Here is a 57,671-nt window from a genome sequence, read left to right on the forward strand (position 1 = left end):
ACATCAATACATCAATACATTAATGATAGTGTGATGAAAAGTGAGAAAAGAATTAGCTGAGAGGTAGGAGGGAATTAGATATAACATTGAATGAATAATGTCATGATGACATATCCCCGTCCGTTTTAAAGACAACAAAAAAGCGACCTAGGGTCGCTTTTTAATGTTAACTGTTGTCAATGAAGACTACTGCCGAAGTTCAACAACGCAGTAGCAAGTCTAAGCAGCGATTAAAACTGATACTTAACACTCGCGGTGAAATTAATCGGCTCACCCGGCATAGTCCATAACTTATGGTACGAGCTTTCAAAATACTGCTGATTAAATAAGTTATTTACATCAATCATCAGACTAAATCTGCTGGTTAAATCTACCGCCGCAGATAAGTTAACTAAGGTGTATGCAGGTAGAATATAGTCAGGGTCGGTTGTCTCACCTAAACGGTCACCAACGTAATTTACCGTGGCGCCAAAGTAAGCTTCTTTACCCATAATGTCAGTGTAATGTCTTAATGCAACATGACCGACATGCTCTGCAACGTTGATTAAGCGTGAGCCTTTAGGAATTGGCACACCCCAGTCGTTATCAATCAAGTCTTTCGCAGTTCTTGCATCCGTATAAGCATAAGCGAGTTCAAGACTTGTATCATCGGTCAGTAATGTGCTCAGCTGAAATTCAACGCCCTGACTTTCTACTTCACCTAATGTGGCAGATAAACCAGTATCAGGCTCCGCTGTTAGCATATTGGTTTTGCTTGCGTCATAAAGTGCGAGGCTACCTGAAAATCTATCGGCGACATTTTGCCACTTAAGGCCCACTTCAAACGACTTAGTTTGTTCAGGTTCAAAGGCATTTCTGTCTGAATCTAGACCAGAGTTCGGTCTGAACCCTTCTGCATAGCTGGTGTACACATTGATATTGTCACCTAATTCATAAACAAACCCAAAACGCGAAGACACTTCAGTTTGGTCTTGTTCGTGTTCTTCGTTATCCAGTTTGTTCAAAATTTGCTGATTAAATCGATCAACCCTGAAGCCCAACAATAATTTTGCTTTATCGGTTAACTCAATCAAATCTTGCGCATAAAAACCAACACCTGTTTGCTCTTCTGATGTCAGTGTCGTTGGTGATGTTTCAGGTTGAAACATAGTGTAATCAGGGTTGTTCGGGTCAATCGAATAAGTATCGTCACCTGAGCCCCAAGCCGTGCGCCATACTCGGTAATCAGTGTCTAACTGGAAGTTATAATAATCTAATCCAACTAAAAGGTTATTCTTAAACCCTCCTAATTCTACGTCACCACTGATCTCGAAGCGCGCTGACAAATCTTGCGCTTGATAGTCACGCTCTCTTCGTTGTCTTGATAGCGTATTTGGATCGGTATAAATCAACTGGCGACCGTCAGAAAGCTCTGCATCTGAAGACTGTCCTTTAAACGATGAATCTCGATAAGCTAAGCCGGTTAATAAGTGCCAATTATTATTAAGCTGATGATTTAATAATAATTGGTGACCTAGTGCCTTAACGGTATGGTCGCCATCTCTGGTGTCACCATAAAAAGCCGAAGTATCAACAGCATCAAAGTCATTATCTAAAACGTATACACCACGTTCTAACGGCTTACGTTGATCGAGAATTTCCATTTCATAGCTTAAGCTAGTGGCATCTGAAATATTCCACAAAAGAGACGGACTTAAGTTTAAGCTTTGAACATCAACATGATCGCGATAGGTATCTGAATCTTCATAAAAACCATTGATACGGTAAGCGACATCATCACTAATGCCTTTAGTGTGGTCAAACTCAACTTGCTTAGTATCGTAGTTACCTAAAGTCCCTTGAATATAGCCTTGTTCTTCAAACTGAGGCTTTTTAGTAACGATATTGACGGTACCACCTGGCTCACCTTGACCGTACAATGCCGAGCCTGGTCCTTTCATTACTTCAATGGTTTCAATATTAGCGGTGTTTCTATTACCGTTATAACCCCGTGAATTAAAACCATTCACTAAGTAACCTGTTGGATTGTTTTCATCCCCAGAAAAACCGCGAATAGCAAAGCTATCAAACATGCCACCAGAATTGTTTTGTCTTACGATACTTGGAGAAAAATCTAAGGCATCCATAAAACGAGTAATACCCTCGTTTTTTATCGTGTCAGCATTAATTCTATCGACAGCTTGTGGTGTATCAATCAATGGCACATTACCGCGATATGGTTGCCAGTGTCTTCTCACCTCAATACGTTCAATATCATCATTCATTTCTGACGTTTGGTTAATATTATCCTGTGCTATCGCGCCATTAGAAATGACAATTAGTGAACATAAAAGCTGTTTTTTCACGTGCTTTTCTCTGTGAGGGGTTGACTTGAAGCGGGATGTTACAATATATCATTTTAATCGTCAAAGCTAGTCCATGAATTAATTGTCACTGTAAGTGCTACATAGTAATAAGCACTAATTTAATACCTCAATTTTTAAGGGGTCATGAAGTATAAGGTCACTCAATGCCAATAGGCTGGAATCGAATACATGAGGTTCATTGCCTTCCTGAATTACTACTCGTTTACCCCTACACAAACATATACATTATTCGTTTCAAGGGATTAGGATTCTAATCTTAAAACTCCAAAGATAATTATCTGCACTAGACAGTTCATTTATTATTCAATAAGATAAAAGTGTGACGAAGATCACCTTTCTACTAATGCAGTTTAGAGAAATGAATTACAGGAGTTTTTATGAAATCGTTATCTTACAAAGTATCAATCCTAGCAGCGTCAGTTTTAATGGCTGCTAATGCGTCTGCTATGATCATCGAATGTAATGATTGCAGCCCAGAGCAACGACTATCTTCAATTAACAATCAAGTGTCTGGCCCAGTATTTGTCGTCGATTTTGTCAACAAAACTGTCGACAAGTATCAAGTCACTGAAGACGGAAAAACTCAAGTGCTAGATCCTACCAAAGCGGATGTTAGTCAGCTAAACCAGCAGTTTTCTCATCGAAAAACTCATCTAAGAGATCCAAAATAAGCAAATTGTTAGATAACGTTTATGCGAACTTTTCTCATAAACGTTATTTTAATGATGTAGACCAAGCCACTGTTAACATCCCAACCTCTAGAATTATCCTCCCCAGTTATTAAGTATCCACTGTACAATTTTCTATCTAGATCTAATTTCCAACTTAAAGGGTCAGCAACATAAAACACCGAGGTTTTCGCTTTCACTAAAAGCGAATCTGAGTTCACATAAGTGTGGATTTATAAAACAAACCCTTGTATCCTCCGTTCAAATTCATCAAACCTGCTTTACTAAAGCAAAAGAAATCACCAATAGGCATTTCATGAAAAAAACCATAATAACAATCAGCTTATGCATGATGTCACTCCACACTTTTGCATCGACTCCTGCTTACCATAACCCTGGAGCGGCCAACAAAACTGTTGAATTCGCTCCTGGGATTATTTCTACAGCCGATCATTTTGAAATTAATACTGTGTTTAACAAAGCAGGAGATAAGGTCATTTTTGCCCGTTGTGCTGACGATTTTAGTCACTGCACTATGATGCAATCAGACTTTAGCAATGGCCAGTGGCAAGCACCGTCAGCCTTATCTATTTCTGGTGATTACCTCGATGCAGATCCTTATTACAGTGCCGATTACTCTCAGCTATATTTTGTCTCTAAAAGACCCATTTCAGAGGGTGAGGATGAAGCACCTGAGGTCAATTTGTGGCGAACGACTTGGGCTGAAGGCCAATGGCAAACACCTGAATACTTAACTGATGTTAACTCTGCCGCAGCAGACTTATACCCGTCACTCACTGACAAAGGCGAGTTATACTTTCCTTCATTTAGGGACAACGGTCGCCATATGTATGTTGCTCAGCCTAAAGGAGATGGCTTTGACACTCCAAGACCATTGCCAAGCCATATTTATGGTATGAAAGGTAACATTGGTGATTCGGCGGTGTCTCGAGACGGCAAGACGATCGTTTTTAGTATCAAGGATCGCGATGATAGCCTCGGAAAAGGCGATTTATATCTGTCTAAGTTAATCGATGGCGAATGGACAGTAGCAAAAAGTCTAGGCAGTAAAGTGAATACAGCAGACCATGAGTTCACTCCAATTATCTCACCTAACGGCGAGTATTTGTTCTTTACCCGTATTGAAAATGGCAAAGGTAACTTGTACCAGATTAAACTTTCTGCATTAGCGATTTAACCAAAATAAAAATACATAGCAAGGGAGGTTTCCCTTGCTTGTTTGCTTGTTCCCTCCTCTTTCTAATGTCATTAAAAATGATCCATTTATCACTAAAAACACTATTACACTGATGACAGTATGTTCGCCAACGCCTTTAAGTTAGCTTCTTTTAGCATCCGTACTATATGTTTATCCAACAAACAGCGCAGATAATCTGACACCGCTTATACTGATTGAGTCGGGTTTATTTTTTATATTACTGCGGCCAGCTGTCATCCATTACCTAATCGTGTAAAGAGTCGTTTAAAGAGTCAATTACAACTCCTTTTCTATTCATTTATGAGTGAAATATGAAAAAATTAATCGCGTTACTGAATACTGTTTGGCAAGTGATGAAAAAGCCGAGTGTCCATTACAGCTTAGGCTTTCTGGTAATAGGCGGCTTTATTGCTGGGATCATTTTTTGGGGTGCATTTAATACTGCATTAGAAATGTCGAGTACCGAGGAGTTTTGTAGCAGTTGCCATCAAAATGTCTATGAAGAAATGAAACCAACGATTCATTTTACCAACCGTAGCGGTGTACGAGCCACCTGTCACGATTGTCATGTGCCCCATAAATGGACCGATAAAATAGCGCGAAAAATGCAAGCTTCAAAAGAGATTTGGGCGCATTTAGTGGGTTCGATAAATACGCCTGAAAAGTTTGAAGCTAAACGCCGCCAATTAGCCGAGCACGAATGGCGACGCCTTAAAGCCAACAACTCTTTAGAGTGCCGAAATTGCCATGAGTTCGACTATATGGACTTCACTCGCCAATCAACCCGCGCAGCTGATATGCACTCAACCTACTTAGAAAGCGGCGCACAAACCTGTATTGATTGCCATAAAGGCATTGCTCATCAATTACCAGATATGGCGGGAGTTGAAGGCTTCTAAAAGTCGAATTAGCGGTGATTATGCGCCTTTCAACGCTAATGCATCGCTTGAAAATTTAACACCATCCCAGCCATTAAGCATAAATTGACGGATATTTTGGTGGTCATTCCCTTGTGGAGTGGCCACGACATCTCGATAATGCTGACCAAATAAACTCAAGGTTTGTTGCTCATTTAGCTGATGCAACATCCCAAAAGCAAACACCTTACAAGAGCCGGCATTTTCTCCTTCAGCATTGCTCTGTTGACCATTAGTAAACGCACATGGCGTAAACACATAATGCGCCTCAATAATCGCCATAGTATCTTCAAATAGAATGTTCTGTGGGCTATCGATAGCCTTGATGAAGTTTGCTAGTGTTGATTGAGTCATTAAGTGCTGTCCTAGTTTATGTTGATATCAATTGGGTGATATTCTTGCCTAATTCTATAGCTGCAGTCATCTGTCCATTGTAGCGATAACACCATAAATGCCCTGTAAAATAAGATCAATTGAAACAATTTCTTATTAGCACGCAAACGACAAGATTGATTTAATAAAAACCATATCAAGGCCGCTATTCATCTATCATCAAATGGCCAACCTTAACCAGAATCACCGTATCTTGTTCTACAAAGGGGTTGTGCTGACTTAAGTGTGGACTGCGGATCCAAGTGCCTGCTGGATATCGACCTAACTCATCAATAAATTCGCCACTGATAACGTATATCTCTTCGCCGCCAAAATGACGATGAGGCTGAAATTGACAGCCAGCAGGCCAAAACACTAATGCTGTCGACTCGGTTAAATGCTGATGCAGCAGCATCACTTGCAGGTCCCCTTGGCCTGGAAGCCAATCAGTATGATGAGTATCTACCCTAACTTGTTCAATGTCAGTGGTTTGAAACTGATGTAACTTAACCAGTAACTCGCAGCCTTGCTCACTAAATGGTGCGTGGCTGAAACCTTCAGGGTTACGGATATAGGTGCCCGCTGGATAATCTCCAGTTTCATCAGAAAAGACTCCTGATAAAACTAAAATCTCTTCACCTAAAGGATGCGGATGTGACGCAAAGCTTGCACCGGCATCATACTTAACAATACTGGTCGCATGGCCACGTTCCGCTTCTTCTCTGGCTAAACGTTTACGCCATACACCTTTGGCAGGGCTTTTATCCCACTCAAGCATATGAGTATTAATAACAATTCGTTGGCTAAAATCCATATTCAGTGAATCAGTCTTGCTGGTATTGTTAGCGGTATTCATATTCTTTTTCTCCACTCAATCTATGCCGTTATCATAGGCTTATTGGTGATGAATAAAAAGCAGGCACAATTTGGAGTAGTAGGTACTTTTAGGTCCTATTTATTGATTATTAAACATAAAAAAGCCTACTCAAAAAATTGAGTAGGCTTTTTCCGCTAAATATAGGGCTGCTAGTTACTTCTTAAATGGCACCGGACGTGGTGTGTTCTCATTCGAAGGTGGCAAAATTGGTAACATAATTTGTGGTTGGTCACCGGTTAAGCTCTTCAAGAAGTCTACCATTTGCTTGGTTTCAACTTCGGTCATAGTCTGACCTAGCTGAATGTCTGCCATAGTGTTAACGGCTTCTTCTAATGTCCAAACGCTACCATCGTGGAAGTAGGGATAAGTTAGTTCGATATTACGTAAGGTTGGTACTTTAAAGACGAATTTATCCGCATCTTTACCCGTTACGCCTTTACGCCCTACCGCAGGGTTGTCAGTATGAAACGGCTTAACTAGGCCCATTTTCATGTACATGGTGCCACCAACAGCAGGGCCGCTATGACAGGCTACACAACCTTTATCTTTAAACAATTGATAACCCGCTTTCGCATCAGCAGTAATCGCTTTTTTATCGCCTTCTAAATACTGATCAAACGGGCTATTTGGGGTTACTAAGGTTTTTTCAAATACGGCAATTGCATCGGTAATTCTGTCGATATTCACTTCATCTGAACCGTAGATTGCTTTAAAGCGTTCTACATATCCAGGCATTGAAGCAATAGTTCCGACTGCCAATTCATGGGTGTAACCCATTTCTTTTGGATTATCGATAGGGCCTGCAGCTTGCTCTTTTAAATCAGCCGCTCGACCGTCCCAAAATTGCGCTAGCATGTACTCAGCGTTTAATACTGTAGGTGAGTTAATTGGACCTTCTTGCCACTCATGGCCAATCGAGGTTGGCAGGGCATCAACACCACCTAAAGATAGATTATGACAAGAGTTACAAGAGATAAACCCAGACATTGACAAACGTGGTTCAAAAAATAGCATTTTGCCTAGTTCAACTTTTTCAGGTTCGGTGATCACAGCAGGCTTGATCACTTCGATTGGCTCACTGGCCTGTGAGGTAGAGATTGAAAAAATTGATGCCATCAAAATTGCAACTGAGGTTAGCTTCGTCATAACTAATAACCTTATAGAGTATGTGGTTTATTTGAAGCCATCATATACGCCACTTTTTATGAGTTAAAACGACAAAATTCGATTGGGTCTATCGTGTATTTTGATGATAAAAATGCGACCTAAATCACTGTTTATTATTACAAATAAGATAGGTTATCACTTAATTAGTTTACAGCTAAACAGTGCATTCAAAATACCGGTTACAACCGAGATAGATCACCCCCCAAAGAGCGAAAAACCATCACCGTTGATGTTATTTCAGCTTTAAAATGACACTTTTAGATTAGACATTTTTACAGTTTCACCTTCATGTACTGTCAATTTCCGATTTTTTAGCCTTTAGGTTGAGCCGAAATCCCAATTTATTATTCAAGCTATTGAATAAGTGTTCGTTCAATTAAGTATGCTAAAGTTAACTTTAGCTAAGTAAAATCAATGGAATTAAGCCAAGAGCTTGCATGTGTCGACAATGAAGGTAGCGATTAAATGGATGTTCAACTCCCACGCGTTTCAAAAGCATGGCAATCAATAAAAAACCTAATATCAGGACAATCGACTAGCAGTCATGATGGCGACAGCATTGAAGGCAAACTTTCGCTTAAGGAAATAAGCCAACTTTATCCCCGTGACACAACCATACTTTCTGAAGTAGAAAAGTGTCTGCTTTATCATCCAATAAGAACTGACTTACAGCCTTTAGCAAATAAATTTGCTGAGTCAGTCACCCTTGATACTCAAGATGTTCAGCTAATTCAGCAGTCAAATCAGCAGTCAAATCAGCAGCAAATTGAAACGCCTCTCCAAGCGGAAAATAGTCAGTTTATTGGCCGAGATGTTCAGCAGAAAAAGGTCAGTGATGCGATCTCTCGTTGGCAAAAAAATAAAGGCGAGTTAACTGCGGTGATAGGCCCGTTTGGTTCTGGCGTTAGCTCTTTTCTGAATCAATTTCATCATCAATATCATCAACAAGTGCCAGTCACTTACGTCAGCTTTTACCACGCAGCACTCACGACCAAAGAAGCCATCGCTAACTTGTGTTATTGCTTCAATATTACCGATGAGCCCAAATCCATCACTGAAGCAATTGCACTTATTAATCAACAAGACTCACACATCATTATCATTGATGACTTACATAAACTGATGCTGAGAATGATGGGCAACTATCAAGCTTTAGTGACCTTCGCGACAGTTATCATGGAAACACGCCAACAGCATTGCTGGATCCTAGGCTGTGAAACCTATGTATGGCATCGCTTATCGTCACAATACTCCATCACAAACTTCGTCAAAATTATCGTTAGATTAGAATACTTTTCTTTATTAGAGTTTCGAGATGTCATCCAAGCTAAAACCGCTAATATTAGCCTGACTTTAACAAGTGATGGCAATGAAGAAACAGAGAAAGCCGCATTTGAACAGCTAACAAAGCAATTGCACCAAGTCAGTGGCGGTCACAGCAAGCTCGCCTGTGTTTTACTATTTAATGCGTTAACCGAAGACCCTAACCACCCTTTAAGTATAAAACCAATATGCACACCGGACTTAGCAACACTTAAACAATGTACTGATGAAGATTTATTTAGCTTGGCTGAGATCTATGTTCATGGCGGCTTACGCATATTTCAGCATGCTGAAATTTTTGCCACCAGCATAGAACAAAGCTCATTAAAATTAGAATACCTTTCACGCCAGGGCTTACTTAAACCTCATTACTCAAAGCTGGACTTTGCTCAGCATTACTACGTCATTCCCCCAACATTAACCCGGCTTATCGCCAGTCATTTAGTTAATCACAATAAACTTTACTTGTAGGAGCAATAAGCATGGATGATTCACGTAAAGCACTACAAGCCATACTCGACATTATTTCTTTTGATAAATTATTAGCTTTTGCCACCGTATGTTTATTTGCTTGGCTGCTTATGGTTATCGTGCAATTTGTGTTGAAACAGCTCACCATCAAACTGCCAAAATACCGTTTACTCTGGAGTCGTTTATACCCTTTTGCGCGCTTATTTGTTTGGGCTACCGTGATGATTTACACCATCACTGAAATCATCGACCCTCACGAGAATTTGATATTAGCCGTTATTGGTTCCATCGGGATTGTATTAGGTTTAGCGACACAAGAGCCCGCTAAAAATATGATTGCTGGACTGATTATTATGATCACCCCGCCTTATCGAGTGGGTGATATGGTCACGCTTTCAGGTCATTATGGTGAGGTGATTCAACTTGATTGGAGTGTCACTTGGCTACGCACTTTTGATGACAATACTGTCATGGTGCCCAACGCTGAGGCATTAAAAACGGCGGTGTCGAATGCTAACAGTGGCGCATTAGATGAAATGGTAGTGGTGACATTTAAGCTACCCATTAACGTTGATCATCTGCACGCGATTCAACTGGCAAAAGAAGCCACTCAATGTTCGCCTTACACTTTTTTAGATAAGCCCATTACGGTCAATATTGCCACTGATTATCAATATGGTGAGCATCTGATTACCTTAACGGTAAAAGCCTATGTGATGGATATTCGATTAGAGCGTAAATTTGCTAGCGACATAAATTTTCGAGTGCTTAATGCCTTTAAACAAGCAGAATTTTATTCTGTGTCAACTTCTGAGACCATTGATGCAATTAATTAAATCCTTGTCATATCTTGAACAGGCAAGCATTTGCTATACTCTTGCCCACATTAATACTTACCATAGCTAAATAGCCACCTTAGGATGTTGATATGACCCAAGATGAAATGAAAAAAGCTGCCGGCTGGGCTGCACTAAAATACGTCGAAGAAAACAGTATTGTTGGTGTAGGAACTGGTTCAACGGTAAATCACTTTATTGATGCGTTAGCGACAATGAAGCACGACATTCAAGGGGCAGTTTCTAGCTCTGAAGCTTCAACAGAAAAATTGAAGCAATTAGGTATTGAAGTATTTGATATGAATAGCGTTGCTGATTTATCTGTTTATGTCGATGGTGCTGATGAAATCAATGCTCACATGGATATGATCAAAGGCGGCGGCGCTGCATTAACACGCGAAAAAATTGTTGCTGCAGTAGCAAAGAAATTCGTCTGTATTGTAGATAATACTAAGCAAGTTGATGTGTTAGGTGAATTCCCACTACCAATCGAAGTTATTCCGATGGCACGTTCATATGTGGCGCGTGAATTAGTTAAACTTGGCGGCGATCCTGTTTACCGTGAAGGTGTTGTAACGGATAACGGTAACGTTATTTTAGATATGTACAACTATAAAATTCTTGACCCTAAAGCACTCGAAACTCAGCTTAACGCCATTGTTGGTGTTGTCACTAACGGCTTATTCGCTAATCGCGGTGCAGACGTATTATTGGTTGGCTCACCAGATGGTGTAAACACTATTTTGCCAGCATAAGCAGTCTGAAACCAAACAGTTTGAATAAATGGTTCATTGAACACTAAAAAGCCCAATCAGTGATTGGGCTTTTTGTTGGCTTGAATTTATTACAATTAAATTAATGTCTGCTAATTACCTTAGCTGCTTTGTGCAATCTCATCTAAACAAGCCATCACTTTCTCACTGGCTAACTCCATCGCTTCTAGGTATTTCAATGCATTTTCTTTCTCGCCAGCATTAATTAAAGAAAGTGCTTCGACTCCATTACGGTGCACAAGTTTATGAGGCTCATCTAGCCTTTTAAAGGCAGATAAATTAGCATAACTTTCCTTGCCAGTTGTTTGGTACCATTTACCTAATCGACACATAGTATGATCTGAAAATGTTCCAATCTCTTTTTGACTCGCTCCAGAAGCGACAGCATAAACATCGCCTTTCCATACAATATGATCCAACTTTACTGTTTGAATAAAGGTACGTAATGAAGCATGACCAATTGCATCTTTCATAGAAGTGCAGAATGAAATAATAGAATCATAATCCTCATTAAGAGATGACATCCCACCCGCTAACTCTGCATTACTACCTTGAATATCTTCAACTGAAAAAACAGTTTCATTGGTCGATTGAATAATTTGTTGCACTAACTCAGCAACTTCTTTAGCAGAACCATTGGTATTGCTTGCTAAGGCCCTCACCTCATCAGCAACGACACTAAAACCTCGACCAGCATCTCCAGCACGAGCGGCCTCAATTGCAGCATTCAAAGCTAACAAATTAGTTTGGTCAGAAATTTTTGAAATAGTCGCAACAAACGAATTGATGTTATCTGCCATTGAAGATAAACCAGATATATTAGTCGTTAAGCCAGTCATTTTTTGAGTGACTGTCTCTATGCCCTCAACCATGCTTTCAAGTGATTGATTTGAAGCATCTAGCGAGTCGTTAATTTGTTCACTCGCTTCTTTCTCATTATTAATATCAATATGAGCTTGAAGGACAGTGCCTCTAACTCCTTCAATATGCCCTAAGGATTGAATCGCACAATCTAGGAGCATTCCTCTAAATTTTGTATCTGAATTTTCTTGCATAGCATTGAATTGTTCATTTAGATGCGCATTGTTATCAGCTAATTGAGCATTTTCATTAGATAACTGATTAATTTTCTCTTTTAACGCATCATTTTCTTGTTGTAGTTGTGTATGACTCTTTCTTAAAACAAACATCGCTATCCCAATTATTCTTTTTATTTAATATCCACTTGAATTTAATATAAACCTTATACAAAAACACTTCACTGATTGGAACTCAATAATGTGGACTATTCCTGTAAATAGTTAATACTGATTTTAAAGCCAATTACATAAGCCCATTGCATAAGCCATTTACATAAGCCCATTGCATATTAGAGCCTAATAAATGGCTATTAGATTTAACTCACTTTAAATAAGCTCACCGCTTCATGTAATGACTCTGCTCGCTGTCTAACATCTTGTGTTGCTGCCGCATTCTCTTCAGTTGCATTGGCAGTTTCATCTGCAATATCACGGATCACCACTACATTTTTACCGACTTCTGCAGCCACCATACTTTGCTCTTCAATGGCGGTCGCAATTTGGGTACTCATGTCTGATATAGTTTGCACATCTTGGGTGATTGAGTTGAGTAAGTCCCCTGCTCCACCAGCTTGCTCGACGCTTTCTGAACCTTGCTGTTGACTGGCATCCATTAACTGCACAATCGAATGAGTACGGCTTTGCAAAGTTGAAATAATTTTCGAAATTTCTTCGGTGGACTCTTGGGTGCGCATGGCAAGGTTTCTGACCTCATCTGCCACTACCGCGAATCCTCTGCCTTGCTCACCGGCTCTAGCAGCCTCAATCGCAGCATTTAATGCCAGTAAATTAGTTTGTTCTGCAATACCTCTAATAACATCTAACACGCTGCCTATGGTTTCGCTGTCACTTTCTAAGTCTGCGACGACGTTTGATGAATCACTCAGCTGACTTGCTAAGCTTTGTATTTTCTCAATTGTCTGTTCAACACTGACTAAACCTTGTTGAGCATTGTCATTGGTTTCATTGGCTTTAAGTGCTGCTTGCTCAGTATTACTGGCAATCTCATCAATGGTCGCCCCCATTTCAGTAATGGCTGTTGCAACCATGTCCGTTTCACTTAATTGTTTTGAAACGCCTTCAGATGCCGTAACTGCATTTTGAGTCAGCTCTTCGCAGGAGATATTCATCGCATCTACTGATTCGTTCACTTGCTCAATCAATTGCTGAAAACTGAGCACCATGGCATTAAAGTGTTTTGCAATTCTTGCAAGTTCATCGTTTTTGCTTTCATCACAACGAAGCGTTAAATCTTTATTCTTTTCAACTTCTGAGATCACCCGATTGATATCATTAATCGGCACCACAATACTGCGTAAAATAAGATAAGCAGAAATAGATAAGATCACGGAGATAAGCACAAAAATGCTTACCCCTAAAATCAGCGCATTAGTTTCAGCTCCTGCAATTTGAGCATTAGTTTGCTCATGCAGATGAATAAGATCGGTATCCGTCCTTTTAATGGCTTCTCTTAGTTTCAGCATGTCACCATCATAAGCGGTTAAACCAAATAGCTTTTCTTTATCAGTTAATAAGATAAAACTTTTTTGATAAGCATCAGCCAATCCTGATAGTTGATTCTTGGTTGATGAATTGAGAGATGAAGACTGAAGTTGGGATTGGAATAAATCTAAATTCTTTTCGAATTTATCTAGGTAGCTTTGGGTCCGGCGTAACATAAAGTCTTTCTCGTTACGGCGCAGCTGTAACATGGTGACTGATAACTCCGCTTGTCCTTGCTCTTTTAAAATGGTTTCAACATTATGAACTGACTTGCGTAAATCCCCATATAAACCTGTCTTCGGTGTTAAGCCTATTTCTGTTTGTAAAGTCACTAACTCAGCAAACATGACTTTATAGGTGTCCAGACTTTGGTTAAAACTCGATAAGCTTTGAGTGGATAAACCACGATCGGTTAATGCCTCATTAAGCGCAGCTATCGTATTATTAATATCGACATAAATATTGTCATGTTCATCAATATATTTACTGTCTAACCGGGCAAAAAAGTCTTTTTCCGTCACTCGAAGTTGTAAAACTTCTCGCTCAATTTCAGTAATATTGTTGGCAGCGCCTGCCAAAGTCGATTTCACATCACTGGTATAGAGTTGCAATAAAAACATCGCGACAAATGCGACTAGTGACACCACAACACTCAATATTAACTTGGTACGAATTAGCATATAAATCCCTAATAACCTTAAGGTACATTAAAAATATAGATGCTTAATTACCTATTAGACAACTTTTAAGCAAACTAATTTTTATAGCCTGCATAAGCTAATAATGTATTAGCTTTCAGGATACTGACTGTATCTTTATCGACCAAAAGTTGGTTTTCTAGATATTATTTTTTATATACGAGTAAACCTTTTACTAACTTGCTAATGTCTAATCTAGTAACTCGCACCCAAACGGATAAAACGGTGACCCTGAACTCCAACAACATTACTGACATTGATTGCCAGTTTCAGCAGCCAAGTAAAAACGCTGAAACAGATCAAAATCAGGCTAATCACGATCAAATCGATGGGCTTACGCCTGACGAGACATTAGTGAATCTAGCCAGGTCAGGTAATAAAGCTGCATTTAAGCAGTTATATTTGCGTCACCAGGGACGAGTGTATGCCATTTGTTTTCGCCTTAGTGGTAGTCATGATCATGCCGATGAAATCTGTCAGGACTGTTTTGTTAGATTGTGGCAAAAATTAGAACAGTTTAATGGTCAAAGTCAGTTCACCACTTGGTTGCATAAGTTATCGGTTCATCAAGCCATTAACAGCATGAAAGCCAAACAGCGTTTTTGGCACCGCTTTTTACCTGATAGCAGTATCACCGATGAAAACGAACAAGAAGCAAGTCGGCATTATGAATATCACCGTTTAGACAAGTTAATAATGAAGTTACCAGAAAGAACCAGAGTGGTATTTGTATTAAGCGCCATTGAAGGTTATCAGCATCAGGAAATTGCAGAAATATTGAATATTGCAGTGGGAACGAGCAAAACCCAGTACCACAGAGCAAAACAGATGTTACAGGAAATGCTGTCATGAAAAAAAACCAACCACAACAAGAGAACCTTGACGATTTGATAGCCAGTTTACCCAAAGAAATCAGTCCTAAGGCCGATCTTTGGCAAGACATTGATGACCAAATTAGTGCTAAAACCAACAGCAATAGGACACAAAACAGCATGGTCAAAGGGGATTCACATTGGAAAATGATTGCAATGGCCGCAAGCCTTGCATTTGTGATGGTATTAGGCTGGAAACTGTCGACGCCAAACATCAGCTCCACTGAAACCCTAACGGTCAATAACGCATTATCAAACCAGTCCACCGAAGATTTAATTGCACTGGTCGATCAAATTGCCCAGACGCATCAGCAACAAATTTCCTCATTTGAAGACAACAAATACACCGTAGGTATGCAGCTTGATAATCAAACTAACCCGTTCAATAAAGGGTTTTCAGAACTAGAACTTGCCTCAAAAGAGATTCAGCAAGCCTTAAAGAATGACCCTAACAATAAACAAGTTTGGGATTTATGGCTTTGGATTATGAAACGCGAAATAGAATTGTTACAACAACAGCAACGCACACCAATGAATACAGCTCCATCAACTCAAGGAAATCAAATATGAATATCACCCTTAACCAGCTAGTCAGTCGAACGATATTCGGCTGCAGTCTGTTAATGACTCCACTGATGGCGCAAGCAGTCGAACAGATAGAGCGTGAAATGACCGTTTCTGCCAACCCTAATATTGAGTTAAAAGTACAACGTGGCAAGGTCGAAATTATTGGTTGGGATAAGGATATTATTAGCGTAAAGGGTCAGCTTGATGAACTATCAGAGGGCTTTGTTTTTGAAAAAAAAGGCGGCGATATTATCATAGAGGATAAGCTACCAAGCAGCTACCGCGGTAACAATGATCAAGGTTCAAACTTAGTTATTCGTATTCCATCAAATTTAGCACTGGAAGCCGAAGGGGTTTCTGCTGACTACGAAGTTGAAAAACTAGTTGGTAAAGTTCAATTATCTTTAGTCAGTGGCAGTATGGAAGTTGAAGATATTGAAGGTAAAATCAGCTTAAACACTGTTTCAGGCGACATCAAAGCTGAAAAGCTTAACGGTAAAATTGAATTAGAAACTGTGTCAGGAGATATCAAAGACAAAGATGTGCAAGGTAAAGTAAAATATCGCCTGGTCAGTGGTGAGTTAGAATCTGAAAATAACTTAGTCACAGACTTAAGCATTGACCAAGTTTCTGGTGACGTTGAAGGCAGTTTTACTGCTGCGGAAAAAGTTAAAGTGGTTACTGTTAGTGGCGATATTGAAGTTAAACTGAGTGACGCCATTACTAAAGTATTATTCGATACTGTCAGCGGTGACATTGAAGTTAAGTTTACCAATATGCCAAATTTAGCATTCGAGATTGATGGTGGTCCAGGTGGAAGAATTGAAAATCGTTTAACTGACGATAAACCAATGAAAACCAAGTATTCATCACGTCAGTCTATTCAATTTAAAACTCAGCAAGGTGATGGTAGCTTTAATGCCAGCACCATCAGCGGAAAAGTCAGTTTAGAGAAATAACTTAACCTAAGTTTAATGAAATAATTCAACACTCAGTAAGCCCTTAATAATGATGATTGTTAGGGGCTTTTTTGTATAGTTATTCAAGCGTTAATTGGTATGTTCATTAGCACTATTTCGACATTTCGTCTAATCCGCAATACACTGTCTATACCCATTGTCTTACTTGCCTTCAAACACAATGAATAAAACCCCATTTGAGTCACTCGATCTGAATTTAATCAAAGTTTTTTTCATCTTGTACGAAGAGCTCAACACCCATAAAGCAGCTGAAAGACTGCACATGAGTCAACCAGCAGTCAGTCGAACACTACAAAAACTTCGTGATGCCTTTAACGATCCTATTTTTGTTAAGACTAGACACGGATTATCGGCAACAGATAAAGCCCACTTTTTAGCCCAAAGGCTGCCAAATACGTGGCAAGAGTTGGCTGATATCATTAATCATGTCGACGAATTTGAGTTCAAAAAACTAACCGGTAAACTCTGCGTCACGATTCACCCTGCTCTCATAGGTTTGATCAGCGATAAGTTATTTCTCGCTCTGCATCAGACTGCTCCGCAAGTAGAATTAGTCGTATCGGTATGGAATAGCGCAACAGAGCAGGATTTATTGTCAGGTAAACAAGACTTTGCCATTACGATGATGGAACCAGACTTCTCCAAAGAAATGAGCATAAAAACACTGCCGAGTTTGTTTGCAAGGGTGTATTTAAACAAACAACACCCGTTGATAGATAAAACTATCGATGAACAGGCTTTTACTCAGTACCCATTAGCGGTGTTACATGTGCCAGGTTGGAACGAGAATATAACCTATGTGGAAAAGTATCTTAAACGCCGTGGTTTAAGCCCAACTATTGCTTATCGTAACCCTCATCCAAGTTCAGTGCTCAGTGTGGTTGCACAAACCCAGTTAATGCATGCTGTCGGCACACAATATCATGGTATAAGCACAGAAAAAGTCACCAGTAAGGTGATACATATCGATGGTAAACCTGTCGAATTAAATAGCTATTTCTGCCATCATTATCGACACAGAAACAAGCCGCTTTTTCAGTGGCTATATAACACCATTAATCAGATTATTACTGAGCAAAATAAAGCAGAAAGAAATCGTTAATTAGTTTACTGAAATCGCTAAAGGTTCAGGGTTAATAAAGTCGATAAAAGCTTTGGCCGCAGGCGTTAAGCGTCGATTTTTAAGATAAACAATACTAAAAGATGCTTTTATGTCAGGAATATCCATCACAGGTAGCTCCACTAAAGACTGGGATTCTACCTCTCGCACGATGGAGATATCTGGCGCTAATGCCACTAAGTCACATTCAGTCAACGACTCCTTAATCGCCTGAAATTGTTCAAATTTCACTAATCCTGAAAAGTCATCGCGATACTTAGAAAATAGATCGCCAAATTGATCAAATAACGGTTTGGGTAAGGCTGATGGAATCGCAATCGGATACTGCTTAATATCATCAAGTGTAACTTGAGGTTTATCAGTTAAAGGGTGCCCTGCACGGCAGCAAAATACCGCTTGAAAACTGGGTAATGGAATCACCTCAATGTCATCTCTTAAATCCAGTTCCGTCGCTTTGGTTTCAGCGATAAATAATGACACTTCAGCTTTACACAGTTTTTGATACAAGCTCAGCCAATTACCTACTTTTAATTCAACATTGACGTTGGGGAATGTATTGATAAATTGGCCAATACTCGGGCCTACAATGCTATTTAATGGTATTGCGCTCGCCCCTACCATTAACTCCCCGGTTTCTAATCCTTGAATCGCTTTGATTTCTCTTTTTAGATACTCAACATCTCGTACGATACGGCTACCATGTTCAACAACTACTTCGCCAAATGGGGTTAATGTCACCGAGCGTGAAGTCCGTTCTAATAATTTAGCTCCTAATAAATCTTCCATTTTTTGAATACTTCTAGACAAAGATGGTTGTGCCAAATTTAATTCGAGTGCAGCTCTATGGAAATGTTTTAAATCCGCAACAACAAGAAAATGTTTTAAATGACGTAATTCCATTAACATACCCAATTATAAAAAAAAGCAGAAAACCCGAAGTATTAATAGCAATTACGTCAACTTACTCATTATAAAAAAACATTTCAAATTTTAATAAAAGTGATAAAACATCAATATTAAAACAGAATTAATTTCTTAGTTCAACAATAATTAAAATTGATACAAAACCTCAAACCAAAACCATAAGCCACTGTAAATAAAGGGTTTATATAAACACGCAAATGTATCAAAACGTATCACTTAATATTCAATTAATTAATTACAACTGCGCATTAATCTGATACAAAAATTGCATCAATTAAGATTAAACAACCAATTCCTATTAATAGCTTTTATGCATTATTTAATGCTTAATTTCGCATTGGATTATCTGGTAACAATTTTGCAATATCTGATTAACCACTTTTTTATTCGTGGTCATTAAAATAATAATTAATAGGAACTCATCATGAGAATTAAAAAATTGACATTGATGACATTGGCTGCGATATATGCAGGTGGTGTCGGCAATGTAGTCGCTGATAATGGACAGCACTCTACATTGGATACTCCACCGCAAATACCAACAAGTATTAATATGATGGAGCTTCATAAACAAAAACAACAAGCAACTCAGTATAAAACTGAAATGGGAACAACCCCATTACGCCGTGGTAGTTTAAGTAATATCCATTATCAACCTAAATCTGCAGTTGATAAGATTAATATTGAAGAAGGTATTACTGGCGAACACACTTACATTGTTCGATTACACGACAAGCCCATTGCAACTTATAACGGGACTATTCCTGGTCTTCCTTCGACCAAACAAGCTTTGCGTCAAAGCACTCAGCAAAATAGTACAAATTCCGCTTCAATGGATCAGCAATCTATTGCTACGTATAAATCACACCTTTTATCTAAACAGCAGCAAGTTATTTCCGCCACTGGCGTGACCCCGAATCAACAATTCACAGCCGCAATTAACGCATTTACAGTCAAAATGACACAGCAAGATGCTATGCGCATGGCTGAGCAGTCGGAAGTTGCTTATATTCAACGTTCTACCAAACTACAACTGCACACAGATGTAGGCCCTGAACATGTAGGCGCTAGCGGAATTTGGGACGGCAGCCAAACACCTGACGGTCAAAAGTACCAAGGTGAAGGTATGGTCGTTGGTATTATCGATACTGGTGTGAATACTGACCACCCTTCTTTTGCTGCTGTTGGCGGCGATGGCTACGTTCATACTAACCCATTAGGTGCAGGTAATTATTTTGGCGGTTGTGCTGAAGCTGATTTTGCCGATAAATGTAATGATAAATTAATCGGTGTTTACACCCATGAATCGATTACCGGCCAGTACCCTGAGTCACTGCAATTTGGTGAAGATTACAACGGACACGGAAGCCATGTAGCCAGCACCGTTGCTGGTAACATCTTGTATGATGTCGATGTTGTAACTACATCTTTAGGTGGCGGGCCAGGTAACTCAATTGGTGTGCAAATGCCAATGATTTCTGGTGTCGCTCCACATGCCAACATCATTTCTTATCAAGTATGTACTGATGATGGTTGTCCTGGTGATGCGATATTATTTGGTATTGAACAAGCAATCCTTGATGGTGTCGATGCGATTAACATGTCTATTGGTGGCGGCGAAAGCTTCCCATGGAATGACGCATTTGAAATGGCATTTTTATCAGCCCGTGAAGCAGGCATTGCCGTTGCATTGTCAGCAGGTAACTCTGGTGCGGCTTATGGTACTGATAGTCTATACACTGTCGACCACACTTCGCCTTGGGTATTAAACGTTGCAGCGACAACGCATTCACGTTCAATCAATATTCATGATAAAGCCCTAAATGCTTTTGCTGGTGGCGACACGACTTTAACCCCTGAGCAACTTGATGGCGCTGGCGTTTCTGGTGAATTTAGTGGCAACTTTGTTATTGCTGGCGATCATGGTGATGCTCGTTGTAATACGCCTTTTGCTGCAGATACATTCCAAGAAACTGATATTGTTGTTTGTGAGCGCGGCGATATTGCCCGTGTTGAAAAAGCAATAAATGTTCAAGCTGGTGGCGCAGGTGGTTTTGTACTTTATAACACTTGGGATGAAGGTGATGATGTATTTGACGATGCTTATGTGATCCCAGGTATTCATTTAACCGCTACTCAATATTTCGGTAGCTGGAATGTGAAAGGCTTACAGCCTTGGTTAATGTCAGCTGAAGGCGAAACATTAACAGGTACCATTACTGCATCTCGTGCAACACGCGATATAAACCCAGACGATGCTGATTGGTTAGCAACGTTCTCTTCTCGTGGTCCTTCTAGCACAGTTGAAGAATTATTTAGTCCAGGTATCGCAGCTCCAGGTGTAGATATCTTTGCCGCATGGAATGATGAAAACCCATTCAATTCGCAAGCTGATACCCGTAATTATAACGCTATCAGTGGTACCTCAATGGCATCTCCACATGTTGCAGGTATGATGGCGTTGATCCGCCAAGCTAACCCAACATGGACAGCAAGCCAAGTACAGTCTGCCCTGCAAATGACTGCTGATAGCATGGCTATCAAAACACTGCACCCTAATACTGGCGAAACAAAAGTCGCTGGCGTCTATCGTGCAGGACATGGCTTAGCCAATGTCGAGCGTGCAATTAATGCTGGTTTGATCATGGATGAAACAGCTGATAACTTCCGCCGTGCTAACCCACAAAATGGCGGTTTAGTCCGAGACTTGAACTTACCACAGTTAATTAATAACGATTGTGGTCGTGATTGCTCGTGGTTAAGAACGGTTACAGCAACACAAGATGGCACTTGGGATGTGAGCGTGGCTCGTGCAAGTGAAGGCCAACCTTACTGGGATTACTCATTAGACCCTAGCGCTAACGTCAGCGTAACGCCGTCGCAATTTAGCTTAAAGAAAGGTGAATCAATTACCTTAACCATTAACGGCTCGTTCCAAGAGTCAGATATGGCTTGGCATGATGGCACCATTGCCAATGCTCAAGGTGAAATTCATTTCATCGCTACTGATGAAACTATTCCTGCATCTCACTGGCCGTATTCAGCTACATTCATTGGTACAACATTGCCTAACACTATCAATGTTAAAGCCCATGATGACACTGCTAGCCACATGATTGAAAACGTACCATTTGGTGTGCCAGCAAACACGTTATCAGGAGTTGTTTATACCCCTGTTGAAGCAACAACAATCGAATTTGATTCGGCACGTCTTCAGTTCGGTGAACAATTTGTTGATGATCAGGGTTTTTGGAATACCGATTTGGCAAGTGTTACCACTTTCCCAGTCACTGTCCCTGAAAACTCTGCAGTATTTAGAGCTGAAATCACTGACCGTATTAAGTCTTCAATGAATACGGAATACGATATATTTGCCGATGCTGACATCATGATTTTCCGTGATTTCAATGGCGATGGCATGTACCACTATTCTGAAGCGATTTGTGGTTCGCAACTGCCACAAACTAGCATTGGGGAATACTGTTCACTAGAAAATCCTGAAGCTGGCGAGTACGTCATCATGGTGCAAAACTATCTTATGTACCCATGGGAAAGTGTTGATACCTATGAGATGTCTTATGCTGTTGTCGCAAAAGATGTTACTTCTGACATTCAATTATCATTCTCTGACTCTGAAGAACTTAATTCTTCGTTGAACATTGAGTGGGATATGATGATGGAAGAAGGCAAAACCTACTACTCAGCAGCAGCTATTCATGCAGGTGCTAATGAAGAAGGTTCATTGACTTTAGTGCCTATGCAAATGACTCGTGGTAAAAACACAGTGTCAATTGATAGCACACAAGATGCTGCTCGAGTTGGTGATATTATCGATATGCGTTTAACTGTTCAGGCAAACCAAAGCGGCGAGAACCGTTTAGTTGACATAGCAGCAAGCTTATCTGACGGCTTACGTATTATTGATGGCTCACTAAGTGAAAGTATTGCAGGAGTCGTTGCTACCGATAATGGCTTTACAGTCCAAGTTGAGCAGTTAAACACTGCAGATAAACAGACTGACTATATCGTTACAACCAATGAAACTGATGCAATGTGTCGTACACCTTGGAACATTGAGTACCTCGATGGTAGCTCAATAGACGGCGAGTATGTTGACCTTGCACGATTTGGTATGGCACCTTCTTGGGGCTCATTCTATGAAGTCAATGAATGGGGCTGGGGTACTTGGACTCATGAAATCATAATTCCTACTATCGATAATGCTATGGCACCTTTCGATAATGAAGAATACTTCGTGACAGACCAAGTGGTACTAAGTTCTCGTGGTTGGTTACAACTTGATTATGTTCAGTACAACCCGTGGGACATCATGCCGCAGGAAGTTCATTTGGAACTACCTGCGACTGAATATACTACACCTGCGGATTTCATCGTAGCGCCGTTATGGAATGCTTCGCAAGATGAAAACTGGAACCAAAAAACCACTCTTTCTATGTATGAACCAAGTTGGGATCCTGCATTACAGAAAGGGGTTACCGTTGCTTACTTTGAAGGTTACACATTAGTAGAGTGGGATAAAGCGTCAACTCATGACTTCGGTTACGATGAAAACTGGCAACAAACTATCACTCCACGTGATGATAGTTATGATTTCCAAGTCTTCATGCGTGAGCGAACAGGACATGTAGACGGTGAGTATGAATACATCATGGCTTATAACAATGTTGATGTAGGCAGCCAAGACGGTAGCGGTTCAATTGGTGTACGTGGTTACAATGGCCCGCGTGCTGGCATGTGGCCATTAAATGGTCACCAAGGTGAATCATTTGCTTATAACGATTTAAACGATAAGTTAAAAGACGGTTTAGTGGTTTGTTATAACATCGATGGCCCACAATCTAGTCGTATCACGATTGAATTCCAAGCTGAAGTTATTGATGCTGCCTTAGGTATGGATCAAGAAATGACAGTAACAGGAACAGTTGATGGGATTGCTGATGCTAGTGCAACACAAACAATAACCGTTGCATCTAATATCAACATGTTAGCAATCGATGACCAGATGGTTGAAGAAAACATGACTCTTGAAGGCATTACTGTTCACTATACTGATAATGATGGTGGCATGTCTGCTAACACCATTACAGTCACTGGCGAAAATGTGACTGCTGTAGTCAATGGTCATACATCAGGTTCAAGTTTTGATATTACGCCAGCAGCTGATTTCTGGGGTGAAACCATGGTCACTGTGACAGTGTCTGATAACTTGTTCCCGAATGATATGAGCACGACAACATTCATGTTAACGGTTAACTCTGATGGTGTGGAGCCAACTCCACCAGCAGCAGAGAATCCAATTGAACCTGAAGCAACTCCAGATAATGACGATGGAGGAAGTTTAAGTTTATTAGGGTTAGTTTTCTTAGGATTACTTGGCGCAAGTCGTCGTAAAAAGTATCACTAATAATTCATTAATATAATCAATCAAAAGGCCTTCAGATGAAGGCCTTTTTTATGCTTATAAATAGCCAAAAACATATTATTCTAGAAGCTGATTGACTTAGCATAATTGAACATCATGGCTAAGAGCCTATGATGTAATTGACTATTTTGGTTTTACTTAGTCTTATACAAATACTATTTAAGCGCTGCTCAAGCACTACACTAGATGAGTCAGGTTGATTCTTTAACTCTTTTACAATTAACTCGACCTTGCTTAACGCCTCACCTTTACTTCAACAGTTACAACATGAATGAAGAATCAGCTCACATTATATTCTTAAGGATTTATCTTCCTTTTATATATTCAATATCGGTTTACAGCTTGAAGTAGTATTGGCTACTTTAACCTAACCAACATTACCGCTTTCGGCATACCGAGTAAGAAAATGGCTGCAAATGAAGTCATGGAAGAATTAACAGTGGAATACATGCACAGTGAAAACGTGTCGATTAAGTAGACGGAATGAGCTTTACTATCACTCCAGATACTGATTGGTATGGTAAACAGAAGCTAAAGTGACTGTGACTGTGACTGTGACAATGACAATGACAATGACAATGACAATGACAATGATGGATTCGGCTAATCAACATGACCAAGCCAGCACAAGCTTTATGTTAATGGTGAATTCTGATGATATCGATGCAGCACCACCAGCAGAAGAGGCGCCAGAAGAAACACCTGCGAAATCTGATTCAGGCAGTAGCATGGGGGTCTTTAGTCTTATTTTGGTCGGTTTATTGGGCGCTGCGCGACGTCGTAAACTACACTAATATAGCGTTCCAAAACTAGTGTTTGGGCCTTCTGTAAAGAAGGCCCTTTTTTATGGCCGATTATCAATCGTGGGGGTCGTAAACTATTTAACTGACTTTACTTCTTCATCAGTTAAAAATCGCCATTCACCTTCAAGCAATTCATCTTCCATTTCAATACTGCCGACCGCTTCACGATGAAGATTGACCACTTTATTGCCCACAGCGGCAAACATACGTTTTACTTGATGGTATTTGCCTTCACTGATGGTTAAACGAGCATGAGTGTCATCTAGAATTTCAAGCTTAGCGGGTTTGGTTAACCCATCTTCGCTACGTAACTGAACCCCTTCTTTAAAGGTCTCAATCAAAGCTTCATCAAGTGGCTCAGCCACCTCAACCCAATACCGTTTACCGCAGTCTTTCTTAGGTGAAGTGATTTTGTGCGACCACAAACCGTCACTGGTAATGAGCACTAACCCGGTGGTATCCACATCAAGTCGCCCTGCAATATGTAACGTATCGACCTTTTCAATATCCATCAAACTCAGTACCGACTGATATTCTTCATCAATGGTTGAGCAAATCGTATCGACCGGCTTATTCATCATGATGTAACGTTCACCGATAATGGTTATCTGACGTCCCTCGATGCACACTTCAGTATCTTCAGCGACTTTATAACTGGCATCTTTTACCACCACGCCATCACAGGTAACTTCACCTGACTTTAATACTCTTTTTGCCAATGAACGAGTGAGCTCAGTACTTTCACAGATAAACTTATCTAAACGCATTACTACAACCAATTGAGTGTCTAATTAGCCGCTATTATGAGCCGTGAACCATCAAATGAAAAACAAATATTCCGCTTCTGCAGTAAAACGGTAATTTTTAGTTACATATCAGTTCCTGAAAAGCTCACATTTTATCAACAAAAATGCCCTATCCCCTTGTTAAATGCCCTTTTCAACACTTAACATGGGGTTCACAACAATAAAGACTGATTTTCTATTTACACTTTTGCTGTTTAAAAGAATAAATGAAAAATCAGCATCTAAAGCTCATTGAAGAGCTTATTAATACTTGATTTCAAGAATGCAAAGGAAACAACATGAATAAGTTTGTTATTGGGGGACTTTGTGCCTCATTGATCGCAGGTCTCAGTGCTTGTAGTAATAATGAAGTGCAGAACTCCACCAAAACGGCAACGGCTGAAGCAGTTCAAACTGCATTAACATCAGGTATCGATTTTCAAAACATCGATAAATCAGTACGTCCACAAGATGATTTTTATGAATATGTAAACGGCACTTGGCTAAAAACAGCTGAAATCCCGGGCGATCGTACTAATATTGGCGCCTTTTACGACCTACGTGAAAATGCTCGTGAAGACGTGAAAGCAATCATTGAAGAAGTGGCAGCAATGCCTACTCTAACAGCTGGCACTGATGAACAAAAAGTGGCCGATCTTTATCGCGCGTTCATGGATGTTGAAACGTTAAATAAATTAGGTGTCACACCTATCCAAGCTGAGTTTGATAAAATCACTGCTATTTCATCAAAAGCTGACCTCACTAACTTTTTTGCCTATAGCCAGGTTAACGGTTACGGCACCCCACTGGCTTTTTACGTTAATGTTGATGCAAAAGACTCAACCCGTTACGCCACCCATATCTGGCAATATGGCCTAAGCCTGCCAGAAAAAGACTATTACTTTAACGAAGAAGAACGTTTCGTTAATATTCGTAAAGCTTTCGTTGAGCACATTGAAAAAATGTTTAACTTAGCTGGTCTTGCAGATGGTAAGGCTGCTGCTGAGTCTATTTTAGCCCTGGAAACTGCCATTGCTGAAAAGCATTGGGATGTGGTTGAAAGCCGCGATAGCACTAAAACTTACAATAAAATGACAATAGCTGAGCTTGCAGAGCTTGCTCCGAACATTGATTGGAACCAATACCTGACAACTATGGGTGTTGCAGAGCAAAAAGATATCATCATCAACCAACCTAGTTACGTGAGCGGCTTGAGTGAAGTGATTGGTGCAACAGATTTAGACACCCTTAAAACTTACATGACGTGGAGCGTATTAACCCACGCAGCAAGTAACTTGTCTGAAGCCATTGATGCAGAAAACTTTGCTTTCTTCTCTAAAACCTTAAACGGTCAAGAAGAGCAAGAGTCTCGCTGGAAACGTGGTGTAAACACAGTCAGTGGCACTTTAGGTGAAGTTGTAGGTAAGGTGTACGTTAAGCGTCATTTCACTTCTGCAGCCAAAGATCGCATGAGTGTATTAGTTGAAAACTTACGTGGCGCATACGGCACTAGCATCGACTCGTTAGATTGGATGAGTGCTGACACTAAAGTGGCCGCTAAAGACAAATTAGCCAAATTTAATCCAAAGATTGGTTACCCTGATAAATGGAAAGATTACAGCAAGCTAACCATTAAAGGCGATGACTTGGTCGGTAATGCGCAGCGTGCAAGCGTTGAAAGCCACAATAAAGATATTGCTAAACTTGGCGGCCCAATTGATAAAGGCGAGTGGCACATGACGCCGCAAACCGTCAACGCTTACTACAATCCAACGATGAACGAGATTGTGTTCCCAGCGGCAATTTTGCAACCTCCGTTTTTCAACATGCAAGCAGATGATGCGGTTAACTACGGTGGCATCGGCGCAGTAATCGGCCACGAAATGGGTCATGGTTTTGATGACCAAGGTGCTAAATTCGATGGCGAAGGAAATATGCGTGATTGGTGGACTGAAGCTGATTTAGCCGCCTTTACCAAAAAAGGGAATGCTTTAATTGCCCAATATGATGGTTACCAAGTATTTGATGACTTACATGTTAATGGTGAACTGACACTAGGCGAAAACATCGGTGATTTATCGGGTGTGACTATTGCGTATAAAGCTTACAAAATGTCATTAGACGGTAAAGAAGCACCAGTGATTGACGGCTTAACGGGCGATCAACGTTTCTTTATGGGCTTCACTCAAATCTGGCGAGTGAAAATGAAAGAAGAAGCTTTGCGTAACCGTGTTGCAACTGATCCACATTCACCAGGCCATTTCCGTGCTTTAGGTGCCCTATCTAACATGCCTGAGTTCTACACAACTTATGACGTGAAAGAAGGCGATAAAATGTATATCGAACCAGCTAAACGCGTAAAGATTTGGTAAATACTCACTTGAGCTACCCTTTATTTCTTAAAGGATAGAACGACTAAAAAGGACATCATTTCGATGTCCTTTTTTATTGCTATTTAACATTCTAGATTTAGCAAATCAAAGCCTGCTCAATATTCAATATCACAGTCTTAATAATCACTTTGTAAAGATTGGTAAACCTGTCCATAGTCGAAAAAATATTCAGCTTTGATTCAGCTTCCACCAGTTAAAGTAATCACATATCCCAAAAGGGTTATAACGAATACTTTATTACTCATGCCTTCATAACTTTAGAGTCAGTGGTAACGCAAATGAACAGAATTTTTCGTACCTTTTTTATATTTTTATTATTACTCACTACGCGAAATGCCGTAGCTGTTACTGTTGATACTAGCCCTGTTAAACCCGTTTACGATGTTAACCAGACCCTTGTTGATGATTTAGACAGTCTATTAAACCTAGCAAGTACTTCAGGTACTGCGCCGCAACAAGAAACTGATAGCTTACAACAGTTATTTGAACGCGCCCCTTTAGCGCAAACAGAACTGAGTAATTTACTCAACAACATCAGTCAAGAAAGCCATACTCATATACTGATGCCTGAGATTAAAAGTTACCAAAGGGCGCAACAAAAAATTGAACGAAAATTCAATGGCGATGCCAGTTTCATTACCGATATTGCCAGAGCAACGTTGGTTGCCGATGACGTTGAAACATTAATGCGCAGTTATGATGCCTTGGCTGAGACCACAGAGGTTGTGCAAGTTAAAAACCGCTTTGCAGACCCCAAAGCATCAGGCTATCGCGACTTAAATTTATTAGTGAAATTACCGCAAACAAAAATGATTGTAGAAGTGCAATTACATCTGAGCAAAATCGCTGAGATTAAAAGCGGCCCAGAACATCAAGTCTATGAACAAATACAGCATATTGAAGCTGTCGCACAAACCCAACACCGCGCCCTAACTGATTTAGAGTTAATGCAAATTGTTAAGCTGCGTCAGTCATCACATAAGCTTTATCACAAAGCTTGGCTTAGCTATAAACGCCAAAGCCTTGCCCAATTTGACAACACACACATAGGAGACCAAACCCAAGCAGCTTAACCCCATTAAGCTTTGCCTATTTCCGTTCAACCCCCTTCCATTTTGGCACCTTAATTTAAGGTGCTTTTTTTTATTATTTTTTGCTGTTTTGTTGGTTTTTCGATTAATTCAAATTGGTTAAGAGCGCCATACAAGCTATACTCCCGCCATTATTGCCGATAACTGGAAACACTGATGAATGACATCATTGAAATGCTTCAAGACTTAAGCGAAACGGTCCCTGTACCACTTGAATTACCGACATTCGAGCAACTGGTAGAAGTTGAAGAGCAAATTTTAATTTCACTGCCCAACGACCTAAAAGAATACCTGCTATTTGGTAGTGATGTTATTTACGGTGCTATTGAAATGGTTACGGCATCTGACCCATATTCTCATACCTATTTACCTGAAGTGACCAGCTACGCTTGGTCTGTGGGTATGCCAAGAGAGTACATTGCGATTTGTCAGCAAGGGGATAACTTTTACTGTATCGACCAAGAAGCCAATGTGCGCTTTTTCAAGAATGGTCGCATGGCAGACATCATGTGGGAATCTCTCTGGGATTGGATTCAAGATATTTGGTTAAAACGTAAGTAATTAATTTGATTCACCTATGTTTTAACCACAACACGACAAGATTAAATAGGAAAAACCATGGCTAAATCAAATAACTTGAATGCAATCGAAATGCAGTGTTTACGCTTATCATTAGGGTTAAGTGTCGAGCAAATTGCCGAACTAACTAAAACAACTGCTGAAGCAGTTACTGCTTGGGAAGCTGGCGAAACTGATGCGCCAGAAGTTGCACAAAAGAAGTTACTTGAAATTGAAGATACCATTGAGATGCAAGTACTCAATACCACTGACGGTATTGAAGCGCTATTCAAAACCGAACCAAAGCGACGTTTAGCCTTTGTGGTCTACCCAACTCAGGCTATTTATACTCAGTACAATCCTGAGTTTTTAAGCTCATTGCCTTTTACTGAGCTATACAATACTGCAGCATGGCGCATCAAAAAAGAATGCCAAATTGTATTAGAAGTAGAAGTCAGCCTTATTCCACTTGAAATTGAAGCTTATAAAAGTTTCCGCGCTGATAATGGCATGAGTGAATCTCGCGAAAGCCGAGCTAAATGGGCTGCGACTCAGCTTTAATAAGCTGAGTAGATAAATAAAAAAGGAAGCATTCGCTTCCTTTTTTCATGTCAAAAATTCACGATTTGATCGTTACTCTTCTTGAGCAGCCTTCGCAATCGCTTCTGACTTTTCTAACGCCTTAGTCATTGCAGGTCGTTGTTTCACTCTATCTCGATATGCCGTCAACTTTGGTGGAATAGTTTGCTCAAATACTGTCGCCCACAAAAGCGTTTGAGTCAGTAAGATATCAGCTATGGTGAGTTCATCACCACAAACATAACCTGTTTCTGGTACCCATTGTTCAGCTATCTTAGCCGCTTTATCAAACTCAAATTTTGCTACCGGTAGCATGGCATCTACACGCTGCTCTTCTGGCAGCGCAAAACGATGTTTGCCCATGCTCCATAAAGGTTGCTCTAATTCGCATATAACAAAGCTAACCCATTGGTGATGCAAGCCCGCTTGCTCAGTGCCAGGTTCTGGTAAAAAAGCACCATTGCCATACTTTTCCGCTAGGTACTGCAAAATAGCCGCTGACTCAGTTAGCGCAAAATCACCATCAGTAATTACAGGCATTTTACCGCTTGGGTTCAGCGCTAAATATTCTTCAGAACGGTTATCGCCTTTGGCAAAGTTAAGAAAGCAAAACTGCCAATCAACTCCGAGCTCTTCCAATAACCATGAAACCCGCAGCGCTCTGCTGCGCGGAGTGCCATATAAGGTAATACCTGTGCTTGCTTCTATTTCCATGTTCTATTTTCCTTTGATTAATTACCTACTGAACCAGACTTCGTAAAATCAAACAGATTTAAAATGAGTGTCATCGAAAATGATACCAATAAAAAGGCGAGCCTAAAGCTCGCCTTCTGTCTTGAGCTAGGAGTTAACCTAACATATGTTCAGTTATTTAAAACTGATAACTGACTTTACCGTACCATAATGCACCGATGGCAGAATGGGTTGCCTGATCGTAACCCATGAAATCAGCGGCGCTGAATGAAGGCTCTTCATTCAATACATTATTAGCACCTAACGTCAGTGACCAATGTTCGAAACCAATATAGGTGACATTTAAATCTAAAGTCATCATTGAATCTATGGTTCCTGTAGCTCCCGCATCGATATTATCTTGATATTCACCAATATAGTTTAAGCGCGCACTGGTTTGCCAGTTGGTGTAGCCCCAATCCATGCCACCCGTCCAGCGATATTCAGGGTGTTGGTATTCACCTGCAAGTTCACGGGTCGAACCGTCTTCACGTACTTGATCAAAACTATTGACCCAAGTGAGGTTATAATTAAAACCAAACTCACCCGCACTTTGCGTATTCATGGTGTATTGCACATCAAGGTCAACACCATCAGTCGTCTGGCTACCTAAGTTAGCAAACTGGTCATAGATTTCGATAATACGTCCAGGTACGCCATTGGCATCGGTAGGCTCACGTTTTACAACGCTTGGATCATCACCTTGAGTATTAACCAAATATTGAGTATCAGAAGTAATCAAACCTTCTTGATCATAATTCCAGTAATCCACCCCGACACTTAAGCCATCGGTAATTTCCCAGATCCCGCCAAAGTTATAAGAAGTTGACTCTTCAGGTTGTAAATCAGGGTTACCCGAAAAAATAACCGTGCGCTCTTGCGCGGTACAGTCTTCTTCAAGCCCTGTTAATGGACAACGTACCGCATCCACTAATCCCGGAGATTCCTGTGATGGGCCTAAGCCTAATTGCACTAATGATGGTGCTCTAAATGCTTCGCCCCAACTTGCACGGAAGGTTAAATTATCTAATGGGGTATATCGCAGAGCAATTTTAGGGTTAGTCGTATCGCCAAAGTCACTATAGTCTTCGTATCGCAATGCTAATTGTGCTTCGAGTTTTTCAAATACTGGTACAGCAAGCTCAATAAATAATGAGGTTTGATCGCGCTCGCCATAGGCTTCAGTCGCTTCGGTACCAAATATTTCGCCGCGCTTAAACAGCTCATCAGGATTATCTGATAATTTTTCTTCACGATATTCAAACCCAACCGCCATCGCGACACTGCCCGCTGGCATATCAAACAAGTCACCAGCAATCTTTCCGTCAAACGCATTAGTGGTAGATTTACCATTACGGGTGGTACTGACGCTAATATCATCAATCACATCGCCTTGCTGGCTTGTTGCTAATGGATTAAACGCGCCTGAGTTAATGGCTTCTTGTAAACGTGGTGTCCACACAAAACCTTGTTCACCATATTCATGATTACGATTATAAGAATAGGTATAAGCCAGTTCCCACTCCCAATCCGATAACATGCCATTTAACCCTAATACAATTCTAGCGCTATCTGATTCAGATGATTTTTGGCGAGGTCCCGTTTCAGTGAGTCTTCGGCGCATGGTTAAGTCTTCACCAGGAAAAGGATTAGTCGCAGCGCCGCTAGTAAACAGTGGATTATCATTTAGCATATAAAACTCACCGAATGATGGACTTGCCGCCCCTTTCACCACACTTTCATTATGCTGATACATCATTTCAGCAAATAAACTCAACTCATCGTTAAACTCGTAATCTTGAAATACCGATAACCCCATGCGAGTCGATTCTGGCACTGATGTCATCAGTGGTGCGTAGTCATAGCGGCAATAATTTCCTTTTACACTGTCCGCTGGGCAATTGACATCAGGCGTCCAGCTGAATAAATCAGACTTTGGCGTTATGGAGCCATCAGCGCCAATTGTCGCAGGAATGTATGAACCAGGATTACCTGCAGATGAACGAAAATCATCACCGCCATTTGGTGTTTGATCGGCAGAGCTTGAATAGTCTCGGTCGGCAAAGAGAGTTTCACGTTCTTTAAAGTAATCAAATATTACGGTGGTATGCGACTTACCGTCAGCGGCTTCTGTACCCCACAAAATTGAACCCGCTTGCTGACCACCGCCATCTTCGACAGTTTCAGCAAGTTTACCGTTGACTTCGAATCCTTCGAAATCCTTTTTCATGATGATGTTTATCACACCCGCAATAGCATCAGAACCGTAGGTTGCTGAGGCGCCATCTTTAACGATATCGATACGTTTCACTGCAGAAATAGGAATTGAGTTAATATCCACAAACGCGGTATCAATGGATTTAGCAAAAGATGACACCGCAATACGGCGGCCGTTCAACAATACTAAAGTGGCATCTGCGCCTAAACCACGTAATGACACAGCAGCGCCACCATTAGCGGTATCATCAGAGTTATTACCTTGGGTTGAGAAAGTGCCACTCCCTGAAACAGGTAACTTACTCAGTAACTGCGAAATATCCTGTGCGCCTGAGCGGGCAATATCTTCAGCACTTAACACCGTCATCGGTGAAGCGCCTTCTAAATCCGTGCGTTTAATGTGAGTACCTGTTACTTCAATGCGTTCGACTTCGGGCTCGGCAGCAAAAGCGGTAGGTGTGAGGATGAGTGATACAGCAGCAGCGCAGGCGCTCTGCCAAAATTGAGGTCTTTTCATAATTGTCCCTAATATGAATTATTATTTTAAATAGGCTCAACATCATTTTTAAGCCTTTATGTTCCTAATAAGAATGACTTACAAATCATCCTATTTCGGTTCATCTCATGCGTGCTTATATTAGCGCATCATGTTTTTCTAACATAAGTAATCCACATCAGAAGTCAATGGTTAGTTTTTAAACAGTTGTGACAGAACGCTTTATCACTTACATCTTGTAAACAATTTGTTATTTTGCGCATTCAGCAAAATATGACATAGTCATACATCATCTTGAAACTGAATAGTAATCTCACCTCAAACAATAAGAACATGATGCAGACGACTCAAAAAGCCACCAGCAGTAATTACTCAGCCGCCACATTTTTTGCCAGCCTTGGCCCAGGGATTTTGATGGCCGCCGCCGCCATTGGCGCATCACATTTAGTTTCCTCTACCCGAGCTGGAGCTGAGTTTGGCTGGCAATTGGTGTGGGTGGTATTACTCGTTAATTTACTCAAATACCCATTCTTTGCTGCTGGTGCTCGGTACACCGCAGCCACAGATGAAAGTTTACTCCATGGATATTTAAAGCAAGGACGCGGCTATTTGCTGATGTTTACTTGCTTAAACACTATCGCAGCGATTGCCAGTACAGCGGGGGTGTGCATGTTAACTGCTGCTATGCTGACCCAATTTGTGCCTTTGCCGATTGATGTACTCGCATTCCTAGTACTAGTGAGCTCACTGGCAATTCTCATATTGGGTCATTACCAATTACTGGATAAAATGACCAAAGTCATCATGCTGGCCTTAACCTTAACTACCTTGATTGCAGTCGCACTTGCTTGGCAACATTACCAAGCACCGGCTATAACGGAGGTAGCCGAGAGCCCTTGGCAATGGGCTTATGTTGGTTTTTTAGTGGCTATGATGGGCTGGATGCCAGCGCCAATTGAAGTCAGTGCTTGGAACTCTTTGTGGTTAATTGAAAAGAAAAAGACCCAAACGGTGACCAGTAAGCAAGCCATTTTCGACTTCAATTTGGGCTTTATTGTTACCGCTATTTTAGCGGTAGTTTTTTTAGCCCTTGGTGCATTAGTGATGCATGGTAGTGGCGAAGTATTTTCTAATTCTGGTGCTAAATTCGCAAGCCAGCTTATTGATTTGTATAGCGATGTCATGGGTGAACAAAGCCGATTTTTAATCGCTGCTGTCGCTTTTTTATGTATTTTTAGTACCACGGTGACCGTCATTGACGGTTATAGCCGAACGTTAGATATTGGTTGGCAGTTACTCAACAATCAACAGGATTGCGCTAAGCGATTAACAAGAGTGATGTTGCTTGTTTCTGCATTAGGACTGGGGCTTATTCTGTTTTTTAAAGGAGCGCTGCTGCCTTTACTTGAGTTTGTGATGACATTGGCATTTCTAACCACAGTGATTTTTGCGTGGCTTAATCTACGATTAATGACCAGTGAAGCCTTACCTGAAAAACACCGTTACGGTATCAAAATGAAACTACTGGCATGGTTTGGCTTGGTGTATCTGGTTGGGTTTTCGGCGGTATTCATTTACTGGAAGCTTGCGATACAATAAATAGCTTCTCTTAATGACGATGAATTGCAGATAATCTGAACTATTACTCCATTTTCAGGTATATACCCATGTTACTTCAAGATGCTTTGTCAGGCGCAATCTCGGATAACAATGCAAGGCGTAAGCTGAGGTAATTGTTGTTCACTTTTCAAAGCTTACAATGTAGCAGTGGTTTTCGAGCTTGCGCCCCATAGGGCAAGGCAAATAGCACCAATCTGCGTTGTTATAAAATATCTATGTAGAATAACTATACTTCAATTTTATGCCTAGCATCTTGGCACTATTTGCCTTGCTGACTTTGCATCTTGAAGTATCATGGGTATAATCCGCATCCAATTTTTATTTAAGCTTAGGCTCAATAATCCTCAGCTTAAAAAACTGCGCAGCCGCGCCCAGAGACTTATATGATTAACAACGATATTATTCGCCGTCTACGTTTTGTATTCGATTATTCAAACGCAAAGATGATTAAAGTTTTTGCTCAAGCCAATGTTGAAGTCAGCACAGATGAAATCATTAGCTTACTGAAGAAAGAAGCTGAAGAAGGTTATAAAGCCTGTAATGACAAAGTCATGTGTCAGTTCTTAGACGGACTAATTATCGAAAAACGTGGTTTACGTGAAGGCAGTGAAGTTCCAGCGCCTGTTAAAAACCTAACAAATAACTTAATCTTCAAAAAATTGCGTATTGCTTTAGAGCTTCGCGAAGATGACATTATTGAAATTTGTGGGTTAGCTGATTTCGTTATCGGTAAGTCAGAGTTAGGTGCCTTGTTCCGTAATCCAGATCATAAGAACTACAAAACTTGTGGCGATCAGATTTTACGTAACTTCTTACATGGACTATCAATCAAACACCGTGGTGTTGAACTGTAACTCCCCTGTTTGATGTAACATTGAAATGCACAGCAATGGCTGTGCTTTTTTATGTCATTTTATCGCTCGCTCAGTGTCACTTCATCCCAATAAATGGCCTGTTTAAACTCTTCGGCTAATAAAGCATTCAGTTTTTCGAAACTCTTTACTGCGACTTCCTCTCCGTTTACACACGACCATACAAATCGATGACAGTTATTGTTAAATAAATCATATTCGCGATATTGATATATTGCCTGCTCTGCTCTTTGCTGTGCTTGTGGTGATATTAAAGGCTGATGTAAGTGATTACATGCCTGAAATATGCGTCTACCTGTCCGGTCTTGTAAAAAACGCTGCGCTGATACGGGTCTTATTAACCCGCTGCCATGAAGTTCAACTAAGTGATTATCGCCCACCCAAATACCACTATGCTCAACCACACCAAAAACAAAGCAACAAACAATGCCTCCAGGTGCCGCTTCGACACGTACATCACTGGTATGCCAAATACTTGGGGTTAACGGGCTCGCAGACTTTTCATTAGGTACTTTTGGGGAGCGGCCCATGCGGCGTTCATGTTGTAGTGACTTGCGCTGTTTACGATCATCAGCAAGTAAAATTGCACCTACCGCCGCTGTACCAAGCCAAATTAAAGGAAGAGCCATTTGTACCTCACAGTGTAGAAATTGTGTACATAATCAGCATGGCATCTAATTTAATCAATATCGAGTCCCTTTCTAGTTTTAGTCAGCTGCTAAAGTGTTACGAGTCATGACTCATTGACATATTTGCCCTCACTCTAGTCTTGTCTCTCACAATCCCTATCACAATCTAGTTAATATCGTTATTAGCATTGAGTCGCAAACAAATCACATCAAACGTTTTCAATATTCACAGCTCACATTCAAATAGAAAAAAAGTGTGAAATAGCTCACTTAACAGACCACAAAAAATATAACTTGTGTTAACCTTCTCCGATAACAAAAAACGTCTACTATTAGACAGTCATCGCCGTCTAATCCTAGCTATAAATAACAGTAATTCGACACTGATAATAAGGTTTCCAATGGACGATAATAAACGCCCTCTCTATCTTCCTTTCGCAGGTCCAGCCATTCTTGAGTCTCCTCTGCTAAACAAAGGTACCGCCTTTAGCGAAGAAGAGCGCATTTACTTTAACCTTGAAGGGCTTATTCCTTGGGTTATTGAAACAATTGAAGAACAAGCATCACGTGCTTATGAACAGTATAAAAGTTTCAGTAATGACCTCGATAAGCATATTTATCTGCGTAATATCCAAGATACTAACGAAACCCTATTTTATCGATTAGTGCGAAACCATATCAGTGAGATGATGCCTATCATCTATACCCCTACCGTGGGGTTAGCCTGTGAGCGTTTCTCGAAGAATTATCGCCGTAACCGCGGTTTGTTTATCTCATACGATAACAAAGATCGTATTGACGATATTCTAAATAACTCGACACGCCACAAAGTGAAAGTGATTGTGGTCACCGATGGTGAACGTATCTTAGGTTTAGGCGACCAAGGGATTGGCGGTATGGGGATCCCAATTGGGAAATTATCCTTATACACCAGCTGTGGCGGGATCAGCCCTGCATATTGCCTCGCAATTACGTTAGATGTGGGGACTGATAACCCTAATCTGTTAGATGATCCTATGTATATGGGCTCTCGTCATCCACGTATTGGCGGCGAAGAGTACGCTGACTTTATCGAAGAATTCATGCAAGCAGTCAATCGCCGCTGGCCTGAAGCACTTATTCAATTTGAAGATTTCGCTCAGAAAAATGCCATGCCATTGCTTGAACGTTATAAGGACAGATTCTGTACTTTTAATGACGATATTCAAGGTACTGCTGCGGTAACTGTTGGTTCGTTATTGGCGGCATGTAAGGCAGCTGATACGCAGTTATGTAAGCAACGGGTTGCTTTCTTAGGCGCGGGGAGCGCAGGTTGCGGAATTGCAGAAGCCATTGTGGCGCAAATGGTGGCAGAAGGCATTTCAGATGAGCAAGCTCGCTCACAAGTATTCATGGTCGATCGTTGGGGCTTATTGCTTGATAACATGCCGACCTTACTGGATTTCCAGAAAAAACTAGCGCAAAAGACGATCAATATTGAGCAATGGGATGGCTTTAGCGATCATATTTCATTACTTGATGTAGTCAACAACGCTAAACCAACGGTATTGATCGGTGTTTCTGGTGCGCCAGGATTATTCACTGAAGAAATTATTCGCGCCATGCACAGTCATTGTGAACGTCCAATAGTATTCCCATTGTCGAATCCTACTAGCCGCGTTGAAGCAACACCGAAAGATGTGCTGCACTGGACATCTGGCCAAGCATTGGTTGCTACTGGCAGTCCATTTGAACCCGTAGTTATTGACGGTGAGACCTTCGAAATTGCCCAGTGCAACAATAGCTTTATCTTCCCAGGTATTGGGTTAGGTGTGTTAGCGAGTGGCGCAACCCGTGTATCTGACGAAATGTTAATGGCATCGAGCCTTGCATTATCAGAGTGCTCACCACTTGGTAAAAATGGTACAGGTTCATTATTGCCGGCACTTGAAGACATTCAAGAAGTCAGTAAATACATTGCCTTTGCGGTAGCGAAAAAAGCCATTGAACAAGAGCTTGCTCTACCTTGTCCAGATGAACTATTAACACAAAAAATTGATAGTAACTTTTGGGAGCCTGAGTACCGTCGCTATAGACGTACCTCTTTCTAAATGACTTAAGTTTAAGGTTTTGGTATTACTTAACACCAGCACCTTACGAAACGAAAAAGCCTAGCAAATGCTAGGCTTTTCTTTTAGGTAAAACCATCGATTACATGACGACTTTATCTTCTAATGCTTTATTTAAACCAGCGTAGTTACTGATAATCATCTTGCCACGGACTAATTCAATAAGCTCTCGCTGAGAAAACTTATTCAACACTTCATTGACTCTAGGGCGGCTGACATTAGCAATTTCACTTAATTGCTGCTGAGTAATTTTAATTTCAATTCTAGGTAAATCCGTATTCTTTTTACTGCGAGCGAGTTCAAGTAAGAAAAATGCTATGCGCTCTTCTATGCCATAAAAAGATAAATGCATGCCTTGAACAAGCTTAGGGGTATTCGTGCGCATGATGCTATATAACAGTTTATAAATTTCACTATTAGTTTTTGCTAGTTCATTTAAATCCTTTTTAGGGAAAAATAAACTTCTAATAGGTTCAAGCTCACAAGTGTATAAATTGATTTTAGGGAAAATCTCAATAGCCACAGCGCCAACCCACATTTGTTTGCCAAATATAAAACTGGCCAATGGGCGATTATCTAAACTTGTGGTCGCAAATGCTCCCAGCCCCTGTGCACAATAAAATAAGCCACGCTGATGATCACCGTCTAAAAGAGTGGCGTACTTTTCAATGCCCTCAAGCTCAATGGCAAGATCTAAAATCTCAGCTTTGGTTTGCTCGCTTAGTTCACAAGGCCAACTGATTTGGTGGGCTAATATTGATGTCATTGGGTTTCCAAACATTTGCTATAACAAGTTATGCCGACATAACTTGTTTAAAACTATTCAACATCGAACGATCCGTTCGGGCTTTTTTTAACTTTCTAATACTTTCTTTCAGTGATTGCTCAGCTAAACGACCAAATACACCGTCATATTCTTTTTCATCAATCGCTTCGTCAGAATCTGCATCGTCAGCAATCTCTTGAGCTACTCGGCTTAACTGCATCCACGCATTCGCAATATAAAAACCATGGAACTCAGCTTGTGGCATCAATTTTTGCGCACTTGCCGGCATGGCTTGCCAACTTTTATTAAACAAGCCAGCATTATCTTCAATTAACTCTTTAAACAAGCCTTCGTAAGCTTCAAGTAATGTCTCTGGTAATTTATCCATTGGCAGTACTTTATTGGCTACATTAAAAGACACCTGCTTTGCTGTTGCTTTATATTCTTCTGTCACATGACTCATTGTATATTTCTCTCTTAATTAATAGTGCCGCTGAAATTCAAATGCTACTGAGATGTTTGCTATAGATGTATATCCTGCAAAGGCGGCATACCTTAATGGCTTCAACTCATTCAGTAAAGCGCCATTATATATCCAAAGAAGTACAATTAAGTAATATACGGAATTGGCTGTTAAATTGACTTTATAACGGTTTGATTAACCTTTATCTAAGTCCATTGTGCATAGACTACATTCTTACGAACCTGCTCTCAGAAAGGTTGGATTAAATGTCTTTCATTGCTAAATGACATATCAACAAGTAAACATGAAATAAAAGAATATCAAAGTGAGTACACACCTGACTAGTCGTTCTCATTTCATTCAGCTGAATTTAACCTTTGCACCAATAAGCATTGTTACTTTGATAACATTAAGACCCTAATTTGGCTTAATTTATCGATCATTTAGATACAAGTAACCCATTGAGTGGCTTTAATTGTACAAACCAAATTATATGTCATAATAATGCTAGGCATAGAAACCTATATGAGAACTATTCGATTAAAACCCTGCTGCACTTTGTATTAGCTTTATCCTTGTGTTTTGCAAATAACACTGTTTCAGCTAATGCCAATGACATTAACAATCAGCAAAGAATTGATCATTTATTTGATATATTCGATGAGGGTGAAGAAGGTGATCTTGAAAAACTAGCCGGTTATATAATTGAGCTTGAAACCCTAATTCCTCAAGAAGATCTCAAGCAACAAGAAAAGCTCATTCCATTGCATTGCTGGTACCACCCATCAGAAACCTCTGAAGAATTTCAACAAGCAATAAAGCATGCAGAAGACTTGATGCTGCGTCATCAAAAAAGCTACCCGTCAACGCTGCATACAGAACTATTACTTTGCCGTGCATCTCACTACCAATACTCAGGCAATCCAAAACAAGCCAAACTTGATTACGACGCAGCAATACAAGAAGCCTATCAAATTGAAAACCTGCGCTTAATCGCCGATGGTAGGAGTTTACGAGGTGCTATGTTGTCTTATGAAGGTGATTACACAGGGGCTTTGGAAGATTTAATCCCTGCGCAGTCAATGTATGAGCAACTCAAGTTAAACTATTGGGCCAGGGTAAACTTAAGTGAAATCGCCAATAGTTACCGCCGCTTTGGCGATCCACAAATGGCACTTTCCTATCAGGAGAAACTTGAAAAAGCCTATTTAGATAACAATCAGCTAATGGATGCTATCGACATCAATACTCAGATTGCTTATTCCTACGAAGAACTTGGGAAAAACGAACTTGCGCTAGCACGATTTGAAAAAAGTTATCATTACTGGAATAAACAAGACAAACCTATCCTCACTGCGGGTGCTGGCGTTGATATTGCGGGAGTTCAATTAAAACTAGGTCAAGTTGATGCCGCTATTGAAACCTTAGATAATGCCGAAAAAATCATCACTAAAGAAATCGATGGGTTATTCAGTTTTATGAAACTCTTTAGAGCACAAGCTGCATTACTCAAACATCAACCCGAGCAAGCATTGAGTTTTGCACAAGAGGCTGAAACCGCATTTGATGTCAGTAATAATGAACGTGGCTTAAGCCAAGTTTATACTCTACGAAATAAAATCTACCTGGTTTTAGAAGACTATCAGTCAGCTCATGAAGCCTTGTCAGATTATTTGCAACTGCATCTTAAACTTGATCAGAAAAGCTTAAGTAATCGCAATAGCGAAATGCGAGCACGCTTTAACACCGGTAAAATAGAATCAGAGAATCAAACTTTACAAGCATTGCAGCGAGTTAAAGAACAAGAGTTAAAAGTATTGGAAAAAAATAAAGAATTACAGCAAGTGATTATCTTTCTTGTAGCAATAATTTTAATCATTATGACTTTTTATGCCGCTAAGCAAGTTAAAAGAAAACAATTATTTAAAAGTCTCGCTTTAACTGACGAGCTCACACAATTAGCTAATCGTCGTCAAACATATAACTTAGCAAAAGACTATATTGAACAAGCACGTAAAGATAATACTCACTTTTCGTTAATCTCATTTGACGCTGATCATTTCAAGAAAGTAAACGATAGCTTAGGTCATGATATTGGTGATAAAGTATTGGTATTAATGGCAGAAGTATCAAGAAAATTAATGCGTAAATCTGATACGGTCGGCCGCGTGGGTGGTGAAGAGTTTTTGGTTCTATTACCTGGTGCTAATGAACAACAGGCTAAAGAAATAGCCGAGAGATTAGTCAATAAAATTGCTGATGCCGATTGGCAGGCTATATCGCCAGAGCTTAACCAAACAATCAGTGCTGGTGTCAGCCAGTTTAACAATGAGAACAAATTGGAAGCATTATTATTGCGAGTTGATAATGCACTTTACCAAGCAAAGTCAGCAGGTAGAAACTGCGTTAAGACGGTATAAATCACCTTGCAGAAACTTATTCGTTGTCGCAAAAATACACACTACCTCATCGGTTTAGTTTTATTTATTTTAATGTTTGTCGGCCAATTACCATTTAAAGCCGATGCAAATACTTTAGAAAATGAAGCAGCTGATGAATTGTTTAGTCAGTTTGAAAGTGATCAACTGACGAGCTCATTATATATTGATGAAAAACTACTAGAACTTAAAGCCTTGATTGCTGAGGATGACCACCAAAGATGGCAGCAGTATAAAACACTAACCTGCCCGCATATTCCTTCCGGCGAGCCAGATGAGCTACAAGATTTTGTAAATGAAACTGATGACTTAGCATCAAGAAGCTTTTCGGTCCCCTCTACACCTGTGTTATTAAATTTGTGCCGCGCAAGAGCTTTTATGTATTTAGGCGATTTGCAGCAAGCAGCTCAAATTAATCAAGATGTGTTAACTCAAGTACAAACACTCCAAGATGCAAAATTAACTGCTGATGCGTACTTCTCTATTGGTCAGTTAAGCTTATTTAAAGGGCAATTTATAGGTGCAATTGACAATTTGTCATTGTCTTTTGAGCTATATCAGCAACTTGGGTATTGGAACACTGCCAATATTAATATTATCTCTCTAGCAAGTTCATATCGACGCTTAGGCGATAACAAAAAAGCCCTCTATTACTACAATATTGTTGAAGAGCATTTCACCAAAAATGATAAACCTAACTTACTGGCTATCGTCGAGCAGTCATTAGCTTACATCAAGCTAGATAACGGCGATTATCAAGAGTCTCTTGATTACTTTGAAAAAATATATGCTGTGGCCAATACTGCTAATAATCCCTTATACGCAGCAGAAATGGCGGTAGATATGTCAGCTCCGCTCATTAAACTAAATCGTTTAGATGAAGCTGAGCGTTGGCTAAATCAAGCACAGCCTTTAATTACGCCAATTAATTACTCTCACTTCGGCTATATGCATGCCTATTACCTCGAATTACGGTTACACCAAGGACGATACCTGGAAGCAATCGAGCATTTTAATCAAGCAAAGAACAGTTTTGACAAATATAACAATAAGAAAGGGTTAACAATTATCTATCCCATCATTGCTGAGTTATTTGCCGAAAAAGGCGACTTTAAATCAGCAAACCATTGGCACCATGAATTTCTTACTGTTCACAATCAAATGGATGAAGCCGCTTGGGCGACGTTTAACTCAGAAATGCGTATCCGCTTTGACTCACACCAACTTGAAAAACAACAAAAACAATTGATTGAATTTCAAACCCTAAAAGCCACTCAGCTTGAAGCCTTAACAAAGAAACAGCAGCTGCAATATGTCGCTATAGCCTTAACCTTTATTTTGCTGGTGATATTAGCGTTCTTCTTTATAAAATTAATTAGAAAGTCTATACAATATAAACAGTTAGCATTAACCGATCCGTTAACCGAGGTGCCAAATCGACTTTATGCTTATAAAGTGACTAAGCATTTATTTCGAAAAAAGCAGGCATTTTCGATTCTACTGGTCGATGTCGACCACTTTAAAGCGGTTAATGATAATTATGGTCATGATGTCGGTGATATATCATTGCAGTTAATCGCCCACACTATCAGTGAAGTTTGCCGTAAAGAAGACACCTTGGCCCGAATAGGAGGTGAAGAATTCCTCCTACTTATGCCTAATGCGCAAGCTGAAGATGCGATAAGTTTGGCTAGAAGAGTAAACAATCAAGTTAAGTTAATTGATACTGATTCATTGTCTATGAGCGAATGTTTTACTGTCAGTATCGGCATTGCAACAACAAGCAATGAAACAAGTATTTCCCCATTACTTAAAAAAGCAGATATCGCACTTTATCAAGCCAAAAATGCAGGCCGAGATGGCTATGTGAATTATCAAAGTCCAGTTGATTTTCAGCGAGAGGACGGCCAATGATGCACTTTCTGATGCTTCGGATTTATAGCCTACGCCAAATGGTATGTCTTATCACGTTTGTACTCTTTTTCAACGTGACCTTGCCCGTATCTGCAACAGAACAAAAAGGGGCTAACGAAGCGACTCAAGCATTCGATAACCCTGAGTTTGAACAGATATTTATATTAATCGATAATGGCGATATCAATGATGCTAGTTACCCTAACCTCATTGACGAAATGGCGCAGCTTATTGATGATGGCGATATTGCTCGTACTTACCGCTTACTGCCCAAACAATGCTTAGCGTATAATTTTTTAGAAGAACAACAAAACCTAAATGCGCAAAAATTCTTAACCGATGTTTATCAGCGTTACTCTGAGATGCCAGCCGACATCAGAATCAACCTCAAACTTTGCGAGGCGACCTTACTTCGCTATCGAGGAGAAATTACTGATGCCAACCAGATGGTGCAACAAGCCCTTATTGATGCACAGCAAATAAATGATCAGCGCCTGACAGCAGATGCATACTCCATCTTAGGTCAAATCGCCTCCTACACAGGTGATTTCGCCGTTGCCCTTAAGAATTTACTCCAAGCTTATGAGGGTTATCAAAAGCTCAAGTTAGTGACTTTAGAACGTTTAACTTTACTTGATCTTGCGATTACTTACCGCCGCTTAGGCGAAACAGAAAACGCTCTCAAATATTATTCCCAGCTCGAACAAGCCTTTAGCGATAGCGATCAAATAGCTCTAGTTATGCTAGTCAAAAATGACATGGCGTATGCTTTTGAAGATATTGATGAATTTCAAAAAGCCGCTGATTACTATTTAGCTATTTATAATTATTACCAAGAAACTCAAAGCGACCCAACATTTGTCGCCCGTGTTGCTGTGGATATGTCCTCAGCGCTCATCCAACTTGAACAGTATCAACAAGCACTAGACTATTTATATAAATACGAAGCCATCATTAGCCCATCGGTTGATACCCATTATAGCTTTTTACATCTATATAAAGCCCAAGCAAAACATGGCTTAAAGTTAACAAAGGAAGCACTGCCTCACCTTGAAAAAGCCACTGTCGGCTTTAATAAAAACCACAATAAACGTGGCCATGAAATGCTACTTAAACTCAAGGTTGAAATTTTTGAATCTTTGGAACAGTGGCAACAAGCTTATCAAGCGCAACTTGCACTGTATGAAATCCATTTAAAGTTAGATAAAGCCCTTGAAAATCAAGCTAGCACAGAAATGCGGGTTAAATTTGATAGTGAAAAAATAGAAGCTGAAAATGCAGAGTTAGTGGCATATCACGAGTTGAAAGATCAACAATTCATCATTCAACAAGACAATGAAAGGCTGCAAATTTTAACGCTGGCTCTAGGCTTTGCATCCGTATTATTACTCATCATTTTTAGTCTTTATTTTAATAAAAAGTCTCAACAATTAAAGCAACTTGCATTAACCGATTTATTAACCCAATTACCCAATCGATTAAGCTTTTATCGCAATGCACAAAATACATTTACCCGATTGTCAGAGCGCCAACAACCATTGTCTATTATCTCTATCGATATCGATCACTTTAAGCTCGTTAATGATCAACATGGTCATGACACTGGCGATAAAGTTCTCAAAGCTGTAGCTCAAATTTGCTTAGAAAACTTATCTGTTGTCCATTTGTCAGAACAACATTCATCTATGACGCGTAAAAGTCATACCGGTAGAAGTCATATCGGTCGTGTCGGTGGTGAAGAGTTTTTAATACTGCTACCCAATGCGCGATCTCAAGCTGCAATTAACCTAGCCCAGTCCATTCTAAATGACATACATTCATTTGATTTTAGCCATATTAGCGAAAACCTTTCTGTCACGATTAGCGCAGGGGTAGCAACGTTTAAAGATGAAACCACCCTGACAGAGTTAATCAAAAAAGCAGATAAGGCGTTATATCGAGCAAAAAATCAAGGCCGTAATCAGGTAGTTTACTTTCATGATGATGCCTAAGACGATAGCGAGTATAATAACTCTTAGTCATCATAAATCACTGTTACTCCTGCATGCCAAATTCTAAAACTGATACTCAAATTGAGCATCAACCATCTGTTGAATCGTCAAGATTATTAACGGTTGAATCGAGTCTCAGCCGTGAGATGACTTCGCTAGAATTATCTGAGCTTTCGCTACAAATAAAAAACTGGGCGCAGGAATTAGGCTTTGCTCAATTAGGGATTACGGATACTGACCTTAAAGCTGAAGAACCCAAACTGCAACAATGGCTTGATAATGGTTATCATGGTGAAATGAGTTATATGGCGAATCACGGCATGATGCGTGCGCGCCCCCATGAGCTGCATCCAGGCACTATACGTGTGTTAAGTGCCAGAATGGATTACTTACCCCCAGAAGCTGGATTTGCCAGTAACCTATCGAATCCTAACTTAGGTTATATCTCCCGCTACGCTGGTGGCCGTGATTATCATAAGTTAATTCGTAAACAACTCAAAAAACTGGGTGATAGAATTGTTGCCCATTGCCAACAAATCGGCGTGACAGGTATTGATTTTAGACCCTTTGTCGATTCAGCACCTGTGCTTGAAAGGCCACTAGCCGAAAAGGCCGGCTTGGGCTGGACCGGTAAACATTCGTTATTACTAAACCCCGATGCTGGCAGCTGGTTTTTTTTAGGTGAAGTGTTAATCAACTTGCCACTACCGATTGATATCCCACTCAATCAAAGCTGTAATACTTGTGTAGCCTGCATAAAGTCATGCCCTACCAATGCGATTCTTGACAATAATGTAGTTGATGGTCGGCGATGCATTTCCTATTTAACTATCGAACTACAAGGTGCTATTCCTGAAGAGTTTCGACGCGCTATTGGTAACCGTATTTATGGTTGTGATGATTGCCAGCTCGTGTGTCCTATCAATGCCAAAGCACCGTTAACTCAGCAAGCCGATTTCCACATTCGCAATCAGTTAATTCAGCCAGAATTATTAACCTTATTTGCTTGGTCAGAGAAGCAGTTTTTGTCATTAACCGAAGGCAGCCCTATAAGACGTATCGGCCATAAAAACTGGCTCAGAAATATTGCTGTCGCACTGGGTAATGCGCCTTTTAATAATGATATCGTGACCGCACTTAATGCACGCAAACAATCTGATGAAGTTGATGACATGGTCAGTGAACATATTGACTGGGCACTCAAACAACACTCACAAGCTCATGCTGAGTTAATCAGCCGTAAGACACTGCGAGTGGTTCGAGCTATTGAGAAAGGCTTACCACGAGATGCATAGTAAATACGGCTTGTTGTTCAAATAGGTCATGACTTACCACTATGACCACAACACCTTGATCACAACATCTTGAACACAACACCTTCAGTCAAAATAGTTGTGGGATAAATTTTAAGCTCAGCAGTAAGTAACCACTGCTGAGCTTTTTCGTTTAGACGCGACTCAAGTGAATTGATTATTGAACGTATTAACTTTGATCTAAGGTAAAGCCTACCTTGACGGTCACTTGCCAATGGGCAATCAAGCCTTCTTCCAAATGTCCTCTCGTTTCTACTACTTGAAACCAACGCATATGCTTAATAGATTTGTTCGCCGCAGAAATCGCATTCTTAATCGCATCATCCGAGCTAATGGGTGATGATCCTGTCAGTTCAATCAGTTTATAAGTATGGCTCATTATCACTCCGTCAGTATTGTTATGAACATTGACTGAGTATAGATAACCTATAAAAATCTGCGTAACTTCAAGATAATAAATGAACATGACTCTTATAGTTAACAATAAACTCTGAAGTGGCTTTGCCTGCCACAGCCCTAGTAGATTAAGACTACAACGGTCTCACTTGAGGCTTTAAGCACTCATGGTTAGTTGCTTTATTCAATACGGTCGCTTAATTCAATACGGTCGCTTTACGTAAAATAACTGAACACAAGCTTGTGCTATTACGGCTTATCCTTTTGGTGATAACTCTTCGCTAAATGTTTTTTTAGGTCTTATTGTTAAAGATTCTTAAGCAATTCCATCTGAATATAGCGCTTTAGCACAGATATTTACTTGTTCACTACCATTTTCTTCAAACACTTAAAAAGCCTAAGTTTGTAATTTTTATATCAAAACAACCAATAAGTTAACAATTAACCTACATTTATGTAAATTAATTACACAGGCGTCTGGACGTCTAGAAGTTTATTGTGTTACTCTGCCATTAATCAATCGAATAGATTTCACCCGCAAGTTGAACAGAATTCATGTGAGGATAATATGATAGAGCTGAGACACCTTCGTACTCTTATGGCGCTTAAAGAAAGTGGTAGCCTTGCTGGTGCCGCGAAAAAACGTTTCGTCACTCAATCAGCGTTATCACATCAGATTAAAGAATTAGAAACCCGTATTAACTCATCTATTTTTATTCGAAAGAGTAAACCGCTGTCATTCACGCAAGAAGGCGCTAGATTATTAAATCTTGCTGAAGAAATTTTACCTAAAGTCATGGTGACTGAATCAGACCTTAAAAAGGGTTTGGATAGTGAGTCACAATCACTGAAGTTGGGTATTGAATGCCATAGCTGTTTTCGTTGGTTAATGCCGGTAACAGAAGCATTTAAACAACTTGCGCCCGATGGCAGAATTGATCTTTCAAGCCGACATCTTTTCGACTCATTAAATGCATTAGAAATGGGCGAACTCGATATAGTACTCACATCAGATCCTGTCCCTGGTCATGCACTGGCTTATCAGCACCTATTTGATTTTGAGGTAAAGTTAGTCGTGGCTAATGAAAACCCGCTGGCAAAAGAAGCTTTTATTAAACCAGAGCAATTAGCTAAGCAAACTTTGATTTCATACCCAGTACCATTGCAACGTCTGGATATTTATAAGCACTTTTTAGAGCCCGCTGGTGTTGAAGCCGGTGAGCAAAAGCAGTGTGACTTAACCGCAATGTTACTACAACGTGTCGCTTGCAATGACGGCATCGCAGCCTTACCAAGCTGGTCGATCAACGAAAGCCATGGGCTAAACCTTGCCTCAGTTAAATTAGGCGCTGAAGGGTTAAAGCGACCACTATTTGCGGCTTATCGTCGTAATGCTGCCAATACCACATTAATCCAAAAGTGGTTAACCTTAGTGGCTGCTGAAGGCTTGAAATTACAACGTTTAAGTCAGCAACACTAAAGCTGAGGCTTCCATCATACGAAAGTTAACACATAAAAATGCCACTCATTGAGTGGCATTATTGTTTGAAGGTTTTATATTCACTCTTACTGAAGGTTATTCAAACTCAGCAAGAGGGTTTATCAATACATTACGCTTAGCAAGCACATGCCTTAACACCATGCCTGCCGAGTTAGGATTATCTGTTTGATTAATATTATGGGCGACCATAAATTCGTTACGTAAGTCATCATCTAAACCTAATGCTTCAAAAGCTTCAATAGACAAACTTTGCTGCTGAGTATCAATTAAGGTTTTGATCACTTGCAATGCAATCGCTTTCTCTGAAGCATCATTCAAAAATGCAAACGCACTTAAGGTAATCACTTGGCCAAAGACACTGAATAGCGCCAATGTTTGCACTTCATCAGCGTCGATATCTATGGGTTGGTCACTTTCTTCAATATCACGTAAATGTTGAACCGCATCAACAGCAATATTCTCTGTTAACGTCCAGTAACCCTTTACCAATTTGCTATAAGGCTCTTTTAGTTCATCTAAACGTTCTTTTAAATAGAATGAGAAAGCATAACGGTAGATATTAACTTGGCCTAAACGGATAAGCGCATCTTTGATACTGCGATTTTTAGTCGAAATAATACCACCAGCTTGAGCGGTATTACTGCGCCATAATAAATGGGCTGCTAAAGCAGGATCACTTGAAACAATATCAATGAGAATACGAATATCAGCTTCATTAATAAGTGCTTTCTTTAAAGGGATCAAAATACCGCGTCGACCGATCACCTGCTCTTCGTTGCCAATAATGGCTTTGACTTGAGTTAGCACTTGTTGCTCAAGGTAGGTCATATTGTACTGCTTCCCTTTAATCATTTTTATATATCTAGTAGGGAATTTATCCACATAAGCGGCACTAAGGTCAAGTAATTAATCCGTAATCAAACAAAAAGCCGACAAGCAATTTGTCGGCTTTAGGTTTTTAGTCAATTACACTGCTATGCCTAAGCATAACTGTGTATTAAACAAACAAGCTTTAGAAGCGGTATCCTGCAGTCAAACGAATTGAGCGGCCATTACCTGAGTAGTAACCGTTGCCCCAATCAGAATAGTATCCAGCACTGACATATTGTTCATCAAATAAATTATCTACACGTAAGCTCGCTTGCCATGCATGACGTTGATAATTTATCGCTATGTTCGTCAGTACATAACTATCGAGCTTATCATCTTGGTTGGCGTTATCCCCCTCCATGAAGCGCTCTCCGGTATAAGCGCCTTCTACAAAGACATTCACATGCTCATCAAAGTCGTAATTCACAAAGCTGCGACCAGAATGCTTAGCCACCCAAGAAAGTGCTTTGCCTTGGTTTTCGCCTTGTGTGAATTCAGCATCAATGTAATTGTATTCAACACCCCAAAGCCAGCTTTTAGCTAACGTGAGCTCGTATTTACCGCTAACACCATAACGACGAGATGCATCAGCATTAACATTTGCGCCATCAAAATTTCCCCCATCTGGCTTTTGGGCACTTGGGTCCCAGACAATTTCATCTTCAAGATCGAGTCGATACGCATTGATACTGGTTACTGAGTTTTTATGATTCCAATCCCATCCAGCTTCATATGAACGCCCAACTTGTGGCTTTAATCCAACCGTGCCTTTTTCGGTATAGGCTTGCTCATCGACTTTGGCAAAACGAAAATTATCATCAGCACGAATATATAAACGATGTGCTTGGTTTGGACGATAGTTTAAACCCAATTCAAGCGCGTGAGCATCTTGGTCTAAGTCAATGCCTTCGGGGTACACACCTATATCAACCAGCTCGTCTTCTGCTTTGGCATAGCGTCCACCAACCACATAAGATAAGGTTTTTGTTAATGGCACTGTGGCTTGTACAAATGCACTATATTGGGTTTGTTTGTTACTGCGGCCCATAGAGGTAAAGTCAGCTTCACCAATAAGTAAGTCTAACCCTGTTACTAATGACATTTCGCCATTTTCGAGTTGATACTTGGCTACCGCTTTTGGCAAAAAGCTAAATTGACTGCGCAAGTTACGACTAGGACTCCAAATGTTGCCTGTACTTAACGTATCGGTATAGCTTGCCTCAGCATTAACTGCCCATTGTTCGTTTAACTGATGTTGATAACCAGAACGTACCGAGGTCGTCATTTCATGTGTATATTGACTGTCATTATTATTTGAGGCGCGAGGATCATCGTTAAATTCATCTTCACTTATTGCCCCTGGTACTAAACGATTATCATCGTAATAGCTGCCTTCAATAAAAAAGTCTTGAGTGGCTGTTTGATATTGAAGCCGACCTAAAATTGACCCCGTGTCGCTTTCATTGTTATGGCGATAATTGTCAGACTGGTTATAGCTGCCAGATAAAAAATAACGCCAATCATCATTTATTGCGCCAGCAATATCCCCTTTCGCTTCATAAGTATTAAAGCTTCCGCCAGAAAGCTGCACTCCACCACCGGTACCGTTAGGGGCTTTAGTAATAATGTTAATAACACCGCCTACGGCTTGATCTCCATATAAAACACCGGCACTACCCGATAGGATTTCAACTCGCTCTATTTGGTTTAAAGGCACAGAACTAATACTTGGGCTGGCAATATCAATATTATTTAAACGACGACCATCCACAAGTATCAATGTATTGTTTGCTGCTTGTGAGGCTGTAAAACCGCGCATAGAAAAACTAGCACCAGAGCCGTTATCTGCAACTTGAATGCCGCTATGATTGCGTAGAAGTGTAATTAAGTCTGTTGCACCGCTCATTGCGATTTCTGCAGCATCAATAACATTGACGTTTGCGGCAATATTTATAGGTGCAGCCTCTGAACGACCAATAACCACAATGGTTTCGTCTGGTTTAATCTTGTCAGTCGTTTCAGCATAAGCTGATGTAGCAAGAGACATTGAAGCAATAGAGGCAGCTGAAAAGCTTAATACTAAGCTAAGTGCTGTTGCGATTTTTGTTGGATTAGTACCCATTTACCTTTAACTCCTAAAAGGAAAAATGGGGCATAGTTGCCGCAGCATAAAGCATCTTGTGATCCCAATAGCACGCATAAGCGCTATAGCATTCACAATGACGAAAAAAGGCTACATTTCGAGATCTGCCCACCGAAATCTCAAAATCATTTTTTGGGCCGGTCTCCGGACTCAGGTTGATGCCATGTATCATGACAAACGAAGCTGAATTTTTAACGTCGCTTTTGCTGGTTAATTATCAGCAAACAAGCTTACGCACTCAGATCTCACCATTACCGTTGCGGGGGCAGCACTAGATTTTCACTAGTTTCCCGATTATCCCTTAGCTGCTTATCTATTGATAAACGCCGATAGGCACCACAAAAAATTGACTATAAATAACTCTCATTGAGGTCATATAACATTGTTATGTTTGCTTAAATGCAAGTCCATATAACAATTGGCAGCATTATAACTGGTTAAAGTTACTTTTTAATATAAAGAATGAAGATCATTCATATTATTCAACGCTTAGTTATAAGGGTTGAATAATATGAAGGTGTCGCAATGAGACCTGCGCTAGGGGAATGGCTTAAATAATAAAACAGAGCACGACTTAGAATAGTCTCTATATCGAGTGCTTAACGCTGAAATTTAAGTTGCAGCATTTTAGAAATAAAATCACGATGATTTGAGCCATTAAGTGGCGGGTTAGATTCATTAAATACTTCCCCTCTCATCGATTTATGTAGCAGATACAAATCTTCTGTATCTTTTAATACCGCATAATAGCCAATTTCACCCTGACGAGTTCTCGCAGTCGCACCGCCATACATATTCTTCATATTGGTACAGCCGATAATGCCGTGAACGGCTTCTTTGCCACCAATTTGCGTCGTACCAAGCTGTTCATACGTCACACTGCCTTGGCAAGAATCTTTATAGGTATCAGCAAAACGATTAAGAAATTGAGTGCTATCAATATCGGTTGCCAACCCTTCAAATCCTTGAATACAGAATAAAGCAGACCAATCATTGAGGGATTCACCGGCAGGAACAAACTCAGCTTTATACATATTGCCTTTTTCTGAATTAAAGGCCATTTTCCAACCGACAGGCAGCTCAAATGACACTTTATTAGAAAAGATTGAAAGCTGTTTTTCTTCAGAACCGCCACCAGCATCTGAATTAGCTGTTATGGCGTTAATGTATGGTGGTGGCTCTTTGGCCACTACATTATTTGAAGGGCTCAATAACAACAGCCCCCCAGATATTATTAGGGTAGCGCTAGCTTTCATACCGAAATCATCCTTGGTATTGGTGCTGAAAGGTGAAACGTAGTTAATTCAAACAGAAATACAGCAACTATGTCACCAAAATGTTGTATTACTGTATTATTTTAACTGTTAATCTTCAAGCTCATCCGCTGAATCTGTCAAATCAATTTCACTAGACTCATTCGTTAATGCTTCTGCGGCAATGGCATCAGCAATTGATTTAGCTTTAATTTTCTTTTCAGTTTTACGTTTATTACGCTCAACTTGTGTAGTCATAAAGGCTGTTAGCTCTTTTTGACCCCATGCAACAGCTTCATCTTCTGTTGTAAAGCCATCATGGCTTTTTGACACGATTGTTTTAGTTGCACTCATACGACGAGTGATTTCTGTTTTAAAAGTATCGCCAACTGCTAATACTCTAAAATCGTACTTCTTACTTTTGCTCATTATTCGGTTTTTCCTAGCTGAACTCAGCTTAAATTAAGGTCGCGCAGTTTACGCGAACATTGTCTATTTCGCACTCATTTTGAGCACTTTTATCTTTAATCAATAAAATTACTGTTTTACTAATTGGTTTGAGCCAACAATCATCATTTCACATTTCTGACAATCAAAGACTAACTTCAATCTATCTTTACCAATATCTAACACCATAGGGTCGGCTTTAATCCCTTCAACTTCTTTAGGACATAAGTTAAAGCTGTAGCGCAAACAATGCTTAGTCACCATTAATGGTGCATCGGTTAGTACTTGGTTTTTCTCGTAAGTATCTTCCATTTGAATTACGCCATGCTGCTCGTAAAACTCACGAGACTTATCATTGGCCACATTAGATAAAAAGCTTAAATACTTTTGCGGGAAACGCGCTTCTTTATCATGCTCGCCTCTAAGAGGCCGTTGATAACCATTAATACGTGCTTCATCAAAAGCTGCAATCGCATCGCGGCGTAAACCATTAATCACTGAAGCCGGTAAAAACCAACGATTAGCGCAATTAACTTGCAACTGGTTTAAACGGTAATCACTGTTACCTAATTTACCTAACTGAGTCCGTAAATTCGCATCCGCTTTGGCATAATCTTTTGCAGGCTCTTTCGCCCACTCAAGTTCAATTGTCACAGTGTGTTGATGGTTATCCGACACCGTTAAGGCAATACCTTGTTCGGTATCATCTAACACCATATCAACCATAATTTTACGACTGGCAGAGTCTTTTGATAATAACGCATCAAACTGATGGTCGAAGTTTCTAAATAACTCCACACCCACTTTTAGATCTTTGCTGACATCAGTTAAAAATAAAGTATTACCATCAGCGCGGTTAACCCGTAAGCCTTTGGTTTTATTATCTGACAAGCGTTGTTTCTGATAACCATCAATGAAGAAACACAAGCCATCACCATTATTAAACTCAATGGTTTTACCGGCTTTTGCACTGTCGACTTTAATAAAGTCTCGGCCAACACCCACAATAGTACCGACCTTTTCACCAATGTATTTGGGTGAACTAAAATGCTCAATTAAGGCAGTGCGTTGATTAATAAAGTAATCTGTTTTACCTCGGTTAAAGCTTTTTTCAGGATCAGGTGTGAAAGTAAATTCGCTGCGACCATGAGACATTGACTCAAGATCATTGCGGCGATCAATAATCGCATCAAGCTGTTGACGATAATGTGCGGTGACATTTTTGAGGTAACTGATGTCTTTTAAACGACCTTCAATTTTAAATGACGTCACGCCAGCATCAATCAAAGCTTCTAAATTCTCAGTTTGGTTATTATCTTTAAGGGATAATAAATGCTCATTTTCAGCTAATACTTCACCATCACGAGTCGACAAATCACAAGGAAGACGACACATTTGTGAGCACTCACCACGGTTAGCACTGCGATTAGAAAAGGCATGACTGATATTACATAAACCGCTGTAGCTGACACATAATGCGCCATGGACAAAGTATTCTAATTTAAGTTTTGTTGTATCAGAAATTTGCTTAATCTGCGGTAAGTTTAACTCACGGGCTAACACCACTTGCGAGAAGCCTACCTGTTCTAAAAACACCGCTTTTTCAGGCGTACGATTATCCATTTGAGTACTGGCATGCATTGCAATTGGCGGTAAATCCAATTGCAGCAAACCCATATCTTGAATAATCAGCGCGTCCACGCCTGCTTCATATAACGACCAAATTAAGCTTTGTGCTTGCTCAATTTCGTCATCCATCAAGATGGTATTAAGCGCAACAAATACTTGCGCATGATAGCGATGAGCAAATTCTGCTAACCGAGCAATATCTTCAACACTGTTACCCGCATTATGGCGCGCGCCAAACGCTGGGCCACCAATGTAAACCGCATCTGCACCGTGACGAATGGCTTCGATACCATAGTCAGCATTTTTTGCAGGCGCTAAAAGCTCTAACTGTTTCTTTTCAGTAGGCTTAGTTACAGTTGATGCTGGCGAAAATATTTCTACAGAACTCATAATCAATGTTTATCTTTTTCTAGGTAATAAAAAATGCATCAAGATAGTAGCTAAACACGGACTAAAACCACGTGTATGTCACTATCATTGACGCACTGTTCAGCTTGCTAGTTTAGCAAAAAATAACCAGTTTCGCGGCTTTTACTTAAACAAATGCTGAATATTCTTAAAATCACTTTTACCTTCAGCGATTTCCTGCGGATTTAAACCTGAGACCTCATGAGGGAAAACTAACCACTCTTCCGATTCATGAATGAAGTAATCTGGTTTTAAATCAACCGCAGTATTTTTTGGCTTGTAGTAAGGACAAGCAACACGAATATCGGTAGGAATGTTTTTACGCATAAACTTTTGTAGTTTATCAATTAACGCATCAACACTACGACCTGAGTCAAATACGTCATCAACAATCAATAAACCGTCATCTGCATTGGCATTTTCAATGATGTAATGTAAGCCATGTACTTTAATTTTTTTACTTTGCTTATCAGTACCAATGCCATAGTAAGAAGAGGTTCTTACTGCGATATGATCGGTTTCGACATTTTTAAAATCATAGAATTCTTGAACGGCAATACCAATTGGAGCTCCACCACGCCAGATACCAACAATAAATTGTGGTCTAAAGCCACTGTCATAAACCTGCGCCGCAAGTTTAAAAGAATCTTCCAGTAGCTGTTGTGCACTGATGTAATGTTTATCTGTCATTGGTTTTGGCCCCTATCATTTTTATTGCGGCGAATTTTATACCAAATATGCAGGGTTTGTCTGTGAGGAATACGTTTAATCGACATATTTGTTAAACAAAATGAGCTTTAAGACTTAAATTAGACTTGAACAAAAAAACACCATTGACTCCTTTCATGTCTGTGGCATAGTAAATTTAATGCCAATTCATAGCGAAACCAACACTATGCTTGCAGCAAATGATGCGCAACTTCGTCAACAGTCTGAAACTGATAGATTATCTTTGAAAAGTGATAATCCGTTGATATGGCCCCTCCTCACTCTGCTTCAGAGTTCGTGTCAAAGCTGGAAAGTCCACCACCTTGCCAGTGAACTTCAACATAAAGGCTTAATGCATAATCTGGATCCTGAG

45 protein-coding genes and 1 riboswitch (1 of these 46 running past the window's edge) are annotated in these 57,671 nt (G+C 40.2%); of the genes, 25 read left to right on the forward strand and 20 right to left on the reverse strand.

Annotated elements, in window-relative coordinates:
* Positions 1-230 precede the first annotated feature (230 nt).
* Positions 231-2,345 carry a TonB-dependent siderophore receptor gene (locus BCU84_RS15090; RefSeq protein ID WP_102528900.1) on the reverse strand — a complete coding sequence of 705 codons (2,115 nt, stop codon included), beginning with the start codon at positions 2,343-2,345 and terminating at the stop codon, positions 231-233.
* Positions 2,346-2,743: 398 nt separating this feature from the next.
* On the opposite strand from BCU84_RS15090, the gene BCU84_RS15095 reads away from it, so the two are divergent.
* The 3 genes from BCU84_RS15095 (at position 2,744) to BCU84_RS15105 (ending at position 5,152) form a co-directional block, all read left to right on the forward strand.
* Entirely contained in the window at positions 2,744-3,037 is a 294-nt protein-coding gene (locus BCU84_RS15095) for a hypothetical protein (RefSeq protein ID WP_102528901.1), read from the forward strand.
* 313 nt (positions 3,038-3,350) lie between these two features.
* Complete coding sequence (locus BCU84_RS15100; RefSeq protein ID WP_102528902.1) at positions 3,351-4,232, forward strand: PD40 domain-containing protein; 882 nt, start codon at positions 3,351-3,353, stop codon at positions 4,230-4,232.
* Positions 4,233-4,564: 332 nt separating this feature from the next.
* On the forward strand, positions 4,565-5,152 hold the full coding sequence (locus BCU84_RS15105; protein ID WP_102528903.1) for a NapC/NirT family cytochrome c: 588 nt from the start codon (positions 4,565-4,567) through the stop codon (positions 5,150-5,152).
* Positions 5,153-5,170: 18 nt separating this feature from the next.
* Here BCU84_RS15105 and BCU84_RS15110 read toward each other — a convergent pair whose 3' ends face one another.
* The 3 genes from BCU84_RS15110 to BCU84_RS15120 form a co-directional block, all read right to left on the reverse strand.
* Positions 5,171-5,524 (reverse strand): HopJ type III effector protein, encoded by a 354-nt coding sequence (locus BCU84_RS15110; RefSeq protein WP_102528904.1) that lies wholly within the window; start codon positions 5,522-5,524, stop codon positions 5,171-5,173.
* A gap of 184 nt (positions 5,525-5,708) precedes the next feature.
* Positions 5,709-6,398 (reverse strand): cupin domain-containing protein, encoded by a 690-nt coding sequence (locus tag BCU84_RS15115; protein WP_241906451.1) that lies wholly within the window; start codon positions 6,396-6,398, stop codon positions 5,709-5,711.
* A 174-nt stretch (positions 6,399-6,572) separates the two neighbouring features.
* Positions 6,573-7,565, reverse strand: a complete 993-nt coding sequence (locus tag BCU84_RS15120; protein WP_102528905.1) for a cytochrome-c peroxidase — start codon at positions 7,563-7,565, stop codon at positions 6,573-6,575.
* A 486-nt stretch (positions 7,566-8,051) separates the two neighbouring features.
* On the opposite strand from BCU84_RS15120, the gene BCU84_RS15125 reads away from it, so the two are divergent.
* From BCU84_RS15125 to rpiA, 3 genes are all read left to right on the forward strand, one after another.
* On the forward strand, positions 8,052-9,380 hold the full coding sequence (locus BCU84_RS15125) for an ATP-binding protein (protein ID WP_102528906.1): 1,329 nt from the start codon (positions 8,052-8,054) through the stop codon (positions 9,378-9,380).
* Positions 9,381-9,391: 11 nt separating this feature from the next.
* A complete protein-coding gene (locus tag BCU84_RS15130; RefSeq protein WP_102528907.1) occupies positions 9,392-10,216 on the forward strand; it encodes a mechanosensitive ion channel domain-containing protein in 825 nt (274 codons plus the stop codon).
* 92 nt (positions 10,217-10,308) lie between these two features.
* Positions 10,309-10,971, forward strand: a complete 663-nt coding sequence (rpiA, locus tag BCU84_RS15135) for a ribose-5-phosphate isomerase RpiA (protein ID WP_102528908.1) — start codon at positions 10,309-10,311, stop codon at positions 10,969-10,971.
* A 119-nt stretch (positions 10,972-11,090) separates the two neighbouring features.
* Here the strand turns inward: rpiA and BCU84_RS15140 are convergent, their stop codons facing one another.
* Both BCU84_RS15140 and BCU84_RS15145 read right to left on the reverse strand, forming a co-directional pair.
* The gene (locus BCU84_RS15140; protein ID WP_102528909.1) at positions 11,091-12,179 is read right to left on the reverse strand and encodes a methyl-accepting chemotaxis protein; all 1,089 of its coding nucleotides are present in this window, start codon (positions 12,177-12,179) and stop codon (positions 11,091-11,093) included.
* 206 nt (positions 12,180-12,385) lie between these two features.
* The gene (locus tag BCU84_RS15145) at positions 12,386-14,251 is read right to left on the reverse strand and encodes a methyl-accepting chemotaxis protein (RefSeq protein WP_102528910.1); all 1,866 of its coding nucleotides are present in this window, start codon (positions 14,249-14,251) and stop codon (positions 12,386-12,388) included.
* Positions 14,252-14,593: 342 nt separating this feature from the next.
* On the opposite strand from BCU84_RS15145, the gene BCU84_RS15150 reads away from it, so the two are divergent.
* From BCU84_RS15150 to BCU84_RS15165, 4 genes are all read left to right on the forward strand, one after another.
* Positions 14,594-15,121, forward strand: a complete 528-nt coding sequence (locus BCU84_RS15150) for an RNA polymerase sigma factor (RefSeq protein WP_229369494.1) — start codon at positions 14,594-14,596, stop codon at positions 15,119-15,121.
* Positions 15,118-15,711: a hypothetical protein gene (locus tag BCU84_RS15155; protein ID WP_102528912.1), complete on the forward strand. Its 594-nt coding sequence runs from the start codon at positions 15,118-15,120 to the stop codon at positions 15,709-15,711. Before BCU84_RS15150 ends, BCU84_RS15155 begins: the two co-directional genes overlap by 4 nt.
* Positions 15,708-16,667 (forward strand): DUF4097 family beta strand repeat-containing protein, encoded by a 960-nt coding sequence (locus BCU84_RS15160; RefSeq protein ID WP_241906452.1) that lies wholly within the window; start codon positions 15,708-15,710, stop codon positions 16,665-16,667. Before BCU84_RS15155 ends, BCU84_RS15160 begins: the two co-directional genes overlap by 4 nt.
* Positions 16,668-16,848: 181 nt before the next feature.
* Positions 16,849-17,790 (forward strand): LysR family transcriptional regulator, encoded by a 942-nt coding sequence (locus BCU84_RS15165; RefSeq protein ID WP_102528913.1) that lies wholly within the window; start codon positions 16,849-16,851, stop codon positions 17,788-17,790.
* Here the strand turns inward: BCU84_RS15165 and BCU84_RS15170 are convergent, their stop codons facing one another.
* Entirely contained in the window at positions 17,791-18,708 is a 918-nt protein-coding gene (locus BCU84_RS15170) for a LysR family transcriptional regulator (RefSeq protein WP_102528914.1), read from the reverse strand.
* A gap of 448 nt (positions 18,709-19,156) precedes the next feature.
* Between BCU84_RS15170 and BCU84_RS15175 the strand changes: the two genes are divergently transcribed.
* Together BCU84_RS15175 and BCU84_RS15180 are read left to right on the forward strand one after the other, a co-directional pair.
* On the forward strand, positions 19,157-24,157 hold the full coding sequence (locus BCU84_RS15175) for a S8 family serine peptidase (RefSeq protein WP_241906453.1): 5,001 nt from the start codon (positions 19,157-19,159) through the stop codon (positions 24,155-24,157).
* Positions 24,158-24,747: 590 nt separating this feature from the next.
* Positions 24,748-24,969, forward strand: coding sequence for a GlyGly-CTERM sorting domain-containing protein (locus BCU84_RS15180; protein WP_133146650.1), 222 nt, complete (start codon positions 24,748-24,750; stop codon positions 24,967-24,969).
* An 83-nt stretch (positions 24,970-25,052) separates the two neighbouring features.
* On the opposite strand, the gene rsuA is transcribed toward BCU84_RS15180, so the two are convergent.
* Complete coding sequence (rsuA, locus tag BCU84_RS15185) at positions 25,053-25,745, reverse strand: 16S rRNA pseudouridine(516) synthase RsuA (protein WP_102528916.1); 693 nt, start codon at positions 25,743-25,745, stop codon at positions 25,053-25,055.
* 317 nt (positions 25,746-26,062) lie between these two features.
* Here rsuA and BCU84_RS15190 point away from each other — a divergent pair, with 317 nt between their 5' ends.
* From BCU84_RS15190 to BCU84_RS15205, 4 genes are all read left to right on the forward strand, one after another.
* Complete coding sequence (locus BCU84_RS15190; protein WP_102528917.1) at positions 26,063-28,135, forward strand: M13-type metalloendopeptidase; 2,073 nt, start codon at positions 26,063-26,065, stop codon at positions 28,133-28,135.
* A gap of 299 nt (positions 28,136-28,434) precedes the next feature.
* A complete protein-coding gene (locus BCU84_RS15195; protein WP_102528918.1) occupies positions 28,435-29,229 on the forward strand; it encodes a RelA/SpoT domain-containing protein in 795 nt (264 codons plus the stop codon).
* A gap of 174 nt (positions 29,230-29,403) precedes the next feature.
* The gene (locus tag BCU84_RS15200; RefSeq protein WP_102528919.1) at positions 29,404-29,808 is read left to right on the forward strand and encodes an SMI1/KNR4 family protein; all 405 of its coding nucleotides are present in this window, start codon (positions 29,404-29,406) and stop codon (positions 29,806-29,808) included.
* Positions 29,809-29,865: 57 nt separating this feature from the next.
* Positions 29,866-30,366, forward strand: a complete 501-nt coding sequence (locus BCU84_RS15205) for a DUF4447 family protein (RefSeq protein WP_102528920.1) — start codon at positions 29,866-29,868, stop codon at positions 30,364-30,366.
* Positions 30,367-30,438: 72 nt separating this feature from the next.
* Here BCU84_RS15205 and BCU84_RS15210 read toward each other — a convergent pair whose 3' ends face one another.
* Positions 30,439-31,098, reverse strand: a complete 660-nt coding sequence (locus BCU84_RS15210) for a glutathione S-transferase family protein (RefSeq protein ID WP_102528921.1) — start codon at positions 31,096-31,098, stop codon at positions 30,439-30,441.
* Between the two features lie 157 nt (positions 31,099-31,255).
* Complete coding sequence (locus tag BCU84_RS15215; RefSeq protein WP_102528922.1) at positions 31,256-33,850, reverse strand: TonB-dependent receptor; 2,595 nt, start codon at positions 33,848-33,850, stop codon at positions 31,256-31,258.
* Between the two features lie 315 nt (positions 33,851-34,165).
* On the opposite strand from BCU84_RS15215, the gene BCU84_RS15220 reads away from it, so the two are divergent.
* Both BCU84_RS15220 and BCU84_RS15225 read left to right on the forward strand, forming a co-directional pair.
* Positions 34,166-35,428, forward strand: a complete 1,263-nt coding sequence (locus BCU84_RS15220; RefSeq protein ID WP_102528923.1) for an Nramp family divalent metal transporter — start codon at positions 34,166-34,168, stop codon at positions 35,426-35,428.
* 404 nt (positions 35,429-35,832) lie between these two features.
* Complete coding sequence (locus tag BCU84_RS15225; protein ID WP_102528924.1) at positions 35,833-36,303, forward strand: DUF1456 family protein; 471 nt, start codon at positions 35,833-35,835, stop codon at positions 36,301-36,303.
* Positions 36,304-36,362: 59 nt separating this feature from the next.
* Here the strand turns inward: BCU84_RS15225 and BCU84_RS15230 are convergent, their stop codons facing one another.
* A complete protein-coding gene (locus BCU84_RS15230) occupies positions 36,363-36,950 on the reverse strand; it encodes a hypothetical protein (RefSeq protein WP_102528925.1) in 588 nt (195 codons plus the stop codon).
* 401 nt (positions 36,951-37,351) lie between these two features.
* Between BCU84_RS15230 and BCU84_RS15235 the strand changes: the two genes are divergently transcribed.
* Positions 37,352-39,040 (forward strand): NAD-dependent malic enzyme, encoded by a 1,689-nt coding sequence (locus tag BCU84_RS15235; RefSeq protein WP_102528926.1) that lies wholly within the window; start codon positions 37,352-37,354, stop codon positions 39,038-39,040.
* Between the two features lie 100 nt (positions 39,041-39,140).
* Here the strand turns inward: BCU84_RS15235 and BCU84_RS15240 are convergent, their stop codons facing one another.
* Both BCU84_RS15240 and BCU84_RS15245 read right to left on the reverse strand, forming a co-directional pair.
* On the reverse strand, positions 39,141-39,824 hold the full coding sequence (locus BCU84_RS15240) for a Crp/Fnr family transcriptional regulator (protein ID WP_157936230.1): 684 nt from the start codon (positions 39,822-39,824) through the stop codon (positions 39,141-39,143).
* A 28-nt stretch (positions 39,825-39,852) separates the two neighbouring features.
* Positions 39,853-40,287 carry a DUF3069 domain-containing protein gene (locus tag BCU84_RS15245; protein WP_102528928.1) on the reverse strand — a complete coding sequence of 145 codons (435 nt, stop codon included), beginning with the start codon at positions 40,285-40,287 and terminating at the stop codon, positions 39,853-39,855.
* A 575-nt stretch (positions 40,288-40,862) separates the two neighbouring features.
* Here BCU84_RS15245 and BCU84_RS15250 point away from each other — a divergent pair.
* From BCU84_RS15250 to queG, 4 genes are all read left to right on the forward strand, one after another.
* Positions 40,863-42,707, forward strand: a complete 1,845-nt coding sequence (locus BCU84_RS15250; protein WP_102528929.1) for a GGDEF domain-containing protein — start codon at positions 40,863-40,865, stop codon at positions 42,705-42,707.
* A gap of 6 nt (positions 42,708-42,713) precedes the next feature.
* On the forward strand, positions 42,714-44,639 hold the full coding sequence (locus tag BCU84_RS15255; protein ID WP_102528930.1) for a diguanylate cyclase: 1,926 nt from the start codon (positions 42,714-42,716) through the stop codon (positions 44,637-44,639).
* The gene (locus BCU84_RS15260) at positions 44,636-46,630 is read left to right on the forward strand and encodes a diguanylate cyclase (RefSeq protein WP_102528931.1); all 1,995 of its coding nucleotides are present in this window, start codon (positions 44,636-44,638) and stop codon (positions 46,628-46,630) included. The genes BCU84_RS15255 and BCU84_RS15260 overlap by 4 nt, the downstream gene beginning before the upstream one ends.
* A gap of 146 nt (positions 46,631-46,776) precedes the next feature.
* Entirely contained in the window at positions 46,777-47,925 is a 1,149-nt protein-coding gene (gene queG, locus BCU84_RS15265; RefSeq protein WP_102528953.1) for a tRNA epoxyqueuosine(34) reductase QueG, read from the forward strand.
* Between the two features lie 187 nt (positions 47,926-48,112).
* Here the strand turns inward: queG and BCU84_RS15270 are convergent, their stop codons facing one another.
* Positions 48,113-48,322 carry a dodecin gene (locus BCU84_RS15270; protein ID WP_102528932.1) on the reverse strand — a complete coding sequence of 70 codons (210 nt, stop codon included), beginning with the start codon at positions 48,320-48,322 and terminating at the stop codon, positions 48,113-48,115.
* 585 nt (positions 48,323-48,907) lie between these two features.
* Here BCU84_RS15270 and BCU84_RS15275 point away from each other — a divergent pair.
* A complete protein-coding gene (locus BCU84_RS15275) occupies positions 48,908-49,819 on the forward strand; it encodes a LysR family transcriptional regulator (RefSeq protein WP_102528933.1) in 912 nt (303 codons plus the stop codon).
* Between the two features lie 96 nt (positions 49,820-49,915).
* Here the strand turns inward: BCU84_RS15275 and BCU84_RS15280 are convergent, their stop codons facing one another.
* From BCU84_RS15280 to BCU84_RS15305, 6 genes are all read right to left on the reverse strand, one after another.
* On the reverse strand, positions 49,916-50,668 hold the full coding sequence (locus BCU84_RS15280; protein WP_102528934.1) for an HDOD domain-containing protein: 753 nt from the start codon (positions 50,666-50,668) through the stop codon (positions 49,916-49,918).
* Positions 50,669-50,852: 184 nt separating this feature from the next.
* Positions 50,853-52,832: a TonB-dependent receptor gene (locus BCU84_RS15285; RefSeq protein ID WP_102528935.1), complete on the reverse strand. Its 1,980-nt coding sequence runs from the start codon at positions 52,830-52,832 to the stop codon at positions 50,853-50,855.
* A gap of 138 nt (positions 52,833-52,970) precedes the next feature.
* Positions 52,971-53,209: riboswitch (cobalamin riboswitch) on the reverse strand.
* Positions 53,210-53,452: 243 nt separating this feature from the next.
* Entirely contained in the window at positions 53,453-54,109 is a 657-nt protein-coding gene (locus BCU84_RS15290) for a hypothetical protein (protein ID WP_102528936.1), read from the reverse strand.
* Positions 54,110-54,217: 108 nt separating this feature from the next.
* Positions 54,218-54,535, reverse strand: a complete 318-nt coding sequence (locus tag BCU84_RS15295) for a DUF3622 domain-containing protein (RefSeq protein WP_102528937.1) — start codon at positions 54,533-54,535, stop codon at positions 54,218-54,220.
* Between the two features lie 108 nt (positions 54,536-54,643).
* Positions 54,644-56,572, reverse strand: a complete 1,929-nt coding sequence (locus BCU84_RS15300) for a U32 family peptidase (protein WP_102528938.1) — start codon at positions 56,570-56,572, stop codon at positions 54,644-54,646.
* 141 nt (positions 56,573-56,713) lie between these two features.
* Positions 56,714-57,280 carry a phosphoribosyltransferase family protein gene (locus BCU84_RS15305; protein ID WP_102528939.1) on the reverse strand — a complete coding sequence of 189 codons (567 nt, stop codon included), beginning with the start codon at positions 57,278-57,280 and terminating at the stop codon, positions 56,714-56,716.
* A gap of 205 nt (positions 57,281-57,485) precedes the next feature.
* Between BCU84_RS15305 and BCU84_RS15310 the strand changes: the two genes are divergently transcribed.
* Positions 57,486-57,671 carry the start of a DNA-J related domain-containing protein gene (locus tag BCU84_RS15310; protein ID WP_102528954.1) on the forward strand. It continues 462 nt past the right edge of the window, so 186 of the gene's 648 nt are visible here — the first part of the coding sequence; it begins with the start codon at positions 57,486-57,488; its stop codon lies beyond the right edge, outside the window.

This window comes from Shewanella sp. 10N.286.51.B7 (assembly GCF_002873615.1).
Classification (GTDB): domain Bacteria; phylum Pseudomonadota; class Gammaproteobacteria; order Enterobacterales; family Shewanellaceae; genus Shewanella; species Shewanella electrodiphila.

Coding starts and splice junctions, on each gene's coding strand:
- BCU84_RS15095 (WP_102528901.1), top strand. CDS start 2,744: ATGAAATCGTTATCTTACAAAGTATCAATCCTAGCAGCGTCAGTTTTA.
- BCU84_RS15100 (WP_102528902.1), top strand. CDS start 3,351: ATGAAAAAAACCATAATAACAATCAGCTTATGCATGATGTCACTCCAC.
- BCU84_RS15105 (WP_102528903.1), top strand. CDS start 4,565: ATGAAAAAATTAATCGCGTTACTGAATACTGTTTGGCAAGTGATGAAA.
- BCU84_RS15110 (WP_102528904.1), bottom strand. CDS start 5,524: ATGACTCAATCAACACTAGCAAACTTCATCAAGGCTATCGATAGCCCA.
- BCU84_RS15115 (WP_241906451.1), bottom strand. CDS start 6,398: ATGAATACCGCTAACAATACCAGCAAGACTGATTCACTGAATATGGAT.
- BCU84_RS15120 (WP_102528905.1), bottom strand. CDS start 7,565: ATGACGAAGCTAACCTCAGTTGCAATTTTGATGGCATCAATTTTTTCA.
- BCU84_RS15125 (WP_102528906.1), top strand. CDS start 8,052: ATGGATGTTCAACTCCCACGCGTTTCAAAAGCATGGCAATCAATAAAA.
- BCU84_RS15130 (WP_102528907.1), top strand. CDS start 9,392: ATGGATGATTCACGTAAAGCACTACAAGCCATACTCGACATTATTTCT.
- rpiA (WP_102528908.1), top strand. CDS start 10,309: ATGACCCAAGATGAAATGAAAAAAGCTGCCGGCTGGGCTGCACTAAAA.
- BCU84_RS15140 (WP_102528909.1), bottom strand. CDS start 12,179: ATGTTTGTTTTAAGAAAGAGTCATACACAACTACAACAAGAAAATGAT.
- BCU84_RS15145 (WP_102528910.1), bottom strand. CDS start 14,251: ATGCTAATTCGTACCAAGTTAATATTGAGTGTTGTGGTGTCACTAGTC.
- BCU84_RS15155 (WP_102528912.1), top strand. CDS start 15,118: ATGAAAAAAAACCAACCACAACAAGAGAACCTTGACGATTTGATAGCC.
- BCU84_RS15160 (WP_241906452.1), top strand. CDS start 15,708: ATGAATATCACCCTTAACCAGCTAGTCAGTCGAACGATATTCGGCTGC.
- BCU84_RS15165 (WP_102528913.1), top strand. CDS start 16,849: ATGAATAAAACCCCATTTGAGTCACTCGATCTGAATTTAATCAAAGTT.
- BCU84_RS15170 (WP_102528914.1), bottom strand. CDS start 18,708: ATGGAATTACGTCATTTAAAACATTTTCTTGTTGTTGCGGATTTAAAA.
- BCU84_RS15175 (WP_241906453.1), top strand. CDS start 19,157: ATGAGAATTAAAAAATTGACATTGATGACATTGGCTGCGATATATGCA.
- BCU84_RS15180 (WP_133146650.1), top strand. CDS start 24,748: ATGACAATGACAATGACAATGATGGATTCGGCTAATCAACATGACCAA.
- rsuA (WP_102528916.1), bottom strand. CDS start 25,745: ATGCGTTTAGATAAGTTTATCTGTGAAAGTACTGAGCTCACTCGTTCA.
- BCU84_RS15190 (WP_102528917.1), top strand. CDS start 26,063: ATGAATAAGTTTGTTATTGGGGGACTTTGTGCCTCATTGATCGCAGGT.
- BCU84_RS15195 (WP_102528918.1), top strand. CDS start 28,435: ATGAACAGAATTTTTCGTACCTTTTTTATATTTTTATTATTACTCACT.
- BCU84_RS15200 (WP_102528919.1), top strand. CDS start 29,404: ATGAATGACATCATTGAAATGCTTCAAGACTTAAGCGAAACGGTCCCT.
- BCU84_RS15205 (WP_102528920.1), top strand. CDS start 29,866: ATGGCTAAATCAAATAACTTGAATGCAATCGAAATGCAGTGTTTACGC.
- BCU84_RS15210 (WP_102528921.1), bottom strand. CDS start 31,098: ATGGAAATAGAAGCAAGCACAGGTATTACCTTATATGGCACTCCGCGC.
- BCU84_RS15215 (WP_102528922.1), bottom strand. CDS start 33,850: ATGAAAAGACCTCAATTTTGGCAGAGCGCCTGCGCTGCTGCTGTATCA.
- BCU84_RS15220 (WP_102528923.1), top strand. CDS start 34,166: ATGCAGACGACTCAAAAAGCCACCAGCAGTAATTACTCAGCCGCCACA.
- BCU84_RS15225 (WP_102528924.1), top strand. CDS start 35,833: ATGATTAACAACGATATTATTCGCCGTCTACGTTTTGTATTCGATTAT.
- BCU84_RS15230 (WP_102528925.1), bottom strand. CDS start 36,950: ATGGCTCTTCCTTTAATTTGGCTTGGTACAGCGGCGGTAGGTGCAATT.
- BCU84_RS15235 (WP_102528926.1), top strand. CDS start 37,352: ATGGACGATAATAAACGCCCTCTCTATCTTCCTTTCGCAGGTCCAGCC.
- BCU84_RS15240 (WP_157936230.1), bottom strand. CDS start 39,824: ATGACATCAATATTAGCCCACCAAATCAGTTGGCCTTGTGAACTAAGC.
- BCU84_RS15245 (WP_102528928.1), bottom strand. CDS start 40,287: ATGAGTCATGTGACAGAAGAATATAAAGCAACAGCAAAGCAGGTGTCT.
- BCU84_RS15260 (WP_102528931.1), top strand. CDS start 44,636: ATGATGCACTTTCTGATGCTTCGGATTTATAGCCTACGCCAAATGGTA.
- queG (WP_102528953.1), top strand. CDS start 46,777: ATGACTTCGCTAGAATTATCTGAGCTTTCGCTACAAATAAAAAACTGG.
- BCU84_RS15270 (WP_102528932.1), bottom strand. CDS start 48,322: ATGAGCCATACTTATAAACTGATTGAACTGACAGGATCATCACCCATT.
- BCU84_RS15275 (WP_102528933.1), top strand. CDS start 48,908: ATGATAGAGCTGAGACACCTTCGTACTCTTATGGCGCTTAAAGAAAGT.
- BCU84_RS15280 (WP_102528934.1), bottom strand. CDS start 50,668: ATGACCTACCTTGAGCAACAAGTGCTAACTCAAGTCAAAGCCATTATT.
- BCU84_RS15285 (WP_102528935.1), bottom strand. CDS start 52,832: ATGGGTACTAATCCAACAAAAATCGCAACAGCACTTAGCTTAGTATTA.
- BCU84_RS15290 (WP_102528936.1), bottom strand. CDS start 54,109: ATGAAAGCTAGCGCTACCCTAATAATATCTGGGGGGCTGTTGTTATTG.
- BCU84_RS15295 (WP_102528937.1), bottom strand. CDS start 54,535: ATGAGCAAAAGTAAGAAGTACGATTTTAGAGTATTAGCAGTTGGCGAT.
- BCU84_RS15300 (WP_102528938.1), bottom strand. CDS start 56,572: ATGAGTTCTGTAGAAATATTTTCGCCAGCATCAACTGTAACTAAGCCT.
- BCU84_RS15305 (WP_102528939.1), bottom strand. CDS start 57,280: ATGACAGATAAACATTACATCAGTGCACAACAGCTACTGGAAGATTCT.